Source organism: Amycolatopsis sp. H20-H5 (assembly GCF_035828755.1).
Lineage (GTDB): Bacteria > Actinomycetota > Actinomycetes > Mycobacteriales > Pseudonocardiaceae > Amycolatopsis.
Map to the genome: position 1 here is coordinate 1 of NZ_JAYMZS010000013.1, position 56,862 is coordinate 56,862.

Here is a 56,862-nt window from a genome sequence, read left to right on the forward strand (position 1 = left end):
CACCCACCCACCCAAGCCAGCCAAGCCAGCCACCACGGTGTTCAAGCAACCACAGGGTCTTCCCGAGCTTCGCGAGGGAAGACTTCACCGCCGCGCGCCCTCTTTCACGGCCCGAAGGGCCGTCCAGAATCGCGACGGCACCCCGGCGCCCTCCGTGCTCAACGCGAGTCGCGTACGAAGGTCGCGCCGGGGTGGCGGCGCGATTATGTGAGCGCGCTGGCCAATAAACACAGGCTTCTAGACAGACCTTTGAACGCGACCAAAGTTCGTGACGTACCCCCAAAAATGGTGGTCACGTCCTGAGAACGCGTCTGAGAACTGTCGCAGCAGCCGCCGCTCGAAGCCTCGATCACCTGTCCTTCGAAGCCGCTTACCCTCCACAGAGGACGGAAAATCTGCCCATTCGCCCGTTTCATACCGCCATGACCGTTTCATGCGTGCCCCTGAAGGCCACCATGACGGCGTTAGACGCCGTGAAGGCTCCCATCAGGGCACACGGCAAGCCTGGGGTAGCGACTGAAGGGGGCTTTCCCCTCGACTCAACCTTGCAAAAGGCCCCTTCACCAGAACAGACCGTGTGAAAGTCCCCGTCAGTCACGCGGCCCTGGGCGCCAAACTGGACGACGTGACATCAGTTTCCGGACGCCTTCTGAAACATGGTGGCCACGTCCTGAGAAATGGTGGTCACGTCCTGAGACACGGTGAGAAGCCTGTGTTTATTGGCCAGCGCGCTTCCGCGATTGCGCCGCCACCCCGGCCCGGCTTCTCTGCACACGCGCAGGTCTGCGCTAATGGGGCCGGGGTGCCGTCGCAATAGCGGGGGCCCTGGCGGGCCCAAAAGAGGCGCGCGGCGGTGAAGTCTCCGCTCGCAGAGCTCGCGGAGACGCTGTGTCTGGGGCAAACCCCGTGGTCGAGTCGGACCGCAGGGTCGGGGCAACCACAGGGTCTGGGAGGCAGACCGCAGGGTCTGGGGCAAACCCCGTGGTCGGGGCAACCGCAGGGTCTCGGGGGAAGCTGCTGGCCCCGGGTCAGCTGGTTTTCTGGCTGCCCTTGATCTTTGCGTATGCGCCGGTTGCGAGGAGCACGCCGACCACTGCTGCGGCTACCTGGAAGACGTGGCGGATCCAGTCGATCCCGTTGGTGTCGCGGACCCCGAACACGCCGGCCAGCCAGTTGCCGATGAAGGCGGCGACGATGCCGACCACGATGGTCAGCCAGAGCGGGATCTTCTGCGCGCCGGGGGCGAGCAGCCTGCCGATCACGCCCAGGACCAGGCCGACGATGATCGTCGAGATGATTCCCCAAATACCACCGAGCATGATTCCTCCTTCTCGCCGCGGACTCCGGTTCGAACCACCGTGACACCGATTCCGCCGGTCCGCGCCCCAAGCCCCCTGACCGAGTGACACCCGCGGCACAAAAAACTGGCCGGGTCCACCGAAACGGCGGACCCGGCCAGCGGGAAGATCGGTCGTACTACCTCGTTACGCCTTTGCGGCCGTACAGCCCTGCGGCGAGCGAAACGCCGATGGCGGCGATCACGACCTGGGTGATCAGCTCGAGCCAGTCGAAGCCGTTTGTCTCGGCATAACCGAGACCACGAGCGATCGCGGTGCCGATGAAGGCGGCGACGATGCCGACCACGATGGTCAGCCAGATCGGAATGCTCTGCTTGCCCGGTGCGAGGAACCGCCCCAGGATGCCGAGGATCAGGCCTACCACGATGGCGCTGATAATTCCGGAAACGCCCATCGAAAACTCCCTACGCCCGAAGTGACCGGGCGGTCGTTGTCCGCCGCCCGGTGTCACGCTCCTAGTGCCCCGGCGTCTGTCCGGCGAAACCTTCCGTTATCGAAAAGTCGCCGGAATCCGCTTGGGTGCAGCCGAAGGACCGCCGGAGGGCCGTTGGGCCCTCCCCACTCCAGACACAGCGAAGGGGACTTCCTCACGGTGAATGTGAGACAAGTCCCCTTCGTTGGGCCATTCAGTCTAGAAAGCAGCTTCGTCGAGCTCCATCAGCGCGTTGTCGGCGGCCTCGACGATCGCGCGGCGCGCGGTCAGCTCCGGCAGGACGGACTTCGCGAAGAACGACGACACGGCGACCTTGCCCTCGTAGAACGGGACGTCCTTTTTCGACGCGCCCGCGTCCAGCTTGGCGATGGCGACCTCGGCGTGCTTGAGCAGCTGCCAGCCGATGAGCAGGTCGCCGACCGACATCAGCAGGCGGACCGTGTGCTGGCCGACCTTGTTGATGTTCTGGGCGTCCTCCTGCGAGGTGGTCAGGTAGCCGATCAGCGAGCCGAGCATGCCCTGCGTGTCTTCCAAGGCCTGCTTGAGGAGCCCGCGTTCGTTCTTCAGCCGACCATTGCCCGCCTCGGACTCGATGAACTTGGTGATCTCACCGGCGACGAACGCGAGCGACTGGCCCTTGTCCCGCACGATCTTGCGGAAGAAGAAGTCCAGCGACTGGATCGCCGTGGTGCCCTCGTACAGCGAGTCGATCTTGGCGTCACGGATGTACTGCTCGATCGGGTAGTCCTGCAGGAAGCCGGACCCGCCGAGCGTCTGCAGCGACTGCACGAGCTGCTCGGTGGCGCGCTCGGAGCCGACGCCCTTGACGATCGGCAGCAGCAGGTCGTTGACGCTGTGCGCGAGCTTCAGCGAAGCCTCGTCGCCGTCGCCGGTCCACAGCTGGTCCTGGAACGACGCGGTGTAGAGGTAGATCGCGCGCAGGCCCTCGGCGTACGCCTTCTGCAGCATCAGCGAGCGGCGGACGTCCGGGTGGTGGGTGATGGTGACCCGCGGCGCGGTCTTGTTGAGCATGTTCGGCAGGTCGGCGCCCTGGACGCGCTCCTTGGCGTACTCGAGCGCGTTGAGGTACCCGGTCGAGAGCGTCGCGATGGCCTTGGTGCCGACCATCATCCGGGCGTACTCGATGACCTGGAACATCTGCGCGATGCCGTCGTGCACCTCGCCGAGCAGCCAGCCCTTGGCGGGGGTGCCATGAGCGCCGAAGGTCAGCTCACAGGTCGTCGAGGCCTTGATGCCCATCTTGTGCTCGACGTTGGTGACGTAGGCGCCGTTGCGCTCGCCCAGCTCGCCGGTCTTCGTGTCGAAGTGGAACTTCGGCACGAGGAACAGCGAAAGGCCCTTGGTGCCGGGCCGCGTCTCGATGCCGGGACCCTCGGGCCGCGCCAGCACCAGATGCACGATGTTTTCGGACATGTCGTGCTCGGCCGAGGTGATGAACCGCTTCACGCCGTCGATGTGCCAGGAGCCGTCCTCCTGCTTGATGGCCTTCGTGCGGCCCGCGCCGACGTCGGAACCGGCGTCCGGCTCGGTCAGCACCATCGTCGCGCCCCAGGCGCGGTCGATCATGAGCTGTGCCCAGTGCTTCTGCTCTTCGGTGCCGTTCTTGTTCACGATCATCGCGAAGTTCGGGCCCGCCATGTACATGAACAGGGGGGCGTTCGCGCCGAGGATCAGCTCGGACGCGGCCCACTGCACGGTCGGGGGCAGGCCGAAACCGCCGAGGTCGTTGGTGAGGCCGAGGCGCCACCACTCGCCCTCGTAGAGCTTCGCGTAGCTCTTCTTGAAGGACTCGGGCAGCGTCACGCTGAAAGTCTTGGGGTCGTAGACCGGCGGATTGCGGTCGCCGTCGGCGAACGAGTCCGCCAGCGGACCGGTCGCGAGCTTGTTCAGCTCGGAAAGCACACCGCGCGCGGTTTCCTCGTCCGACTCCTCGAGCACGCCCTTGCCAAGGCGTTCCTGCACGCCGAGTACCTCGAAGAGGTTGAACTCCAGGTCTCGGACGTTGCTCTTGTAGTGGCCCATGTCGTCACTCCGTTTGTGTTCGGCTGTCCGGCTGGGCTCGCTGTTCCCCTACTGGCCGGTAACTTCAGGATATTACCTGTGGGTAACCGGGGCAAGAGCCACCCCGCTTCCGGGTGCCACAGATCAGCCGAACGGGCCCCTAGCGAGGGGCTGGTGCTGCGGATGTGGCGGGCGGTGTGACGGTGGGAACGTGCGAGTCGTCGGCGTGGACGATGAGGATTCCGGCCCGGAACGCGATGGTCACGGCGTGCGTGCGATCGCGTGCGGTGAGTTTGCGCAGGATGCTCTTCACGTGGGTCCGGACGGTCTCGACCGACAGGAACAGGATCTTCGCGATCCCCGAGTTCTCCAGCCCCTCGGCGACCAGCTGCAGGACCTGGTACTCGCGCCGGGACAGCGGCATCGGCATTCTCGTGGCCGGGCGGTTGTCACCGTCGGCCACCGGCGCGGGCTGGCGCTTGGGCCGCGCGGTGAGCGCGGCGAGCGACGGGTCGATGTAGCGGCGGTCGACGTGCGCCCGCCGGATCGCCTCGGTGAGGCGCCGCGCGTCGGTCGACCGGGGCACGATCGCGTGCACCCCGGCGGCGATCGCGGCGGCCAGGTACTGCGGCGTGCGGTTGGTGTCCCTGATCATCGCGATGATGACCAGGGCCGGGTCGCCGGTGCTCAGCAGCTTCGTGAGGTGGCAGTTCGGGTCGATGGCGGAGTCCAGCAGCACGACGTCCGGCTTGAGCTGCTCGCACATCTGCAGCGCCGCGTGATGGCTGGCCGCGTGGCCAGCCCAGTGCAGCCCGTGGGTGCGATGTGCCAGGGCGGCGAGCCCCTCGCGGAAAATCGGAATCGGGTCGATCGCGGCGACACCGAGACTGCGGCCGCCGGTCAGCTGAGCCCCCGCCTGGTTGGCGGGAACTCGGTTCGGCTCGATGCTGCGCATCGCGGGCCTCCGTCTCACACGTCACTCCTGGGCCACGGACCTACCGGGCGCGCCCCCTTGCGCACCGGTCCGCCGCCACCCGATCCCCCCTGCTGGGACCGGACAGGAATGACACCTCGTGTTTATTACGAGTCAGTAGCTCTGGGTTTGTGACGCGAGTTCCCCCTCACAGTCGTATCTGTGGGTTGCAGCAAACTCTCCGTAACACCAGGCAGTTCGGGTGCCCGCCCTTCCGAGCCCAGTGCCCGAACGGGAGACCTCAGCGCTACTGAGGGTGCGTTTCCCGCGCTGCACCACGGTCCCTGAAGGCCACCATGAGGGCGTTAGAGTCCCTCATGGTGGCCTTCAGGGACAATCGAAAGTTGTGACGTGTATTACCGGGGGTCGCGAGTTCGACCTCCCGGACGACGGGCCCCGCGCGCCCTGGCACCGGGACGTGACGCTGGACGAGATCCTGCCAGCCGAGGCCGGTTGCAGCCACGAGATCGCCTGCTTCGCCGGGTCGGTCCGCGTCGTGTGCCGCGACCTCGCCGCCACGTGGACCGAAGCCGATTGCTCAGCGAAGTAGCTAACGCACGGCCTCGCGAAGCCGTCCGAACTCGACGGCCAGCCCGGCGGGCGTCCAGTGCGCGTTCAGCCCGCTCGGATTCGGCAGCACCCACACCCTGGCCCCGCCGATCTCCTCATCCTGGTGCCCGACCTGCGCTTTCGACCGCCCGAACGCCGTCCGGTACGCCGTGATCCCGACGACCGCGAGCCAGCGCGGCCGGTACTCGGCGACCTTCGCGGTGAGGATCCGGCCGCCCTCGCGGAGCTCGTCGCCGCTCAGTTCGTCGGCGCGAGCGGTCGTCCTGGCGACGACGTTGGTGATGCCGAATCCCAGCCCGAGCAGCGCGTCCTGCTCGCTCGGGTCGAACCGCCGCGGCGTGAAACCGCCGCCGTGCAGCGCGGGCCAGAACCGGTTGCCGGGCCGCGCGAAGTGCAGGCCCAGCGCGCCCGAGTACAGGCCGGGGTTGATCCCGCAGAAGAGCACGTCGAGTTCCGGCGCGAGCAGGTCGGGGATGGTCGTGTCCTGCGCGGCGGCCAGCTGCTCCTTGGTGGGCTTCACCGCTGCAGTTTCCCTGACGTCCTCCGTCCGGGGGTGGCCAAGCGGCAACATAGTGCGTACGCTGTGTGATCTCGCACACAAGGTCGTATCGAGGAGGCTCCGTGCAGCTCTCGCTGATTCTCGGCCTGGTTGCACTGGTCTTCGCGCTGGCCACGCTCGTGGTCGTGCTGGAGGACAGGCGTGCCGCCCGGCGCGACGCCGAGCGGCGCAAGGCCCGCCTATCGCGTCTGGGCGAGGTGGACCCGCTCGCTCCGGGCAGGCTCCAGCTGGAGCGCTGAAGGGACGATCCGCAGCGCCAAGAGCAGCGCCCCGGCGATCCAGCCGAGCGAAGCGCCCAGGGTGTTGGTCATGAGGTCGTCCACGTCGAAGATCCGGTAGACGAACGGCGCCGTGCCGAAGTTGGCCGTGAGCTGCGTGATCTCGATCAGCAGCGAGGCGGCGAAGCCGATCAGCGTGGTCCCGATCAGCCCGCGGCGCCAGAGGATCCGCGCGAACACGCCCAGCGGGACGAACAGCAGCACGTTCATCGCGGCCTGCTGGAAGGTCTGGGTGGTGAACCAGTCGGTCATCGAGAGCCCGTGCTTGACCAGCTCGCCGTGGATGTCGGTGATCCACTGGAACGGGTGCAGCTGCACGGTCTGGCTGAGCCGGCGCGCGCCGGGGGCGGGCAGCGGGAGGAAGACGACCGCGAGGGTCATGCAGGAGTAGAGGAGCACCGCCGCCGTGGTGAGCAGCGGGCGGAGGACGAGCCGTCCGTGCCGCGCGAACTGCGTGATCAGCTGCGGGACCAGGACGATCGCCCACACCGCGAGGAAGGCGAGTAGTCCGTACTCCAGTGCCGTGACCTGTGCGTTCGTCATGCAGTGAACGTTACGAAGATCCAGATCGCGCCACTTCGGTCGAAGGGCCGGACGAGGGCCGCCCGGGATCGGCCACTTGGCCGATGCCCGGCAGGCCGATCGGCCGGTCGGCCGGTCGGCCTCGATAATCGGTGTTCCCGAAGGTGACCCCGGTGGCATCCTGGGCCGGTGATCGAAGTGCGGCGCCTGACCTCGGTGGATCGTGACCTCCTGCGCGAGCTGCGTCGACGCGCGGTGACCGAATCGCCGGAGGCCTTCAACACGACGGTGGCGGACGAGAGCGTCCTGACCGCGTCGGACTGGGACGCCCGCATGCTCGAGACGGCGTACTTCGCCGGTTTCGACGGCGAAGTGCCGGTCGGCTTGGCCGGCGGGCGCGTGAACGCGGCCGACTGGGACCTCGTGTCGATGTGGGTGGCGTCGGAAGCGCGTGGCACCGGGCTGGTGGATCAGCTGATCGGCGCGGTGTGTGCGGCCGCCGCCGCTGCGGGCGCCGAGCGCGTCGGGCTGCGAGTCGTCGTCGGCAACGTTCGCGCTCTGCGGGTCTACGAGCGTTGGGGGTTCGTCCCCGAGGGTGACCCCGAACGGCTGCCGCGGGACCCTTCGCTCACCCGTCAGCGCATGTATTTACCTGTTACCACAAGTACTAGCAAACTTCGGTAACACAACCTACGCTGCGGTTATGGACGACGTCGTCTTCGATCGCACGGGTAGTGGTGAACCACTGGTCCTGATTCACGGGGTCGGTCACCGGCGCCAGGCCTGGGCGCCGGTCATCCCGCTGCTGACGCCGTATCGCGAGGTCATCGCGGTCGATCTGCCAGGGTTCGGTGAGTCGCCGCCCCGCGAAGGCGCGTACGGCATCGAGCCCGCGCTGGAGACGTTCGCCGAGTTCTTCGCCGACCTCGGGCTCGACCGCCCCCACGTCGCGGGTAACTCACTCGGGGGACTCCTTTCGCTCGCGCTCGGCCAGGCGGGCCTGGTCCGGAGCGTGACGGCGTTTTCCCCGGCCGGGCTCTGGACGCTCAGGCAGCAGCGGTACGCGCTGAGCATGTTGCGCACCCACCGCGCCGTGGCCCAGCGGATGCCCGAACGCACCGCGCGGCGGCTCGCGTCCACCGCCGCCGGGCGCGCCGTGATGACCGGGATGATCGTCGGCAGGCCCGCCCTGCTCAGCCCGGACGTGGTCCTCGACGACATGCACGCGATGGCCGACGCGCCCGGCTTCGCTCCGACGCTGGCCCACGCCCGCGGCGGTTTCCGCTTCGAGGGCCCGGTGTCCGGCCTGCCGGTCACCATCGCCTGGGGCGAGCACGACCGCATCCTCGCCCGCCCGCGCGCCGAGGACCTCCGGAAGGTCGCACCCGGGGCCGACCTGCTGGTCCTTCCCGGCTGCGGGCACGTGCCGATGAGCGATGATCCCGAGCTCGTCGCCGGTGTGTTGCTGACCGGGAGCAGAGAGTCACGCCTCGTCCGCGCGAGCCAGGAAAACTCTTAGCTACGTTTACCTATCGTCCGGCTTCTTGCTCTGGCGATACTCCGTTTCGCCAGGCAGACTCCTCCGCCGTGCGCCCCTTGGGGTGACAGGGCGCCCGAATCGGAGGAAGAATGAGCAAGTCTCTGCTGCGCCGGACCGCGGTCATCGCCGCGGCCGCGCTGGCCACGGTCGCGATGACGGCCACATCCGCGTCGGCGGCCCACCGGCCCGACCCGACGACGGATGTCCGGCTGATCGCCTTCAACGACCTGCACGGCAACCTCGAACCGCCCAGCGGTTCGAGCGGCCGGGTGACGTTGTCGAACGGCACGACCGTCGACGCCGGTGGCGCCGCGTACCTCGCGACGCACGTGAAACAGCTGCAGTCGCAGGCCCGCAACTCGCTGGTGCTCTCGTCGGGCGACAACATCGGCGCGTCGCCGGTGATCTCGGCGCTGTTCCACGACGAGCCGACCATCGACTTCCTCAACCAGATCGGCGTCAAGGCGTCGGTCGTGGGCAACCACGAGTTCGACGAGGGCTACAAGGAGCTGCAGCGTATGCAGTTCGGCGGGTGCCACCCGACGGACGGCTGCCAGTTCCAGAAGTCGTTCTCCGGTGCGAATTTCCCGTTCCTCGGGTCCAATGTGTACTTCACCAACGGACTGCCCGCGTTGCTGCCGTTCAGCATCCAGTTCTCCGGCGGCGTGCCGATCGGCATCATCGGCGCCACACTGAAGGACCTGCCCTCGGTCGTCACCCCGGAGGCCATCAAGGGCCTCAAGTTCGGCGACGAGGTCGAGGCCATCAACCGGACCTCGAACATCCTGAACTTCCTCGGCATCAAGTCGCAGGTCGTGCTGATGCACCAGGGTGACAACACCGAGGTCGAAGGCCCCGACGACTGCAAGCTGCGGCCCGGCCCGGCCGCGGTGATCGCCGCGAAGGTCACCCCGAACGTCGACGCGATCTTCACCGGCCACAGCCACCAGCAGTACAACTGCGTGATCAACGACCCGGCCGGTCAGCCGCGCCCGGTCATCCAGGGCGCGTCGTTCGGCAGGCTCCTGTCCGTGGTGGACCTGAAGATCGACAGGAAGACCCGCGACGTCGTGCGCAGCGCGACCGTGGCGCACAACGAGATCGTCACCCGCGACGTCACCCCGGACCCGGCCGCGCAGAAGCTGGTCGACGAGGCCAAGACCAAGGCGGGCCCGATCGCGAACAAGAAGGTCGGCACCATCACCGCCGACCTGAACGCGGCGGGCGTGGCCTCCGGTGAGTCGGCGCTCGGCGACGTCATCACCGACGCGCAGCTGGAAGGCACCCAGGCCAACGGCGCGCAGATCGCGATCACCAATCCGGGTGGCATTCGCGCGGACCTGACGTACAAGTCGTCGGCGAACGGCGAGGGCGACGGCGTCGTGACTTACGGCGAGGCGTTCACCGTGCAGCCGTTCGCGAACATCATGCAGACGATCACGCTCACCGCGGCGAACCTGAAGAACGTGCTGGAGCAGCAGTTCTCGGCGAGCGGCACGAAGATCCTGCAGATCTCGAAGGCGCTGCACTACTCGTACTCGGCGGCCGCCGCGATCGGTTCGAAGGTCTCGAACATCACCTTCAACGGCACGCCGGTCGACCCGGCCGCGACGTTCCGCGTGTCGGTGAACAACTTCCTCGCCGCCGGTGGCGACGGCTTCGCCGAGTTCACCAAGGGCACCAACCTGGCCGGCGGCCCGGTGGACCTCGACGCCCTGCTCGCCTACCTCGGCGCGCACCCGGGCGTCGCCCCGCCGCCCGCGGACCGCATCACCCTGCTCCCCTAGTTGCCCCTGAAGGCCACCATGACGGCGTTAGACGCCGTCATGGTGGCCTTCAGGGACTTCCCTTTCTTCGAGACGGGCGGGGGAGGATGGGGGGCATGACTACGTGGGAAGAAGTCGTCCGGCTCTCGTCCGGGCTGCCGGGCGTCGAGGAGTCGACGTCGTACCGCACGCCCGCGCTGAAGGTGGCGGGCAAGCTGTTCGCGCGGTTGCGCGAGGAGGCCGAGGGCGGCCTCATGCTGGTCTGCTCGATGGAGGAGAAGGAAGCCCTGCTCGCCTCGGGCGACCCGGCGTTCTACACCACCCCGCACTACGACGGGTACGCCTCGATCCTGGTCGACCTGGACAAGGTCGGGCGCGAGCAGCTGGTCGAGTTGCTCGAAGAGGCCTGGCGCGCCAAGGCCCCGGCGAAGGTCCTCAAGGAACGGTCCGCTGAGCCGAACCCGTGAGCAACCACCGACCGACGGGGATCTCCAGCAGAACCAGACGGGCGTCACGTGCGGCGAGCCGTCGGGCCGCAGTGTGCTCAGCGGGCGTCGCCGCGGTGATTCGCAGTGGCCCGGCCTGCCCGAGGCACGCCCCCTTCCGGCGCGGCTGGGTCGGAGTGGTGGGATGGGGGCGATCAAAGCCCGGACAACACGTGGGAGCGAGCATGTCGACCGAGCAGTGGCCCTTGCGGCAGGATCCCGAGGCGCCGGTCATCTTCGCCCAATCGCTTCTCGAGGACGTCGGCGAGCTCGCGTTCGTCGTCCTGGACGATGACGACGACTGGTTCATCAGCGACGGCTCCGAGTTTTCCGAGGACATGGAGGTCAACCGCGCCCAGTTCGTCTCGCTCCCGCTGCACGACGCGCTCGACCGCATCCCCGAAATCGCCGCGCTCGCGGGCCTCCCGACCGGCATGGCCGCCGACTGGGACCCGGACCGCCGCACCTGGCTGCTGAGCTCGGTCGCCGACTCCGACAACGAGGCCGAGGACGAAGAGATCCGCCAGGCCCGGATCGCCGCCTGGACCCACCCCGGCTCGCCGGTCACCGAGGTCCAGGTCAGCACCGACCTCGCCGAGATCCCGACGGAAGCAGGGACATCCGCGGGCGTGGTCCGCCAGGTCGTCCGCGAGCAGGACGGTGCCTGGCTCTTCGTCAGCTTCGCGGTGCTGGAGGCGGAGGAGTTCGAGGTCGAGGTCCTGGAACTCGAGCACGTCGTACGCCTCTACCCGGACGTCGTCGGCGTCCTGACCGCAGCGCCTGGCCAGGTCTACGACCGCGCCGAGCCGGGCAGCGAGTGGGAGCTCGTCGAAGGCTGACCCGCCTTTGGACGGCAGCGGCCCGCGCGCACCTCCTGTCCCTGCTCCAGTGCAACCGAGACAACCCGTCGACCGAGTGCCGGAAGTCCGGCCCGGTGGCGGCGGTTCGCCTAGACTTGTCTTATGACTACCGAGGGAAGTCGAGAGCCGGTGGAGTCGCGCGCGGACGCGCACCGCGTGCTCGACGCTGTGCCTGACGAGCGCGTGTCCACTGCGTTGGAGCTTCTCCGGCAGCTGGCCGAAGAGCCAGCCGTAGAGCGACCTCGCCGGCAGTTCCGGACAGTCGGGATCTTCGACGGCGAGGCCGACTTGGGCAGGCGTGCGAAGGACATCGTGCGTCGCGAACTCGGTGGAGAGTCGAGCAAGACAGCGTGATCATCATCGACACCGGTGTCGTGGTGGCAATGGGAAACCGTCGTGACGACGATCATGAACGATGCACAGAACTGCTTTCCTCGACTCTTGAGCCGCTGGTGCTTCCGGAGCCGTTGCTTGTCGAAATCGGCTACATGCTCGGCTCCCGTGCTGGAGCTCAGGCCGAAGCGGATTTTCTCCGTGACGTGGCTGACGGTCTTTATACCGTCGAATCAATGATGCTCGCGGATATCGCGCGAGCCGCGGATTTGGTCGAGAAGTACGCGGACTTGCCGCTGGGCACGGCCGATGCGTGCGTGATCGCGCTGGCCGAACGGCTCGGTGTGACGCGGGTGGCAACGCTGGATAAAAGGCATTTCTCGGTAGTGCGGCCGCGCCATATCGGAGCATTCACGCTGCTGCCTTAAAACACGAATGCTGTGCCAGTCTGTCGACCTCTGGTATGCCTTTAGCTGACCGTAACCGCAAGCTTCCTGAACTGGTAGCTGATCTGAATCAGCACCGTCTCGCGTGACTGTCGAGCGTGCTTCAGTCCGCTGCTGCCCTGATCTGATCCGAGCTTTTGGCAGCCGCTGCTGGCGGATACTGCGCCCGGGTTGGCCTGAGAGGAGGCAAACGAAAGCTCCAGGTCCACAGTGGACAACCGCTGACCTGGGGCTCTGTGTCTGGAGCGGATGACGGGAATCGAACCCGCGTATTCAGCTTGGGAAGCTGATGTTCTACCATTGAACTACATCCGCAGTGCGCAGCAAGCATACATGGTGCGGATCTCCTCCTGCCAAGGCCCCTTGGGGCGTACCGTGCAAGTGACAACACTTGTTGTCCAGGGTGCGAGGTGACCAGCGATGGACGGCAGGCTTCCGGATCCCGAGTTGTTCCGCGAGGGCGGGTTCAAGCTCGCGCAGCGGCTGTTCATCGCGGGTGACATCCGTGGTGACGCGCGGCAGATCGAGCGGCTGCGGGGGTTCGCGCAGGTCGAGGACCCGCTGGCCGATGATGTCGTGGCGTGGCTGCGGGGTAATCCGCAGGGGCGCGGGCTGTTCGAGCGGGCGCTCACGGAGGATGTCGACGAGCTGCCGCCGGTGCTGGAGGCCTTCTTCGGCAGCGTTGAGGCGCCTCCGTATTGGGTCGACTACGAGCGGCTTGATCGTGGGGCGCGGGCTATCACACGGGCCGGGTTGATCGGGCTCTTTCCGCTCGGGGACATGGCGCTCATGGGTGGGTATCTCGCGTCGCGGGCGGCGAAGTCGCTGGTCGGGACCGGGGAGATCGAGTACAAGGCCACTCGGCGGCTGGTCGAGACCGCGACCTGGTGGATCCAGGTGACCACGCCTGGCGCGCTCAAGCATCGCGAGCAGGGGTACGCCTCCGCTCTGCGGATCCGGCTGGTGCACGCGCACGTCCGGGCCGCGATGAACCGCCGGGAGGACTGGGACTACGACGCCTGGGATCGTCCGGTCAACCAGGTGCAGACCACCGGCACGCTTCTGCTCTTCTCCCTCGTCTACGTCTTCGGCACGCAGCTGCTCGGCATCCGCTACACCGACCGCGAGCGCGCCGACATTCTGCATCTGTGGCGGTACATCGGGTGGCTGATGGGGGTCGACGAGGAGCTCCTGCCTGCCGACGAGGACGACGCCTGGCGGATGCTCTGGCTGCTCGCCGCCACCGAGTTCGTGCCCGACGACGACTCGAAACGGCTGGCCAAGGCGCTTCTCGAGTCGCACGCGGCGATCGGTGAGGGGCGCGGGGCGGTCGGCAAGGTGCTGTCGCACGTTTCCGTGGCCGTGCACTCGTCGATCAGCAGGCTGGTGCTCGGCAAGACCAACGCCGACTTCCTCGAGCTGCCGAACGATCCGGTCGCGCAGGCCGCGGTGCTGGCCGCGGCCGGGGTCAACTTCGTCGCCGAGACGGCTCGGCGGCTCATTCCCGGGGCCACCGCGCTGCAGGAGACCATCGGCCGGGCCGGGCGCCGGGCCTATGTGCGGCGGCTCGAGAAGATCTTCGCTCCCGACACCACGTATGCCCAGCATATGAAGGCCGCCTGAGCGCCGGATAGGCTTCGCGCGTGCTGCTCAGTGACCGTGACCTCCGCAAAGAGCTCGACGCCGGCCGTCTCGGGGTCGACCCGTTCGACCCGACGATGGTGCAACCGTCGAGCATCGACGTCCGGCTCGACCGCTTCTTCCGCGTGTTCGACAACAGCAAGTACACCCACATCGACCCGCAGCTGCAGCAGGACGAGCTGACCTCGCTGGTCGAGAAGGAGGGCGAGGACCCGTTCGTCCTGCACCCCGGCGAGTTCGTGCTCGGGTCCACCTTCGAGAAGGTCACGCTGGCCGACGACCTCGCCGGGCGCCTCGAGGGCAAGTCTTCGCTCGGGCGCCTCGGGCTGCTGACGCACTCCACCGCGGGGTTCATCGATCCCGGGTTCTCCGGCCACATCACGCTCGAGCTGTCCAACGTCGCGAACCTGCCGATCACGCTCTGGCCGGGCATGAAGATCGGCCAGCTCTGCATCTTCCAGCTCTCCAGCGCCGCCGAGCACCCGTACGGCTCGGGCGCCGCGGGCTCGCGCTACCAGGGGCAACGCGGCCCGACACCCAGCCGGGCGTACAAGAACTTTCACCGCGTCGACACCTGGCGGTGACTTTGGGCCCCTTCAGGCCGTCACCTTCTCGTCCCAGTCGACGTGGTGCTTCCACATGAACTCGTTCGGGTCATCGGCCGCGGTGGGCTTGCTGAACATCCGGGTGAGGAACAGGTCCCGGATCACCCGGCCGACCGGCCCGGCGGCCTTGTCGTCGCCGTTGCGCTTGCCGCGCTCGACCACCGCTTCGACGCGTTCGCGGCGCAGGCTTTCGTACGTCGCGAGCGCGCGCTCGTGGTCCGGCACGTCGCGGAGGCAGCGGGCCAGCGTGACCGCGTCCTCGATCGCCATCCCCGCGCCCTGGCCCGCGGACGGGGACGTCGCGTGCGCGGCGTCGCCGATGATCGCCATCCGGCCCTTTCGCCAGACCGGCACCGACGGGAAGTCGTAGGTCGGCCAGGGCTGGTAGACCTCCTTCGTCGCGCGGACGATCGACGCGGCCGGGGTCTTGTCGGCCGACAGCAGCCGTAACAGTTCGGCGCGCCACCGCTCGCCGACCATGCCGGACAGCTCGGATTCGGTCGGTTCCTTCTTGCGCGGGACGTTCGCGAACCACCAGACCGACCCGTCCGGGTGGACGACGTGGCAGAAGAACACGCGCTTGCCGAAGGTCATGTTCATCACCCCGGGCTCGTCGCCGAGCGACAGCCCCTTGGCGAAGCCGCCGGTGTTGAGCAGCGGGACGTAGCGCGGTGAAGGCGCGTCCGGATCGATGATCCGGCGTACCTGTGAGCGCAGGCCGTCCGCGCCGATCAGCAGGTCGCCCGTGGCGGACGTGCCGTTGGCGAACTCGGCTCTGACCTGCGTGGACGTCTGGCTCGCGCGGATCAGCCGGTTGCCGTACTCCGCCCGGATGCCGCGGCGGGCGGCTTCGTCGCGCAGCGCGACGTAGAGGTCCGACCGCAGCACCGTCTGGGTGGTGGTGCCGTCCGGTAGCGGCCCGCCCAAGCCGAATTCGGCCAGCCGTCGCCCGTTGCCGAGCCCCATCGTCATCCGCGGGGTCGCGAAGCCCAGGCCGCTGACCAGGTCTTTCAGCCCCAGCGGGGCCATCGCGTCCAGGCCGTTCACGGCCAGGGTGAGGAACGCGCCGACCCCTTCGGCCGTGCGGTCGTACGCCTCGTGCAAGACCGGTTCGTGGCCGGTTTCGTGCAAGGCGATCGCGGTGATCGTGCCCGCGATGCCCCCGCCGATGATCAGTACCTTCGTCATGTCCTTCTCCCCATCGAATATCTTAGAAACTAATTCGTTCTGCCGAACTAAAGAGTGGGCTAGGCTGGTCGTCGTGTCAAGCGAACGGGCGAGTTTGGTCGAAGAAGTGCTGCTCAAGGCCAGGGAGTTGTCCACGGAGACGGTCATGTTCCACACCGCCATCGCCGATCAACGCGGCCTCTCGGCGGTCGAGAGCAAGGTCTGCGACTACCTCGCGCGCCTCGGGCCGTTGACGCCGAAGGACCTCACGGGGTACTCCGGGCTCGCGCCGGCGTCGGTCACCGCGCTGGTCGACAGGCTGGAGGGCAAGGGCCTGGTGCGGCGGCTGCCGCATCCGGCCGACCGGCGCAAGGTGCTCATCGAGCTCGACCTGGCGACCGTCGCGGCCGCCGCGCCGCTGTGGGACCACATCGTGTCCTCGACCGTCCGGCTGTGCGAGCGCTACACCGACGAGCAGCTGGCGACCGTGATCGAGTTCCTCGGTGAAGCCGCCAAGCTCACCCACGAGTCCGCCGAGATGATCACAGGTCCCCTCACCGGGTGACTTTGTCCTTTGTGGAGTGGTGAACGGCGCGCGGGTCGCTGAAACGTGCGAGGCTTCCCGGGTCTTCTTTGCCTTTTCGGAGGTTGCGCGCATGACCGTTCCGGGGAAAACGCTTCGACTGCTCGTCGTACTCGCGCTGGTTTTCGCGAGTACGACATTGCTGGCGAACGCACCGTCCGAAGCCACTATTGTCAAGCCGTTCGCGCTGAACTACAACAAGGTGGTCTACGGCGATTTCCTCTACGGCGGGAACGGTGTCGTCCGCTGCCCGGTGGCTGGTGACAACGCGCCGAGCACCGGCAGCGGGAACACCCCGGCGACCTGCGCGAACACCGCGAACCGCACGGACACCAGGGTCAACGACAACTTCTTCATGCAGTGGGCGGACGTCGACTCCGATGCCGGGACGTTCGACTCCAGCTCGTCGGCGGTGACCGTTCCGCCGGGCGCGAAAATCGAATTCGCGCGGCTCAACTGGGCCGGTAACACTGGCGTGTACAGCCTTTCGCCGGGTGTTGCGTCGCCGACGAAATTATGCCAGGACCGGAACAACCGGTTGCCCGCCATCTTGCCGCCGGGGACCCCGGACAAGCAATCGGTCCGGCTCACCGTCGGAAATGGCAAAGCTGTCGACATAGCGCCCGTTTCCTACACCGAAGACCCGTCGAACACTTTCACCGGCGGCCAGTACTACTCGGCCTACGCCGACGTCACCAGCGCCTTTTCCAGCGTCCCGACGGGGTCCGCGGTCGACCTGACCGTCGGCAATGTGTGGGCGCCCAGGGGCTTCAACTGCATGGGCGGCTGGTCGGTCGCGCTGGTGTACTCCTACCCGGAGCGCAACCCGGACTACGCACCGAACAAGCGTGAGGTCTTCGTCTACGACGGCCACGTCCGCCAGAACAACACCGACCCGATCACGAACACCACGATCACCGGGTTCCGCGCCGCCGCGGCCGACGCGCACGTCGGGGTGACCGCGTACGAGGGCGACTGGGGCATCAAGGGCGACCAGTTCCTGATCAACGACAAGGCCGCCGCCGAGCCCGCCACCGGCGCCACCGACAACTTCTTCATCTCCAACGTCGACGGCGTGACCTCGCCGAACGTCAAGAACAACTACAGCGTGGATGCCAAGTCCTTCAACACGAACTCGATCCCGGCGGGCGCGACCAGCGCCAAACTCGGGTTCGGCACCACCGGCGACTCCTACCTCGCGCAGAACCTCGCCTTCTCCACGCCGGTGCCCGAGCTGCAGATCACCAAGATGGCCGAACCGCGGGTGGTGCACGCCGGGGACCAGGTCACCTTCACCATCGTCGTCACCAATCCGAGTGGTGCGCCCGCCAGCGGGGTGACGGTCGAGGACAGCGCGTTCCCGGCCTGCTCGAAGACGGTCGGTGACCTCGCGGGCGGCGCGACAAAGAGCTACACCTGCACCGCGACGGCGCCCGGCGACGACTTCACCAACAGCGCGAAGGTGACCGGCACGAGTGCGCTCGGTGACTCGCTCGACGGCACCTCGACGGTGTCGGTCGACGTCGTCCACCCGGCGATCGGCATCACCAAGCAGGCCGACAAGAAGGCTTACCGCGCGGGCGACACGGTGACGTTCACCGTGGTCGTCACCAACACCGGTGACGTGCCGCTGACCTCGGTGAAGGTGGCCGACCCGAAGACGCCGTCGTGCGTGCGGACGCTGCCGGGTGCGCTCGCCCCCGGCAAGAGCAGGACGTTCACCTGCACGGCGACCGCGCCGATCCCGGACGGGGTGAACACGGCCACGGTCACCGGCGCCGATTCGCTGGGCAAGCAGGTGACGGCGAGGGCCGACGCGCCCGCGCCGGTGATCGCGCCCGCGATCGACGTCACCAAGACCGCCACTCCGACGGTCATCCACGCGGGTGAGCCGGTCACCTGGACGATCACCGTGCGCAACACCGGCGACAGCCCGCTGAACCCGGTGAAGCTGACGGACGACACCACGACGTCCTGTTCGCGCACCCTCGACGGCGCGTTGGCGTCCGGCGCCGAACAGACGTTCACCTGCACGGCGAACCCGTCGAAGACGACGAAGAACACAGTGACCGCCGCGGGCACCGACCTCTCGGGGCAGCAGGTCACCGACACCGCGTCGGCCACGGTCACCGTGATCAACCCCGGGCTGACCATCCAGAAGGACGCGAACCCGGGTGTCGTGCGCCAGGGCGACCAGCTCACCTTCACGATCACCGTCACCAACGCGGGTGACGTGCCGCTGACCGACGTCGCCGTGGCCGACGACCGGACCCCGGCCTGCGCGAGGACCATCGGCAGGCTCGAGCCCCAGGCCAAGCAGACGTTCACCTGCACGACGCCCGCCCCGGCCGACGACTTCACCAACACCGCGACCGCGACCGGCAAGGATCAGCTCGGCCGCGAACTCAAGGTGACCGACGACGCGGTCGTCGACGTCATCCACCCGGCCGTGACGATCGTCAAGGACGCCACCCCCACGCAGGTGCGTGAGGGCGACACGGTGACGTTCACGATCACCGCGACCAACACCGGTGACGTCCCGCTGACCGGGGTCGAGGTCACCGATCCGCTGGTCGCGGCCTGCGCGAAGACGCTGGGAACCCTTGCACCGCAAGGAAAGCAAACGTACACCTGCACGACGGTGGCCGGGGCCGAAGGGTTCACGAACACGGCGAAGGTGACCGGGACCGACCCGATCAACCGGCCGGTCGACGCCACCGATACCGCCGCGTTCACCGTGCTGCATCCGGGGATCACGCTGACGAAGGACGTCAAGGGCGGCCCGTTCCGCGAGGGCGACCAGGTCACCTTCCAGCTCACCGCGAAGAACACCGGTGACGTGCCGCTGACCGGGGTGACGGTCGCCGATCCGCTGGTCGCGGACTGCGCACAGACCCTCGCCGAGCCGCTGGCGCCGGGCGGCACCTGGAGCTTCGGCTGCGTGACGAAGGCGCCCAAGGACGACTTCACCAACGTCGCCACTGTGACCGGCACGCCGCCGACCGGTCCGCCGGTGACCGCCACCGACGACGCCCCGGTCGACGTCATCCATCCGGGGATCGCGATCACCAAGGACGCGACGCCGACCGTCGTCCGGCCCGGCGACACCGTGACCTTCACGATCAGCGTCACCAACACGGGCGACAGCCCGTTGCGGGACGTGTTCGTCGCCGACTCGCTCGCCCCGGACTGCGCGAAGCGGCTCGGAGTCCTCGCGCCGCAGGCGAAGCAGACCTTCACCTGCACACTCATCGCCGGGCGGGACGACTTCACCAACACCGCGCGGGTCAACGGCACCGACGGCACCAACCGGCCTGTCACGGCTGTCGACGACGCCGTGGTGGACGTCATCCACCCCGATATCGCGATCATGAAGGCCGCCTCGCCGACGCAGGTGCGTGAGGGCGACACGGTGACGTTCTCGATCCTGGTGAAGAACACCGGTGACGTCCCGCTGACCGCTGTGTCCGTTGTGGACGATCGGACTCCTTCCTGCGCCAAGACGTTCGATGCGCTCGCCGTCGACGCCGAGCAGACGTACACCTGCACGACGGTGGCCGGGCCCGAAGGATTCACGAACACGGCGAAGGTGACTGGGACCGACCCGACCAACCGGCCGGTGGACGCCACGGCCGACGCGAACTTCACCGTGCTGCACCCCGGCCTGTCCATCACGAAGGACGTCAAGGACGGTCCGTTCCGGGCGGGCGACACCGTCACGTTCACCATCACGGTCACCAACACGGGTGACGCGCCGCTCACCGCGGTGACCGTCGCCGACGAGATCGCCCCGGCGTGCGCGCGCACGTTCGACAAGCTCGACGCCAAGGCGGTGCAGACGTTCGAGTGCACCATGGTCGCGCCCGCCGACGACGTCGTGAACGTCGCGAAGGTGACCGGGACGCCACCGACCGGCCCGCCGATCACCACCACAGACGACGCCAAGGTCGACGTCATCCACCCGGCCGTGAAGATCGTCAAGGAGGCCGCGCCCTCGGTCGTGCGCGCGGGTGACGAGGTCACTTACACCATCGCGGTGACCAACACCGGCGACGTCCGGCTTTCCGCGGTGTCCGTTGTGGACGATCTGAATCCCTCGTGCGCCGGGACTTTCGAGGCGCTGGCGCCCGACGAGGTGCAGACCTACACCTGTACCGGCAAGGCGGGAACGGACGACTTCACCAACGTCGCCAAGGTGTCCGGCACCGACCCGACCGGACGGCCGGTCGACTCCAGTGACGACGCCAAGGTCGACGTGATCCACCCGGCGATCGCGATCACCAAGGACGCCTCGCCCGAGCAGGTGCGCGAGGGCGACACGGTGACGTTCGCGATCTCGGTGCGCAACACCGGCGACGTTCCGCTCACCGCGGTGTCCGTTGTGGACGATCGAACCCCCGCCTGTGCGCACACGGTGGACACGCTCGCCCCCGGCGCGCAGGAGGCGTACACCTGCACGACGGTGGCCGGGCCCGAAGGCTTCACGAACACCGCGAAGGTGACGGGCACGGACTCGACGCAGCGCCCGGTCGACGCCTTGGACACGGCGACGTTCACCGTGCGACACCCGGGCATCGGCATCACGAAGTCCTTGCGGGGCGGGCCTTTCCGGGCCGGTGACCCGGTCACCTTCGACATCGTGGTGACCAACAGCGGCGACACCGAACTGCGTGACGTCACGGTCGCGGACGGGATCGCGCCGGACTGCGCGCGGACCATCGGCGCCCTGCCCGCCGCCGGGGTGCAGCGCTACACCTGCACGATGGCCGCCCCCGCCGACGACGTTGTGAACGTCGCGAAGGTGACCGGGACGCCGCCGACCGGTCCACCCGTGACCAGCGAGGGCAGTGCGAAGGTCGACGTCATCCATCCGGTGGTGGAGATCGTCAAGGACGTGTCGCCCGCGCAGGTCCGGCCGGGCGAGTCCGTGACGTTCACCGTCACCATCACCAACACGGGTGACGTGCCGTTGTCCGCGGTGGTCGTGACCGACGACAAGGTCGCGGCCTGCGGCTTCCGCGTGGAGACCCTCGCGGTCGGCGCGAGCGAGAGCCGTCAGTGCTCGCTCGTCGCCCGTGAAGATGTCACCAACGTCGCGAACGTGACCGGGGACGACCCCACCGGCAGGCCTGTGACCAGCAGCGATGACGCAGTGGTCGACGTCATCGGGCCGGGGATCACGGTCACCAAGACCGGCCCGGTCAAGCCGGTGCTCCCCGGCCAGAAGGCGACCTTCACGGTCGTCGTCAAGAACACCGGCGACGTCACGCTGACCGACGTCACGCTCGACGACCCGATCGCGCCGGGGTGTTCGGTGAAGGTGGGCACGCTCAAGCCGGACGAGTCCGCCGCGCCGGTGACCTGCGAGCTGACCATGGGCCAGGCCGACGTCACGAACACGGTGAAGGCGACCGGGACGGACCCGGCTGGCAAGCCGGTGACCTCGACCGCCGACGCCGTCGCGAAGGTCGCGAAGCCGGGGATCGACCTGGTGAAGAAGGCCGATCCGACGATCAGCCCCGGCGGGACCATCACGTACACGCTCAGGGTGTCCAACACCGGGAACGTCGACCTGGCGCCGGTGGAGATCCTGGACAACACGGCGATGGCCTGCGACCGGCGGTTCGAACGGCTGGCGCCCGGCGCGCACCAGGAATGGACTTGCACGGCGAAAGCGGGGCAGTCCGGCGACGTCGAGAACATCGCGACCGCGACCGGCGACCCCGACACCGACCAGCCCGGCCCGCCGGTGAAGGACACCGACAAGGCCGTGGTCAAGGTCGTCGCGCCCGGCACCCCGGCCGTCCCGGAGCCGCCGACGTCGCCATCGTTGCCCAACACCGGCTACAACCCCTGGACCCCGGGCATCACCGGCCTCGCGCTCCTGGTCGCCGGTGCCGCCCTGCTCCTGACCACCCGCCGCCTCCGCCTCCGCCTCCGACGCTGACGCTGACAGCGCTGACGCCCCGCAACTCGTCGACGAGTCGTGGTCTCTCGCGATCAAGAAACCACAACTCGTCGACGAGTTGCGTGAGGGGGTGGGGGTGCGCGTGCGGGTGGGCGGTTCAGACCAGTGGGAAGGTTGCTTCGGGTAGGTAAGTATCTTGCGTAAGGGGTTAGTGGTGACGGGTTCGACAACCGGGGAGCGCGCCGGGCAGCAGCACCTGGCGCACGTGGTCTTCATCGCCGGGGCGGCCGCCGTCGGCGGGTTCCTGTTCGGCTACGACAGCTCGAACATCAACGGCGCGGTCATCGGCATCCGTCAGCATTTCGAGGTCGGCGAGGGAATCACCGGGCTGACCGTGTCGAGCGCGCTCATCGGTTCCTCGGCGGGCGCGTGGTTCGGCGGGCTGCTGTCCGACCGGATCGGCCGGATCCGCACGATGCAGCTCGCGGCCGTGTTGTTCCTGGTCAGCGCGATCGGCGCGATGTTCCCGTTCGCGATCTGGGACCTCGCCCTGTGGCGCGTGGTCGGCGGGATCGCGATCGGTGTCGCGTCGGTGATCGGCCCGGCGTACATCGCCGAGGTCGCGCCGCCCGCGTACCGCGGTCCGTTTCATGCGTCCCCTGAAGGCCACCATGACAGCGTTAAACGCCGTGAAGGCTCCCATCAGGGCACACGGCAAAGCCTGGGGTCGCGACTGAAGGAGACTTTCCCTCGACTCAACCTTGCAAAGTCCCCTTCACCAGAACAGACCGTCGGGCCCATATGACCGCGGCTGGAAGGACACCGTCGACGTGCGGGCCGCCGAGTCCGCCGAGATCGCCGTGCGGTTCACCGACTACCCGGGCAACTACGTCTTCCACTGCCACAACCTCGAACACGAGGACATGGCGATGATGGCGGACTTCCGGACCTCCGGACCTCCTGATCGCGGTTAAGCTGGGGTTATGTCTTTCGCCGATCGGTTCGCGCGCATGAACAGGGCCTTCGCCAACCCGGTGATGCGGCTGTGGGCGGGCCGGGTGCCGCCGCTCGCCATCGTCGAGCACGTCGGGCGCAAGTCCGGCCGGAAGTACCGCACGCCGGTGACGGCGTTCCGGATCGAGGGCGGGTTCGTGGTGGCGCTGCCGTACGGCCGCGATCGCGACTGGGTCCGCAACCTGACCGCCGCGGGCGGGGGCGTGCTGGTCCGGCTCGGCAAGCCCCTCGTGATCGCGAAGAGCACGGTGGTGCCGAGTGACGAGGCGAGCACGTTCCTCTCCCGCCGGGCGGTGCGAGCCTTGAAGTGGAACAAGATCGATTACGTACTGCGACTGGAGACCTGAGACTCACCGGCGCGGACTGCGACGAATGGCGGTCGTCGTCGTAACTCGTTCGTGATAGTTTTCCGCCCCGTGTCCCCCATTAGAGCGCGCAGTAGGTTACTTCTCGTGTCCTTGAGTGTCCTCATCGGCGGCGCCTCGGCCGGTAGTGGCTATCTGTGGTTGCACGACAGTCCTGGCTCGGACACGTTGAGTAACGCCGCGCTCATGGTTCCCGACACCCGGATGACCGGCGGCCCGAACGCCAAGCAACCGAACAACCCGGGCGGTGGGGACCCCGCCGCCCCCGGTTCCGGCCCTGGCGGCCCAGCCGCTCCCGGCACGTCGCCGAGCTCGACGACGTCGACCGGAGCCTCTCCCTCGGCGACGCCGTCGAGCGACGCCCCCAAGTCGGACGCTCCCGCGCCGTCGGACACGCCCGCCAAGACGACCGCCGCCCCGCCCTCGCCCAAGTCGCAGCTCGACCGCTCGCTGACCGGGCAGGTCATCCAGCTCGTCAACGACGAGCGCGCGAAGGCGGGCTGCGACGACGTCTCGAACGAGAGCCACCTCGCCGACGCGGCGCAACGACACAGCGACGACATGTCCGCTCGTGACTACTTCTCGCACGACACTCCCGAGGGCGTGCACTTCGACCAGCGCATCCGCCAGGCCGGGTACTCGAAGCCGGGCGCGGAAAACATCGCGCGAGGCGCACAGAGCGCGTCGCAGGTGATGGACATGTGGATGAACTCCAGCGGCCACCGGGCGAACATCCTGAACTGCTCGCTCACCAAACTCGGCGTCGGCGTCACCACCGACGGCTGGTACTGGACGCAGGACTTCGGCTACTGAGCCGTCTTGCCGGTGTCCTTCTGGTTCCACCGCTCGGCGATGTCGCCGTAGCGCGCCAGCACCGTCGCCCGCAGGGCCGGGTCGGTGCGCGGCACCGGCTCGATGAACACCTCGGTGACGTCGTTGAAGCGCGCCTCCAGCTCGCTCGCCAGGCGCACGCAGGCGCGTTCGACGTCGGCCGCGCCCAGCGTGTCGTCGAAGTCGACGCGGGTGCACACGAGGACCTGGTCGGTGCCCATCAGCATGGTCTGCAGGTCGACCACGGCCTCGATCTCCGGCGCGACGGCGAGGTGGTCGCGGATCCCGCGCACCATCACCGGGTCCGCCTGCCTGCCGATCAGCAGGCCGCGGTTGGTGCGCCCGAGCAGGTACGCGACGAACGCCAGCAGCAGGCCGATCGCGATCGACGCGGCGCCGTCCCACACTGAAGAACCGGTCAGCTGGTGCAGCCCGATCCCGGCGAACGCGATGATCAGGCCGACCAGCGCGGCCGAGTCCTCGAACAGGACGGTCTTCGGCGCCGGGTCGTCGATGAGCCGCAGGTAGGTCGCCATCGTCCGGTTCTCGGCCTTGGCCTCCTTGCGCACCTGCCGGACCGCCTGGACCCAGGACACCGACTCCATGGCGAACGCGAGCGCCAGCACGATGTAGCTGACCAGCGGGTTGGTCTGTTCCTCCGGATGCCCGAAGACGGTCGAGAATCCTTCGTAGAACGAGAAGACCGCGCCGGAGGCGAAGATCGACACCGCGGCGAGCAGGGACCAGAAGTACCGCTCCTTGCCGTAGCCGAACGGGTGAATCCGATCGGCGGGCCGGTCGGACCGTTTCAGCGCGGTCAGCAGGAGGACCTCGGTGAAGGTGTCGGCCACCGAATGCGCGGCCTCGGACAGCATCGCGCCGGAGCCGGTGATGATCCCGGCGACCAGTTTCATGATCGCGATGGCCAGGTTCACCCCGCCGGCCAGTACGACGGTCAGGGTGCTTTCGCCGCCGGATTCCTCCGGGGCCGCTGTTTCCTCGCTCACCGGGAGAAGCGTAATGCGCGCGGCGTGTTCACAACGCGCGAAGCCCGCTCAGCACCCGTTCCATCAGCGCCAGCGCGGGCCTGCCGTCACCGGTGGGTTTCGTGTCGTGGATCGTCACCAGCCCCAGCTCGGCCATGTCGCCCAGCAGCACGCGGGCGACCCCGAGCGGCACGCTGAGCGTCGCGGCGACCTCGGCGACCGACCGCGGGTGGTGGCAGAGCCGCCGGACCGAGCGGAACTCGCCGGTGACCCGGGTGCCGTTCCAGCGTGCGTCCGCGCGGGCGGAGACGAGCGCCTCGATCGCGAGGTGGCGGCTCGACTGCGTCCGGCCCCGGGTGAGGACGTACGGCCGGACCAGCGTCCGTGCGACCTGTTCGTCGTAGCTGCTGTCGTACCGCGGTTCCGGTGACGAGCGGACTTCCCGCGCCGCGACGACCGGCGGCAGGGCGACGGGCTCGACGGCCTGTTCTGGCGGCTGCGCGACGGGTCCGACCAGGCGCTCGGCGACCTTGGCCGAGGGAAACCGGGCCCCCGCGCGGCCGACGCTCGTCGACTCGTTCTCGGCTGGCCACTGGTGCTGGCCGGGCTTGGTTGTCGGGAGGACGTCCGGTTCGTTCGCGTACTTCCTGACGATCCTGGCCGAGGGAAAGCGCGCGCCCGCCTGCTGGTTCGGTCTGAGATCGCGGTGCTCGCTCATGCCGGTCGCCCTTTTCCTGGTTGCCGAAGCCGCACCTCGCGGGCGGCTCCGGCAACGAGGAAAGCCCAGAATAACCCCGCCGTCTACCCCCCATTCGCCGGTTTGTTCCGACCGGCCGTGGCCACGTCAGCGGTGCGCACTAGGCCGAACGCCGTACCGGCCCTGCCCGGCCCCGGGGTGGCCGGAAGCGGTCGCGGCGCGGTCCAGCGGGGTCGCGACGCCGGATACTGCCGCTGAACGCCATCGCGAGTCGAGTCTCAGGGGGCCTGTCATGCCGCTGGCCGAACCGGCAGGTCCACTGTGGACCGCTGTCAAAGCGCTGTACGACTCCTGGCCGCCCGACAGCGAGGACGTCGCCCAGCAGCTCCAAGACGGCTGGCGGCGGGCCGACGTGACGATGACGCAGGCGGGTGGCCAGCTCGGCCAGGTCGGCGGGGTGCTGCCCGGCACCTGGCAGGACGGTGCGGGCACGGTCCTGCACGGCCGGGTGAACGCGCACGTCCAGCAGGTGAGCGGGCTGAGCGAGGGGATGCGGCACCAGTCCGTGCTGGCCGACCGCTACGCCTCGACGTTGCGGGCGACCAAACAGACGATCGCCCAGAGCGTCGAGTCGACTTCGCCGCTCTACGCGGCGCTCGGCAGTCCCCAGCTCGGCGTGGCCGGTCTCGCGATGCAGCAGATCGTCGCCGCGCGGCTGGCCGAGCAGCTCAAGGTGATGGTCCTCGGCGAGGCCGCGGCGTTGAGCACCGGCCAGACGCAGGGCACCACGCTCCCGGCCGACGCGACGCCGCCGCCGGCCGGCGGCACGCCCGCCCAGAACGCCGCCTGGTGGAAGTCCCTGTCCGACCCGCAGAAAGCGGCGCTGCTGCGTGACCATCCGGAGTGGCTTGGCAACCTCGACGGGCTGCCGGGCTCGGTGAGGTCCCAGGCGAACGTGGCTCGCGTCCCCGGCGAGCGGTCGGCGTTGCGGAAGCAGCGCGACACGCTGCAGGCCCAGCTGGATCAGGCCAAGACCCAGGTCAACCCCTACGCCAGCGAGGAGGACCTCCTCAACGCCGCCGCGGTCGGGCGGGTCAACGATCTGACCCACCAGGTGGCGGGTGTCGACGCGAAGCTCCAGTCGCTCGACGCGATCGACGCGGTGATGGCGAAGGGCGACCACCAGCTGCTGACGCTGGACACCTCGGGCCTGCGCGTCAAGGCCGCGGTGAGCGCGGGCAATGTCGACACCGCGGACAACGTCGCGGTGTTCACCCCGGGGCTGACCACCACGGTCAACGGCGACCTGGTGTCCTACGACGGCCAGCTGCAGAGCCTCCGGCAGCGGGCCGAGGGGCTCGGCGGCGGGAAGTCGGTCGCCGCGGTGACCTGGATCGGCTACGAGGCGCCGCAGCTCAACGAGGTCTTCGACCCGAGCCACTCGGTCGCGCTGGACCAGGACGCGAAGGCGGGCGGGGCGGCACTGAACGGGTTCCTCAACGGCATCGGCGCGGCTCGCGACATCAGCGGGACGCCGGTGCACCTCACCGCGCTCGCGCACTCCTACGGCAGCCTGACCACGGGGGCCGCTCTGCACCAGCCGACGCCGGTCGACGACTTCGCGGCGTTCGGTTCGCCGGGACTGGACATCAAGGGCGGCCAGGAACTCCTGGTGCCGCCGGGCCACTCGTACAACGAATGGGCGAACGGCGACCCGGTCCCGTTCGCCAACGGTGTCACCGATTTCGGCGCGCCGCCCGCGTCCGACCCCAGCTTCAAACAGCTCTTCACCGGTGACGGGGTCGGTGTCGACGGCCAGGCGCTGCACCGCTCGTTCGGGCACTCCGACTACTTAACCCCCGGCTCGACGAGCCAGTACAACCTGGCCGCCATCGTCGCGGGCAAGCCGGAGCTGACGAGCCTCGACCGGCTGATCCCGCCCCAGGCGCCCCCGCTGCCCGGCGCGCCCCAGCCGCTGCCCCAGCGCAGCCCACTGGACCACCCGATCGTCCCGCCGCCGCCGACAGCCTCCGCGCCTCCCGGCGCAGTCCCCCAACCACCACCGGCCCCAGGCCACTAGCGCACGTCGGAAACTGCCTCTGAAGGCCACCATGACGGCGTTAGACGCCGTCATGGTGGCCTTCAGAGGCAGCTGACGCGACGTGTGCTCGCGTAGACGAGTAGCGCGGCGGCGCAGGCCACCAGCACGATCTGTTCCACCGTCGCGGGCAGCCCGGCGTCGAGGGCGGTCTTGAGGCCGACCCAGCAGTAGGTCGTCATCGCGCCCGCGGCCAGCGCGAACACCGGCGGGCGGACCCGGTGGATCAGCGCGACGGCCGCCACTTCCAGCGCGAGCAGCATGACCACCGTGACCCACGCCGGGATCGGGTCGTGCCCGACGAAGCGCAGGATCTGGACCACCGTGGTCGCGACCAGTCCGAGCAGGAAACCCAGCCAGGGATTGCCCGTCGTCGTGCGTTCGGCGGGGGCGCCGAAGCCGCGGTACGCCCAGACCAGGAGCGCCACGACGACGACCGCCGCCGAAGCGAGTGCCGCGTACGGGGCCAGGAAGTGGTCGCCGTTGCCGATGGTGAACGCGAAGGTCCCGGCTGAGCCGACCACGAACAGCCCGATCCAGCCGACGCGCCAGCCCTTGCCCAGCCAGGGCTCCTTGCCGAACCGCCTGCCGAACTGCCTGCCGAACTGCCTGCCGAACTGCCTGCCGAACCGCTTGTCGAGCCGCCTACTGAACAGCGCCTCGGCCACCGCGATCGGCGTCGCGATGCTCCACACCACGTGCAGCGTCAGCACGAACACCGTCCACGGCACGCCGATGCCGAGCCCGGGAACGTGCCCGTAGTCGAGGAGCCGGAACCCGGCGTAGTTCGGGTTGACCAGCGACTGGGTGAGCAGCCCCTCTTCGAACACCCCGAAGGCCAGCGCGGACAGGATCATGGTCGGCCAGCCGCGTCCGGAGCGGCGGGCGAACTCCCGGATCAGCAGCGCGGCGCCGCCGTACAACGGGACGAAGAGCAGGAACATGCCGAGCTGCTGGAAGCTCGGCCGCCGGTCGAACAGGAACTGGTCGCCGAGCAGGAACTCGGCCGTGAACGGTGACAGGAAAGCGAGCGTGAGCACCGGAGCGAGTCGTCTTGGCATGGGTTCGATCGTCCGGCCAGGAGCGCGGCCGGACCCAGGCATTCGGTCACTTACCCGCCATGACATCCGTCGTGGTTCCCCGGAAACGCCGAAGGGGACTTCCGCCGGGATCGAAGCCGGTGGAAGTCCCCTTCAGCGGGTCCTACTTGTCCTCGTCCGGAAGCGGGGTGCCGGTCGGGACCTCGTCGGTCTTGTTCTCGTCGAGCGCGGTGTTCGCTTCCTCATCGGACAGCGAAGGCGCGCCGGACGGAACCAGCTGCGGCTCCGGCTTGCGCTTCACCGCGGTCAGTAGCATCTGGGCGACGTCGACGATTTCGACCTTCTCGCTCGCCAGTCCGTCGCTCTGCCGCGCCGTGAGCCCGTCGTTGAGCATCACCTTGCAGAACGGGCAGCCGGTCGCGATCTTCGACGGCGCGGTGCCGAGCGCCTCGTCGACGCGCTCGACGTTGATCCGCTTGCCGATCTTCTCTTCCATCCACATCCGCGCGCCGCCCGCGCCGCAGCACATCGAGCGGTCGCCGTGCCGCGGCATCTCGCGCAGCGTGGCGCCGGTGGCCTCGACGAGCTCACGCGGCGCGTCGTAGACCTTGTTGTGGCGCCCCAGGTAACACGGGTCGTGGTAGGTGACGTCCTCCGCGATCGGCGCGACCGGCGTGAGCCGCTTCTCGCGGACGAGCCGGTTGAGCAGCTGCGTGTGGTGCACGACGTCGAACTGCCCGCCGAGCTCCGGGTACTCGTTGGCGAGGGTGTTGAAGCAGTGCGCGCAGGTCACGACGACCTTGCGCTTCAGCACGTCCCGGCCCTCGAACACCGAGTTCAGCATCTCGACGTTCTGCTGCGCGAGCATCTGGAACAGGAACTCGTTGCCCGCGCGCCGCGCCGGGTCGCCGGTGCAGCCTTCCTCGGAGCCGAGCACGGTGTACTTGACGTCCGCCATGTGCAGCAGCTCGGCGACCGCCTGGGTGGTCTTCTTCGCGCGGTCCTCGAACGCACCGGCGCAACCGACCCAGAACAGGTACTCGGTCTCGTCGGCGAGCTCGCCCTCGAAGACCGGGACCTCGAAGTCCAGCGCCTCGGTCCACTGTAGACGGTCCTTGGCGTTCTGGCCCCAGGGATTGCCCTTGTTCTCGAGGTTCTTGAACATCCCGTTGAGCTCGCTCGGGAAGTTGGACTCGATCATCACCTGGTAGCGGCGCATGTCGACGATGTGGTCGACGTGCTCGATGTCCACCGGGCACTGCTCGACGCACGCGCCGCAGCTGGTGCAGGACCAGAGCATGTCGGGGTCGATGATGCCGCCGTCCTCGGCGCTGCCGATCAGCGGCCGCTCGGCCTCGGCCAGCGCGAGGACGTCGATGCCCGCGTGCGGGTTGTCGCCGGTCAGGCCGATTTCGTCGCCCGCCATGTCGCGCTTGCCGCCCGCCAGCAGGTACGGCGCCTTGGCGTAGGCGTGGTCACGCAGCTGGGTGATGAGCAGCTTGGGCGAGAGCGGCTTGCCGGTGTTCCACGCGGGGCACTGCGACTGGCAGCGGCCGCATTCGGTGCAGGTGGAGAAGTCGAGCCAGCCCTTCCAGGTGAAGTCCTCGACCTTGCCGACGCCGAAGGTGTCCTCGTCCGGGTCGGCCTCTTCGAGGTCGAGGACCTTGCCGCCGCTCATCATCGGCTTGAGCTTGCCGAGCGCGACCTGGCCGTCGGCCTCGCGCTTGAAGTAGATGTTGAAGAAGGCGCTGAACCGGTGCCACGCGATGCCCATGGTCATCGTGCGGGCCACCACGACCAGCCACACGGTCGCGCTCATCAGCTTGACGAAGGCGAACACCGAGACCAGGTTCGGGCTGGCCGGGAGCAGTTCGCCGAGCGGTGCCGAGACGAACGCCGACCAGACGGGCGTCTCGTGCGCGCCCAGCGCGGACTTCGCGGCGCGGACGCCGATGATGCCGATGCCCTCGATGAGCACGACGGCCTCGATGAAGTACGCCCATTTGAAGTTCGAGCCCTGGAAGCGGGACTGGCGGTCGGCGCGGCGCGGGTGGTTGCGCTGGCGGATGCCCATCAGCACCAGGATGCCGACGATGGTGCCGACGCCCAGGACCTCCATCAGGAGGCTGAACAGCGACCAGTCGTCGAGGATCGGCCAGCCCCAGGTCGGCACGAACACCTCGCCGTAGGCCTCGAACAGCGCCAGCGAGCCGAGCAGGAAGCCCCACATCACCAGCCAGTGGGCGGGCCCGACGCTCTTGACCTTGTTCATCCGCGTGTGCGCGGCGAACTCCTTGATCAGCGTGCCGAGGCGGGCCATGAACGGTCCGTTGCGCGTGGCGTCTGGCTGTCCGAGCTTGATCACCCGCACGAAGCGGGCGATGGTCGCGGCGAACATTCCCCAGGCGACGATGCCGAGCAGGACCGCTATCCCGCCGAGCGTCAGCTGTACAGCGCCCATCGTCGGGTGCCTTTCGTCCGGATGTGGTGGTGGCGGCGCGTGAGCACCGTTTGTCGGGCAGGTTGTCGGGCAGGTATGTCGGGCAGAGTAACGCTTCTTACTGATGAGTAACCGGTTAGCGGGGCCTAAGTCCCACTGATGTGTCGCACGCCTCGCTGGCTAATGGGACGATCGTTCAGGTAGTTTCGAAGGCATGGGTGCTTATTTGTACCTCGCGTTGGCCATCGCCGCAGAAGTCACCGCGACGATCTCGCTCAAGCTGTCCGACGGGTTTTCCAAGCTCGGCCCGTCGATCCTGGTGGTCGTGGGCTACGCCATCGCGTTCTACGGACTGTCCCAGGTCCTCAAAGCCGGTCTGCCGATCGGAGTCGCCTACGCGATCTGGGCCGCGGCCGGGGTAGCCCTGGTGGCGGCGATCGGAGTCCTGTTCCTGAGGGAACCACTCAACCTCGCGATGGTCGCCGGACTGGTCCTGGTGATCGGCGGGGTGGTGCTGATCGAACTCGGGAGCGCGGCCCAGTGAAGATGCAGCCGGACGGCCGAAAGGCCCGAGGCGAGAAACGCCGCGAGGAGATCATCGCGGCCACCTTGCGAGTGATCGAGCGCGACGGTGTCGCCGGCGTCACGCACCGGACCGTGGCCACGGAGGCGGGAGTGCCCACAACATCCACGACCTACCACTTTTCGAGCCTGGACGACCTGCTGGTGGCCACCCTGATCTCGTGCGCCCGTGACATGGCAACAGAGGTCTACTGGATGATCGACCGAGCCCGCTCCCGCGGAAGCCGAGGCGCCGACGAGGTCGCAGGCCTCCTCGCCGAGGCCCTCGGACCCCGGCGAGGACGAACAATGGCCGAGTACGAGCTCTACCTGTTAGCCGCCCGAAAACCCGAATTACGCCCGGCGGCCCGCCGCTGGCTGGACGTCCTGACCTCCATGGTCCGCCACGACGACGAGATATCATTCCGAGTATTCCTAGCCGGAATCGACGGCCTCCTAATACAAGGCCTAATCGACGACGAGCCCCCCTCAGCCGACGAGCTCCGCCCCGTAGTCGCCTACCTATTAAAGCCAAGATAAAAACCACCCAGCCCACCCACCACCCAGCCCCACCCACCACCCAGCCCCACCACACAAGACCCACCACCCAGACTCACCACACAAGACCCACCCACAACACCAAAAACAAAAACCCAGCCCCAGCAGTCCGCCCCAACCACAGCGTCTCCCCGAGCCCTGCGAGGGGAGACTTCACCGCCGCGCGCCCTCTTTCAGGCCCGCCAGGGCCTCCCAACTCGCGACGGCAGGTCGCCCCCCTTAAAGACAAAGCCGCACTTACGCTGGAAGTCAGGGGCGACCTGGCGGCGCGAGTTTGTGAGCGCGCTGGCCAAAAAACACAGGCTTCTAACCGCACCTCAGGACCCAACCAAAAACCCGCACTTCCGTACGGCGCCAGGGGGCGACCTGGCACCGCGAGCAACCGCGCTGGCCAAAAAACACAGACACCTAGCCATACCTCAAGGACGCAACCTAGATTCGTCCCATGATCACAAAACTTGAGGCCGGCGAAGCCGTCCTGGAAGCCAAGGCCCGCTTGGGCCTGACCTGGGCGCAGCTTGCCGAAACCCTGGACGCACCGCTGGCGTGGGTGACGTCCGCGCTATTGGGGCAGCATCCGATGCCGACGCCGGTGGCCGCGAAGGCCGCTCGGGTCCTGGAGCTCGACTCCGAGGTCGAGGCCGCCCTGCGGGCGCAGCCGAGCCGGGGCGCGCTGGAAGAGATCGTGCCCACCGACCCGACCATCTACCGCTTTTACGAGGTGCTCCAGGTTTACGGGCCGACCATCAAGGAGCTCATCCACGAGCGGTTCGGGGACGGGATCATGAGCGCCATCAATTTCAAGCTCGACGTGGGGCGGCGAGAGGATCCGGGCGGCGAGCGGGTCGTCGTCACCCTGGACGGAAAGTTCCTCAAGTATCAGTGGGGCTGACGGCGCATCATCAGCAGATAGAGCGCGCCCGGCACCAAGAGCCCCAGCAACCACGAGATATCGGCACCGCCCAGCAGCGGTGCCAGCGGCCCCACGAAAATCCCTTCGACGTTCGAAAACGGGATCTGGACCGCGATGCCGATGACGTACGCGATGAGCGCGGGCGCCGACCAGCGGCCGTAGCGTCCGTCGGGGTCGTACACCGCCTCGAGGTCGTAGGACTCCTTGCGCACCAGGTAGAAGTCAACCAGGTTGATCGAGCTCCACGGCGTCAGGAAATACAGCGCCGCCGAGGCCGACGACGTACGCGACTTCGTGGCCCTTGAAGGCCTTGCCCGCCACGGCGTACGTGAGCGCGCCGAACGACATCGCCCAGACCGGCGCCGAGCACCGTCCCGCCGTAGGTCCACCAGAACGTCGACCGCACCGACGTCGCTGAGGACAGGTAGCGCGAGGTGTCGGCGACGTACGGGCCGAAGGTCAGCTGAATCGACGGGTTCGCGGGCAGCCCGGTGAGCTGGGCCACGGCCTGCCTGCCGAGCACCAGCGGCAGCACCGCGCCGGAGACGCCGAACTGCGCGCGACTGGATCCAGCACGGTCAGCGCACCGGTGATCGCCGAGGTGATCTGCATGTTCGCCGCGAACCACAGTGCGAACAGGCTGCGGTGATGCCCGTGCCGTTCGGCCTCGGGGATCGGGTCGATCGAACGCCGCTCGAGAGCCGCCGCTGCCAGCTGACCTCCAGGTCGAGTCCTTGGAGACCGTTACCGGCAACGACGACCCCCGGCAGAAGAGCGGGCGATCAGAATCCGTCTGGCATACCAGGCGGTTACTTGCAGGCGCCGCAGCAGCCGCAGCCGAGGCCGGTGCAGGCCGAGCAGCAGCCGTGTCGCATGACGATCTTGAACAGACGCTTGATCATGATCTGCCTCCCGTTCGATGAAAACCTGCGCATAAGACGCTAGGTGCTCCGGCAGGCCCCTGGCACCGCTGCCCGGGTGGGTGGCCCTCCCCCGATCAGGTCAGCCCTTGTTCTCGTAGACCGCCGTGAGCACCGCGCGGGCCAGCGTGTGGCCGAACATGGTGAAGCCGAGGAACGCGGGGGTCGCGTCGCCGTCGACGGCCAGTTCTTCGACGTCCAGCGCGTGGACGGCGAAGTAGTACCGGTGCGGGCCGTGTCCGGGAGGCGGCGCGGCGCCGAGGAACTGCTTGACCCCGCCGTCACCCTTCAGCGTGACGGCGCCCTCTGGCAGGCCCGAGCCGGTCGCGTCGCCCGCGCCGGCGGCGAGCTCGGTGACCGAGGCCGGGACGTTGAACACCGCCCAGTGCCAGAACCCGCTGCCGGTGGGCGCGTCCGGGTCGTAGCAGGTGATCGCGAAGCTCTTGGTCTCCGCGGGGAAGCCCGCCCAGCTCAGGTGCGGGGACCGGTCTTCGCCACCGGCGCCGAAAATGCCGCTGAGGTGGGGGGTCGCCAGGGTTTCGCCCTCGGCGACGTCATCGCTGCGGAGGGCGAAGGAAGGCGCGGCCGGTAGGTGCTCGTACGGGCCGTGTGGCTGTGACATGGATCCTCCTGATCGCGAAAATCCCAACGGGGCCAGGCTAGGACCCTGATGCGCCGGGCGCCGTCTCAGGGACGAATAGGGGGGATACCCCGATGTTCTCCCGGCCGCCGCCCCCTTAGCGTCAGCGCAGACGGAAACCTGCTCGGGAGGGACTCAACCATGGCGCGCCCGCTACTGGCACTAGGCGGCATCGTTCTCATCGGCGTCGGCGCGGCGATCGGGTTCGGCTGGTGGATGCCGTCGACCGCCGAGGCCGACACGCAGCTCACCTCCCCGGTGCGGAGCGTGCGCCTGGAGACCGACTCGGGTTCGGTGCGCCTGCGGGTCTCCGACGGCGCCGCCAAGATCCACCAGAGCTTCTCCTACCACGGCGGCGACAAGCCCGGCGACGGTTACCGGATGGAGGGCGACCAGCTCGTGCTCGGCAGCTGCGGCGACCACTGCTCGATCGGCTACGACATCGTCCTGCCGTCCGGCGTGCCGGTGACGGGCAAGTCGGACTCCGGTGAGATCGAGCTCAGCGCGGTGACCAGCGTCGACGTCACCGCCGACTCCGGACGCGTCCGGGTCAGTGACGTGCCCGGCGCCGTGACGGTCACCGCCGACTCCGGCGAGGTCGACCTCAAGAACATCGGGCAGAACGTGCGGGCGAAGGTCGGGTCCGGCTCGATCCGGGGCGACGGCCTGCGGGGCAGCGTCGACGCCCAGACCGACAGCGGCAGCATCAAGCTCGCGCTCGACGCCGTCAACAGCGTCAAGGCGAAGACCGACAGCGGCGGCATCGACCTCACCGTGCCGTCCGGTTCGTACCGGGTCCAGGGCAGTTCCGACAGCGGGAGGCGCGACATCCAGGTGGCGCAGGACTCCTCCGCCGCCCAGACTCTGGACCTGGGGACCGACAGCGGCAGCGTCCGCGTCCGCACCGCCTGAACCACAGAAACTTCGTACACAGGGGGATTTCTTCCATGACTGCCAAGGAAAAGCGGTTGCTGGGCGCGCTGGCGCTGGGCGCCGTCGCGGCCTTCACCGTGGCGGGCTGCACCGGGCTCGGCGTGCAGACCTCGACGGTGCACGACGGCCAGCCGATCACCCAGCCGGTGACCGCGATCCGGCTCGACATGGCCGTCGGCGAGGTCCACGTCCGGGTCGAGCCGGGCGCGCCGACCTCGTTCCGCCGGGACCTCACCTACCACGTCAAGAACCCGGGCCCGACCCACCGCGTCGAGAACGGCACGCTGGTGCTGGCCGGCTGCGGTGGTGACTGCGGGGTGAACTACGACGTCGTCGTGGGCGCCGACCTGCCGATCCTCGGACATCTCGGCACCGGCAAGGTGACCGTCGAGGGCGCGGCGAAGGTCGAGCTGAACCACGAGGTCGGCGACACGACCGTGCTGCGCGTCGACGGCCCGGTGCAGGTCACCACCGCCACCGGCAACGTCGAGATCGGCCTGGCCAAACCGGACAACGTCCGCGCCGACCTGCAGGTCGGGGAGCTGACGGTGACCGTGCCGAAGGCGAGCTACCAGGTGAACCCGAAGGCCGGGACGGGCCAGGCGAACGTCGATTTCGCCAGTGATCCGGCGGCCCCGCACCACCTCGACCTGACCACCGGCACCGGCAAGATCACCGTGCACGGCGCCTGATTCTCGGCCACCACAAGGGGAATGATGTCCTGGAACCACCGTGGTCGGGCGCTGCTCGCGTCCGTGTCGCTGTCGCTGTCGCTGTCGGTGTCGCTCTTGCTCCCGCTCGCCGCGCTGCCCGCGTCGGCCGAACCGGGCTTGGCATGGCGGCCCTGCCCGACGCGGTACTCGCCGACCGCCCAGTGCGCGAGCGTGACGGTGCCCATCGATCGGGGTAACCCGGATGGGGGCACACGCTTCGCGTACAGGAAGGGCGCAGTCACGTTGCCGCTGGTGCGGCTTCCGGCCGAGGACCCCGCGCACCGCATCGGCTCGCTCCTGACCAACCCCGGCGGGCCCGGTGGCTCCGGTGTCGACGTCATTTCCTATGGCGGGCAAGGCCTCGCGCTGCAGACACCCGAGCTGGCCGAGCTCCGCAAGCGGTTCGACGTCATCGGCTTCGACCCTCGTGGCGTCGGGCACACCACGCCCGCGATCACCTGCGACCCGAAGAAGCTGTACGACCCGGCGGTGAACCGGTTCCCCGCGTCGCGCGCGGAGTACGACGCGCTGGTCGCCCACAACCGTGCCGCGGGTGAGGACTGCCTCGCCCGCACCGGTCCCCTGTTGTCGCAAGTGGACACTCAGAGCGCGGCGGAGGACATCGAGTCGATCCGGGTGGCGCTCGGCGAGTCCAGGATTTCCTGGCTCGGCGTCTCGTACGGCACCGAGCTGGGCGCGGCGTACGCGGCGAAGTACCCCGGACGGCTTCGCGCGATGGTCCTCGACGGGGCTGTCGACCACTCGCGGCCGACCCGGCGCTCGATCCTCGAGGAGGCCGCGGCCACCGAGGACGGCCTCCTGCGGTTCGTGTCGTGGTGCGCCGGTTCCGGCGAGTGCGCGATGCGCGGCCAGGACGTCCTCGCGAAGTACGACGCCCTGCTGAGCGCGCACGGCGTGCCGTCGTCCCAGCTCGGCCGCGACGCCACCCCGGACGAGCTCGCCGCGGGCTTCTACGGCTACCTCTATGTCAAGGGCTTCTGGCCACTGCTGTCCCAGGCGCTCGCCCAGGCCACCTCCGCCACGCCGGACGCCTCCGGGCTGACCGGCGCGGCGCAGTTCTTCTCCCCGAGCTACGCCGCCTACCGCGCGGTCGGCTGTCACGACAGCCCGGCGCCGTTCACCGGACCGGTGGACATGCGGGTGATGGGCGAACTGCTCAAGACCGCCGCGCCGCACAGCTGGCGTTACTCCGAGTTCTGGGACTTCACGAGCGGGTGCACCGGCTGGCCGATACCCGCGAACAACCCGCCGCACGCGCGGCCCGTCCGAGGCAGCGTGGGGATCCTCGTGGTGGGGAACACGCACGACCCGTCGACGCCGCTCGTCTGGGCGCGCGGGCTGGCCGCGGACATCCGAAACTCGACGTTGCTGATCAACGACGGGGACGGTCACACCGGGCTGCTCAACTCTCCGTGCGTCCGCGCCGAGGAGGCGAAGTACCTGGTGAGCGGCATCATACCGGCTCCGGGCACGTCTTGTGCCGACTCTCGGGAACAAGCCGCGGCACCCGCTCGTTGACCCGATACGAAGGTTGAGCGCACCCGGCTCAAGTCTGGCTTGACGGGTCCCGTACCTTCCGGATAGAACTTGCGTGGACCCGGCTCAAGGCTGGGTCCGCGAAGACCGAGAACAGAAGCAGCATCAGCTGTCTACACAGGAGGAAAGCACCATGGCGCGAGCGGTCGGCATCGACCTCGGCACGACCAACTCGGTCGTAGCCGTCCTTGAGGGCGGCGAGCCGACGGTCATCGCCAACTCCGAAGGCTCCCGGACCACCCCGTCCATCGTCGCGTTCGCCAAGAACGGCGAAGTGCTGACGGGACAGCCTGCCAAGAACCAGGCCGTGACGAACGTCGACCGGACGATCCGGTCCGTGAAGCGGCACATCGGCACGGACTGGAAGACCGAGATCGACGGCAAGTCCTACACGTCGCAGGAGATCAGCGCCCGGGTGCTGATGAAGCTCAAGCGCGACGCCGAGGCGTACCTTGGCGAGGAGATCACCGACGCGGTGATCACCGTCCCGGCGTACTTCGAGGACTCCCAGCGGCAGGCCACGAAGGAAGCGGGCCAGATCGCCGGCCTGAACGTCCTGCGCATCGTCAACGAGCCCACCGCGGCCGCGCTGGCGTACGGCCTGGACAAGGGCGAGAAGGAACAGACCATCCTGGTCTTCGACCTCGGTGGCGGCACGTTCGACGTCTCGCTGCTGGAGATCGGTGAGGGCGTCGTCGAGGTCCGCGCGACCTCCGGTGACAACCACCTCGGTGGTGACGACTGGGACGAGCGCATCGTCACCTGGCTGGTGGACAAGTTCAAGGCGTCCAGCGGCATCGACCTGACCAAGGACAAGATGGCGCTGCAGCGCATCCGCGAAGCCGCGGAGAAGGCGAAGATCGAGCTGTCCAGCTCGAACAGCGCCGGCATCAACCTGCCGTACATCACGGTCGACGCGGACAAGAACCCGCTGTTCCTCGACGAGCAGCTCTCCCGCGCCGAGTTCCAGAAGATCACCTCGGACCTGCTCGACCGCACGAAGGCGCCGTTCACCAACGTCATCCGTGACGCGGGCATCCCGGTCGGCGAGATCGACCACGTCGTGCTCGTCGGTGGTTCCACCCGCATGCCTGCCGTGTCGGACCTGGTCAAGGAGCTGACCGGCGGCCGCGAGCCGAACAAGGGGGTCAACCCGGACGAGGTCGTCGCCGTCGGCGCCGCACTGCAGGCCGGTGTGCTGAAGGGCGAGGTCAAGGACGTCCTGCTGCTCGACGTGACCCCGCTTTCGCTGGGCATCGAGACCAAGGGCGGCGTGTTCACCAAGCTCATCGAGCGTAACACCACGATCCCGACCAAGCGCTCGGAGATCTTCTCCACCGCGGACGACAACCAGCCGTCGGTGCAGATCCAGGTGTTCCAGGGTGAGCGCGAGATCGCGTCGCAGAACAAGAAGCTCGGCATGTTCGAGCTGACCGGCCTCCCGCCCGCGCCGCGTGGCGTGCCGCAGATCGAGGTCACCTTCGACATCGACGCCAACGGCATCGTGCACGTCCTCGCGAAGGACCTCGGCACGAACAAGGAGCAGTCGATGACGATCACCGGTGGCTCCGCGCTGCCGAAGGACGACATCGAGCGCATGGTCAAGGACGCCGAAGAGCACGCGGAAGAGGACAAGGTCCGCCGCGAAGAGGCCGAGACGCGCAACCAGGCCGAGACGCTGGTCTACCAGACCGAGAAGTTCGTCAAGGACAACGACGACAAGCTCCCCGACGACCTGAAGGCGAAGGTCTCCGAAGCGATCGACGAGTCGAACGAGGCGCTCAAGGGCACCGACTCAACCAAGATCCGCGAGTCCATCGAGAAGCTGAACACCGCTTCGCAGGAGCTGGGCACCGCGTTGTACGCCAACGCGAACGCCGCTCAGGCCGGTGCCGAAGGCGCTCCGGGCGCTGAAGGTGCCGCGGGCGCCGGTGCCGATGGCGCGAAGGCCAAGGCTGATGACGTGGTGGACGCGGAGATCGTCGACGAGGACGAGAAGAAGTGAACGAACGCCATTCAGCACCCGAGGGCCGGGGCCCGGAGGAGCCGGTGGTCGTGCGGGATCGGCGCAGGATCGATCCGCTGACCGGCCAGGTTCGCGAGGTACCGGAGCCGGACGGGGCAGCCGAGTCAGTGGTCGTGGAGGAGCCCGTGACACACGCGGGCCCCTCGCTCGGCGAGTCCATTGTGGACGAGTCGGTCACGGCGGTGTCCGAGGTGGAGAAGCAGCTGGCGGAGCGCACCGCCGACCTGCAGCGGATTCAGGCGGAGTACGCCAACTACCGCAAGCGGGTCGAGCGCGACCGCGAGGCCGTGGTCGTCGGGGCGAAGGCGACGGTGGTCAACGACCTGCTGCCGCTGCTCGACGACCTCGAGCGGGCCGAGCAGCACGGCGACCTCACCGGAGCGTTCAAGGCCGTCGGCGAGAAGCTGGTCAGCGGCCTGCAGCGGGCCGGGCTCGAGTCGTTCGGCGCGGAGGGCGAGCCCTTCGACCCGAGCGTTCACGAGGCCGTGCAGCACAGCACCTCGCCGGACGTGGCGGGCCCGACGGTCACCATCGTGATGCGCCGCGGCTACCGCTTCGGCGAGCGGGTGCTGCGGGCGGCGCTGGTCGGGGTCACCGACCACGAGCCTGGCGTCGCACCGGTGGACCCGCCCGTCGGCGGCGAGCTGCCGATCGACGTCGAGTTCATCGATGCCGAGTCCAGTGATGAACGCCACCAGCAGTAAGCGTTCAACGGCGAAGGCCTCGCTTTCGCAGGTCCCGTCCTGGCGACGTGATCGCGGAAGCGCGCAAGGTCGCGATAAGAGAGGAGGAGACGTTCAGTGAGTGCCAGAGAGTGGATCGGTAAGGACTTCTACCGTGAGCTGGGCGTCTCCTCCGACGCCACACAGGACGAGATCAAGAAGGCCTATCGCAAGCTGGCGAAGGAGAACCACCCGGACGCCAACGCGGGCGACGCCGCCGCGGAGAACAAGTTCAAGGCTGTCTCCGAGGCTTACGGCGTGTTGTCGGATTCGGCCAAGCGCAAGGAGTACGACGAGGCTCGCCGCCTCTTCGGCTCCGGCGGCGGGGGTTTCCCCGGCGGCGCTGCCGGCGGGCCCGGCTTCGACGTCGGCGACATCTTCGGCCAGGCGAGCGCTCAGCAGCAGGGCGGTTTCGGCGGGCTCGGCGACATCCTCGGCGGGTTGTTCAACCGCCGCGGTGGTGCGGCCGGAGCCACGCCGAACCGGCCGCAGCGCGGCGCGGACGTGGAGACCGATGTCCGGATCGACTTCGTCGAGGCGGTCAAGGGCGCGACCCTGCCGCTGCGGCTGTCGAGCCCGGCGACGTGTTCCACCTGCGGCGGCAACGGTGCCAAGCCGGGCACTTCGCCGCGCACCTGCCCGGCCTGCAGCGGGTCCGGGCTGGTCAGCCGCAGTCAGGGCGCTTTCGCGTTCTCCGAGCCGTGCCGTGATTGTCGTGGCCGGGGTCAGCTCATCGACGACCCCTGTCCCGAATGCGGTGGCGAGGGCATCAGCAGCCGGATCAGGACGCTGACCGTCCGGATCCCGCCGGGCGTCAGTGACGACCAGCGGATCAGGCTGGCAGGGCAGGGCGAGCCGGGCCGCGGCGGCGCGCAGCCGGGCGATCTGTACGTCCGCGTGCACGTCGCCCCGCACGCGACGTTCGGCCGGTCCGGGCTGGACCTGACACTGAGCGTGCCGGTGTCGTTCACCGAGCTCACCCTCGGCGGCACGATCACCGTGCCGACGCTGGAGGGCAAGGTTTCGCTGAAGGTGCCACCGGGCACGGCGAGCGGCCGCGTGCTGCGCGTACGTGGCAAGGGCATCGTCAAACGCGACGGCGCGACGGGCGACCTGCTGGTCACCCTCCAGGCGGCCATACCGTCCAAAGTGGACGACAAGGCGCGTGAGGCCCTCGAGGCCTACGCCGAGGCGATGGCGGGCAACGATCCGCGACCCGAGATCACTGAACTGCTCGAAGGCAGGTGAGTGTGATGTTCGGCGGTCCTCCCCAAGGTGCCGACGAGGACACCCCGGTGTTCGTCATCTCGGTGGCCGCCCAGCTGTCCGGCCTGCACGCGCAGACCCTCCGGTCCTACGACCGCCAGGGTCTCGTGTCGCCGGGCCGGACCTCGGGCGGCGGCCGCCGGTACTCGATGCGGGACATCGCGCTGCTCCGCGAGGTGCAGCGCCTCTCGCAGGAAGCCGGCGTCAATCTGGCCGGAATCAAGCGCATCATCGAGCTGGAGAACCAGGTCGACGCCCTGCAATCCCGCCTCGCCGAGCTCACCGAGGAGGTCGCGGCCGCCTACGCCGCGGCCGAACACGCGGCAGCGGCGGTCCACGCCTCCTACCGCAAGGACCTGGTCCCCCTGCGGCACCAGACCGCCCTGGTCGTCTGGAAGCCCAAACGCCGCTGACCCACCCCTCCTCCCACGTGAGCCGACCCGCACCTCCCGAGTGTCATGAAAGGGTCTTTCCGGGCAAAAAGTGTCCTGAAAGACCCTTTCATGACAGTCCGGGAACCTAGGTCGTGAAGGCGAGCAGCTGCTTGATCTCGGCCGTCCGCGACTCGAAGATCCGCTTCGCGAGCTCCTTGGCCTGAGGGTTCACGCCTTCGGCCGTTTCGGTTTGCGCCAACTCGACCGCGCTGTGCTGGTGGCCGGTCAGCACGTCGAGGTACCGGCGCTCGAACTCCGGCCCGGCCGTCTTGGTCAGGGCGCCGACCAGGTCTGGGTCCGTCATCCGCATCCCGCCGTGGGCGGTGTGCGCCTGCGGATCCGGGTTCGCGGCCGTCGGCCGGTGCCAGTCGGTGAGCCAGTGCTTCATGTCCGAGATCTCGGACTCCTGGGTCACCTCGATGGCGGCCGAAAGCTCCTTCACCGCCGTCCTGACATCGTGGTCGCGGGCCAGTTGCACGATCAGCACGCCCTGCTCGTGATGGGGGATCATCATCTGCAGGAACATCACGTCACTGTCGTTGAACGCCGGCGCCGTGACCGTCGAACCCGCCGTCGTGCCGCCGGTCCCGCAGCTGGCGACAGTCAGCAGACCGGCGGCGAGGGCGACGAGCAGCCTGAGCCTCACACCTTCTGCCACAGAGCGGGGGTGTTCGGCGGCTCCCAGCCGGTGATCGCGGTGTGCGGCTGGATGCATTTGTACGTCGAGCCGCCGTAGGTCACCTGGTCACCAGCCTTGTAGGCGGTGCCCGCCGCCCAGGTGCCGCCGGTCGGCGGATTCGTCGTGGAGGTCGGCGGCGTGGTGGAGGTCGGTGGTGGGGTCGTCGTTGGTGGGGTTGTTGGTGGGGTCGTCGGGCCGCCGCTACCGATCTGCAGGTCGACGCAGGAGTAGAACGCGTTGGGAGTGTCGGCGATGTTCCAGATGGCGAGCAGCTTCTGCCGTCCGGTGAACCCGCCCATGCTGATGGTGTGCGAGACGGTGGCGCCCGGCTGCTTGCCGCCGTCGTTCACCAGCCCGACGCGGGTGTTGCCGATGTAGTACTCCCAGGTGCTGGTCGCGTGGCGCGCGGTCAGCACCCAGTTGAACGTGACCGTGCCGCCGACCGAGGCGGCGGGCCAGTTCTTCGACTCGTCGTTGAGCTGGGCGAACTGCGGGAGCCCGCCGTTGCAGCTCCGCAGGCCCTTAGGCCCTTCGACGCTCTGGGGTTCGTAGATGATCGAGCCGCAGTTCGAGACGGCGCCGGAGGCGCAGTTGGCCTGGCGGCTCGGTGGGGATGAGATGTATCCGTGTGCGCTGGCGGTGGCGGCGGGGAGGACGACCACGGCGATGGGGGCGAGACATGCGCCCACCGCGGCGGCGATGAACTTACGCTTCAATCTCATGACGGCTCCAGAGGTGGAACAACGTTGTTCCGGAAAGGGGAGCGGTTAACCACGTGAGGATTTCACCAGGTGAATGGTGGTCTAGACCATAAGTCGAAACGGGCACATCGGTCAAGAATTCCCGGCGGTCACGGTACTTTCGTCGCGCGACTTTCGTTGTGAACCGGACGGGCTAGCCCAGGTGTTCGCCGAAGAAGGCCAGCACCCGGCGCCAAGCGTCCTCGCTCGACTCGTGGTGGTAGCCGGTGCCGGTGATCTTCAGCAGGGTGTTCACCGGGCCGGGTTTGATCTTGTTGGCGAAACTGTGCCCGGCGTCCGGGTACTCCTTGACGTCGTGCGGGATCCCGCGTTCGGCGAGCTTCGTCTCGAGCTTGGCTGCCGCGCCGCGCAGCGCGAGGTCCTTCTTCCCGAAGCTCGCGACGACCGGGCAGGCATTGTCCAAAATGGACATATCGCGGGGCAGGATGCCGTAGTAGGGCGCGGCCGCGTCGAACTCGCGGGACGCCGCGACGAGGGTGAAGCCGCCACCCATGCAGAAGCCGACGATGCCGACCTTGCCGGAACTGTCCGGACGCGACGCCAGTAGCTGCCGCGCGGCCTCGATGTCGTCGAAGGCCAGACCGTCCCTGGCGAAGAGGTCCTTGAAGACCTGCTTCACACAACGGATACCGCCGCGCGAGTACATGTTGGGACTCAGCGCGAGGTAGCCCTCGGCGGCGAAGCGATCGGTGATGTCCCGCGCGTCCTGGCTGAGCCCGAACGCGTCGTGGATGATCACCACCGCCGGGTGTGGACCCTCCCCCGCGGGCTCCGCGAGGTAACCGCCGATGGTGCTGCCCGCGACCGGAATCCGAATCTCCATCACCCGAGCCTAACCACTCACCCCCGTTCCCGCCCCCACGCGTGGCGGCACGTGGATCACGGGTGGGTGGGTCAGTCGATGGTGAAGGGGTCGTACTTGATGCGCTCGAGGTCGGTGCCGATGGCGAGGAGTTTGGCGATGGTCGCGCGGATCATCGGGGGCGAGCCGGACACCAGGACGTCGTGATTCTTCCAGGCGCCACGCTGGGTGACGGCGGTGGCGAGCGAGCCGCGGTCGCCGCCAGGGACGGTGCCTTCCTCGGTCACCGGGGTGACCGTCAGCCAGCTCGCCGTCGTGGCCAGCCGCCGGAGGTCTTCGAGCGCGTAGAGGTCTTCGGGCTTGTGCCCGCCGAAGAACAGGTGCACCGACGGGTTGCGCTTCCAGCGCGAGAGCTCGTCGAGGATCGAGAGCAGCGGGGCGATCCCGGTACCGCCGCCGACCATCAGCAGTTTGCGCGGGCCCGTGTGGTGCACGGACAGCGCGCCCATCGCGGGCCCCAGCCGCCAGGTGTCACCCGGCCGGGTGTGGTTGACGATCGCGCGGGACACCCAGCCGCCCTCGACCGCGCGCACGTGGAACTCCAGGGTCCCGTCGTCATGCGGCGCGGTGGCCGGGGACAGGTAGCGCCACAGGCGAGGCCGTTGCGGGACCTCGACGCTCACGTAGCCACCCGCGCGATGGGGCAACGGCACCTCGGTCCGCACGCGCACGACGGCGATGTCCTGGCTGAGTTTCCGGTGCTCGATCACCTTGGCCGTCCACGACGCGGGCCCGGTTTCGGCGGCCGCGGCGTCGCACATGGTCTTCGCGATGATCCCGTACGCGGCTGTCCACGCCGCTTCCACCTCGGGGGTCCACTTGTTCTTCAGAAAACGTTTCAACGCCGCGATCAGCGCGACCCCGACGGCGTCGTAATGCCTGGCCAGCACGTCGAACTTGCGGTGGTCCCGGCCGAGCTGGCCGAGGAAGGTGACCAGCTCGTCGGGCCGGTCGACCATCTGCACGACGTAGACCAGCGCGCGCAGCAACCTGCTGCGCTGCAAGGACATGTTGATCGGGAACAACGCGCGGGTGTCCGGGGCGACGCAGAACAGCACTCCGTAGAAGTACTGGGACAGTTCGTCCGCTTTGGACTCGACGGCGGCGAAGCTCTCCCTGATCAGCCGCACCAGTTCCCGATTGTCCTCAGGTGGCGGGGCGGCCGGGGCAGGGCTGGGTGGGCGGTCGTGTTTCAGTTCGGCAGTCATCGGTGAACGGAGTTCTCCAGTCGTACCAGGCGATAGTGCTCTTGCCCGGGTCGCGGGTGTGCGGGCCGTCCCCCGACGAGTGTCCGACTGTAGGCCCATTCCTCGTTAGTGGCCCCGAATTCGCGGACTACCGCTCGAACGGAGCAAGGGAATACATCGAGTCAACTGCCCTTGGCGCTGCGTGAATGCCGCCAGAAGACGATCTTGGGAAGCGCCGTTTCTGTTCTGTACCAGCGGTTTTACGACATCGCGGCGCAGTGTTACAGGTCTTCTCAATTATTCTCGGGCGGTACTTTATAGCCCGTTTGAATGAGATTCCGGTGATCTTGTGCCGTAGCCGGAAAGGGCTAGTCGATGGTGAACGGGTCGTACTGGATCTGGTCGAGCGCGCTGCCCGCGACCAGCATCCGCGAAACCGTCGAGCGGATCATCGCCGGTGAGCCGGAGACCAGGATGTCGTGGTCGGGCCACGCGCCGTAGCGCGTCACGGCCTCGGCCAGCGTGCCCTGCTCGCAGCCGGGCGAGTTCTCGTCGCGCTCGACCACCGGGATCACGCTCAGCCAGGGGTTGACCGCGGCGAGTGCGCGCAGTTCTTCGAGGTCGTAGAGGTCTTCGCGGGTGGGGCCGCCGTAGAAGATCCGGACCTTCGGGTTGTCGCCCCACTGGGAGAGGTGGTCGAGGATCGAGCGCAGCGGCGCCACGCCGGTGCCGCCCGCGATCATCAGGATGTCGCGGCCGCGCGCCCGGTCGACGGTGAGCCTGCCCAGCGGCGGCCCGAGGCGCCAGGCGTCCCCTGGCTGCGTGTGGCTCACGATCGCGCGGGACACCCAGCCGCCGTCGACCGCGCGGACGTGGAACTCGATGCCGTTGTCCTCGCGGGGCGCGTTGGCCGGCGAGAGGTACCGCCACAGCCGCGGCCGCTGGGGGACTTCGACGCTCATGTACTGGCCTGGCAGGTACGGGACGCGCGCGTCGGGCTGCACCCGGACGAGCGCGAGGTCCCAGGTGAGACGGCGGTGCTCCAGCACGGTGGCCGACCAGGACGCCGGGTTCACGTCGGCCGCCGCGGCCTCCTGCATCGCCCGCGCGACGATGGTGAACGCCTCCGCCCACGCGCGCTCGACCTCGGGGGTCCACTCGGGTCCCAGGTGGTTCTTCAGCGCGGCGAGCAGCGCGGTGCCGACGGCCTCGTAGTGTCGCGGGATGACGCCGAACTTGCGGTGGTCGCGGCCCAGCTGGCGCAGGAACGGCACCAGGTCGTCCGGCCGGTCGACCATCTGCACGATGTGCACCAGCGCCCGCACCAGCCGCCCGCGCTGGACCTCCATGTTGATCGGGAAGAAGTCCCTCGTCGCGGGCGCGAGCGTGAACAGCATCCCGTAGAAGAACTGGGAGATCTCCGGGATGAACGGCTCGGACTTCGCCCAGGAGTCGCGGATGAGCCGCACCATCGCGGTGACGGCGGGCGGGGCGGCCCGGGGGGCCGAGATCCGGGGGAGGGGACTGACGGCGTCTGCTGTCATGGGGTGCTGGGGCTCGCTCGTCGGAAGTCGCATGCCAAGGCTGTGCTCCCGATTATCCCGGGAATCGCGAGGTGGGCGACGGTGTTTGTGCCCACGGGCGAACGCCGCGGGGACCACCGGGGGAGTTCACGAATCGTCCACCTCATCTCCTCGGCCAGCTGACGGGAGCCCGGGGTTTCCGGCCTTCCGCGAGACTAGCTGGCGAGCAGCCTTTTGCCCGCATCGTTGCTCCGGACGGGTGTACGACGACCTGATCTTGAAGGTGGGCTAACTCACCCTTTAGATAGTTGCCCTACGCAACCGTTTCACGATATAGTTGTATGGCACAAACAAGTGGAGGATCCGATGAGCGAACGCGAAGACGCCCGCCTCGAACTGATGCGAGAGCTGAAGGCGTCCGCCAATCTCCAGCACGCCTGGCTCATGCAGATCTGGCAGGCGGAGCGCGGGCTGCACCCCGCCGCCGCGATGCTGCTGTCCGACCTCGCGAAGCACGGCGAAGGCAGGCCCTCCGACCTGGCCAAACGCCGCTTCGTGGACATCTCGGTGGTCAGCCGCCAGATCACGCAGCTGTTCAGTGCCGGGCTGATCGACCGGCGCCCGGCGCCGGAAGACGGCCGCTCGTCGCTGGTCAGCGTGTCGAAACTGGGCTACGAGCAGCTGGAGCGCTGGCGCGGCCTCTACCTCGACTTCATGGCACAGGCACTGGGCGGGTGGGACGAGCAGAAGGTCACCAGCCTGACCGAACGCCTCGTCGAGATGAACGAGAACCTGCGCGCGGTGCTGGAGCCGCAGAACAACTGCCAGGAACTGGCGAACGTCGGAAAGTGAGCACAGCAGTGAGTACCACCCAAGCCGTACCCGGTGAGCAGATGAGCCACCGCCAGATCATGGAGGCCTTCACCGGCCTGCTGCTGGCGTTGCTGGTCGCGATGCTCTCCTCCACCATCGTCTCCAACGCGCTGCCGACGATCCTCGCCGACCTGAACGGCTCGCAGAGCCAGTACACCTGGGTGGTCACGGCCACCCTCTTGACCTCGACCGCGACCACTCCTCTCTGGGGCAAACTCTCGGACCTGTTCAGCAAAAAACTGCTTTACCAGCTCTCCATCGTCATCTTCACCGTCGGTTCGGTGCTCGGCGGCATCTCGCAGTCGATGCCCGAGCTCATCGCGTTCCGCGCGCTGCAGGGCATCGGCCTCGGCGGTATGCAGGCGCTGATCCAGGTCGTGATCGCCGCGATGATCGCGCCGCGTGACCGCGGCCGGTACTCCGGCTACATCGGCGCGGTGTTCGCCGTCGCCACGGTGTCCGGGCCGCTCATCGGCGGGCTCATCGTGGACTCGCCGCTCGGCTGGCGCTGGTGCTTCTGGGCCGTCGTGCCGGTCGCGGTGCTGGCTTTCATCGTGCTGGGCCGGACGCTGAAGCTGCCGGTGCTCAAGCGCGAGGTGCAGATCGACTGGCTGGGCGCGACCCTGCTGGTCGGCGGCGTGGCACTGCTGCTGATCTGGGTTTCCCTGGCAGGCACCAGCTTCGCCTGGGGCTCGTGGACGACCGTCGCCTACGTCGGCGGCGCCGTGCTCGCGCTGGGACTCGCGGTGCTCGTCGAGTCGAAGGTCGCCGAGCCGGTCATCCCGCTGCGCCTGTTCCGCAACCGGACGTTCACCCTTTCGGTGCTCGGTTCGCTCGCGGTCGGCACCGCGATGTTCGGTGGCTCGGTCTTCCTCGGGCAGTACTACCAGATCTCGCGCGGCTTCTCGCCGACCCACGCGGGCCTGATGACGCTGCCGATGGTGCTCGGGCTGGCGCTGTCCTCGACGGTGGCCGGGCAGGTCATCTCGCGGACCGGCAAGACCAAGATGTTCATGGTGCCCGGCGCGATCCTGCTGATGGCGGGCCTGTTCCTGCTCAGCACGGTCGACCACACCACCAACCTGACGCTGATGGGCGCCTACCTCGCGGCGATGGGCCTCGGGCTCGGCCTGCTGATGCAGAACCTGGTGCTGGTCGTGCAGAACACGGTCAGCATGCGGGACATGGGTTCCGCGTCCTCGGTGGTCACGTTCTTCCGCTCGCTCGGCGGTGCGGCCGGTGTGTCCGCGCTGGGCGCGGTGCTCGCGGCGCAGGTCTCGACCAACATCGTCGGCTCGCTGACCAAGCTCGGCCTCCCGACCGCGGGCGCCACCAACGGCGGTGGTGGCACCCTGAACCTCGCCGCGCTGCCCGGCCCGATGCGCGAAATCGTGCGCGCCGCGTTCGGTGACGCGACCGGCAAGGTCTTCCTCATCGCGGGCATCGTCGCGGTGGTGACCTTCGTGGCGGTCCTGCTCATCAAGGAGGTGCCGCTGCGCAGCACCTTGGACACCGAGGTGACCAAGGTCGCCGGGCCGCTGCCGGCCCAGGTCGTCCTTGCCGACGAATCGATCAGCTCGCACGTCCACGGCCGGGTCACCGGCGCCACGGGACGCCCTCTCGCGGGTGCGGTGCTCACGCTGACGGACGCCGCGGGCAGGCAGGTCGACCTCGGCCGCACCGACGGCGAGTACGAGCTGAGCGCGCCGCGCGGTGGTGACCACGTGGTCATCGCGTCGGCCGGGCAGCTGCGGCCGGTCGCGTCCAGGGTCCGGCTCAACGGGGTGCCGGTGCGGGCCGACCTCGCGCTGGCCGGGATGGGCGGTGTCGACGGGCAGATCAAGAGCGCCGGCGGGCACGCGGCCGTCGCGGGAGCGACGCTGGTCCTGACCGATCCGGCCGGTTCCGTCCTCGAAGCCGGGCTCACCGGTGGCGACGGCTGGTACCGCTTCGACGAGATCCCGGCGGGCGCGTACACGCTGACCGTGACCTCGCCGGGCTACCGGCCGATCGCGGGCCCGCTCACCGTTCCCGAAGGCGCCCGCGCCCGCCACGACGTCGAGCTCGAAGCGACGGCCGGGGTCGGCGGCGTGGTCCGGTCCGGCAAGCTCGGCCACCCGGTGCCCGAGGCGCAGGTGACACTGGTCGACACGAGCGGACAGGTCGTCGCGACCACGCTCACCGACCGCGACGGCGCCTACCGCTTCACGGATCTGCCCGACGGCGACTACACGCTGATCACCACCGGGTACGCCCCGGCGGTGTCCCCGCTCGCGATCGCGGGCGGCACCGAGGTGGGCCAGGACGTCGAGCTCGGCTACCCCGCCCGGTAGGGACGTCAGCTGAAGGTCGCCCTTGGTGCGTTGAACGTGCCAAAGGCGACCTTCACTGCGTTCAACGCACTGAAGGCGACCTTCAGCCGTTCTACCTTGGGTAGGACCTACTGGCCGTTCGGTCCCGAGAACGCGTTCATTCGGACCTGACGTCGCGGTGATCGACCGAGGTAGCGTCGTCGGGTGACGCGAAGCCGGGTCGCTCTGCTTTTCGCCCTGGGAATCGACAACTTCGGCTCGGGTCTTTTCCTTCCGCTCGCACTCGTTTTCGTCACCCGGGTGGTGGGACTGCCGCTCGGCCTCGCCGGTACCGCGGTCACCGTGGGCACCGTCGCGGGACTGCTCGTGCCGCCGCTCGCCGGGCGCCTCGCCGACGCCGTCGGGCCGCGGGCGGTGGTGATCGCGGCCCAGCTCTTCCAGGCGCTCGGCGCGGTGACGTATCTGTACGCGGACGGCTTCACCGCGGTAGTGGTGGCCGCGCTCCTACTCGCTTCGGGTCAGCAACTGTTCTACTGCTGCCTGTTCGTCCTCATCGCCGACGTCGCGGGCGACGTCCCGAAAGACCGCCCGTTCGCCGAGGCGGGCATGGTCCGCGCGGGCGCGTTCGGCCTCGGCGGCCTGACCGCCGGGGCGTTGCTGACCCTGGTGGGGCCGACCGGGTTCAAGCTCGTCGTGCTGGCCGACGCGGGCACCTTCCTGCTCGCCGCGCTGGTGCTCGCCGTGGCGGTCCGCACGGTCGTCCCGCACGTGCGCGCGGTCGCCGCGCCCGCCCACGTCTGGCGCAACCGGCCCTACCTCAGGCTGATCCTCCTGAGCGGGCTGTTCGGCCTGGCGCTGGACTTCTTCCTCATCGGCACGCCGGTGTTCGTGCTCGACCAGCTGCACGAACCCGCCTGGTTGCCCGGCGCGATCCTCGCCCTGCTGACGGTGCTGACCAGCCTCGGCGGCACGATCGCGTTGCACGCGACCAGGAAACTCAGCCGGATCGGGGCGATGCGGGCGGGCTCGGCGCTGTTCGCGGCGTGGTGCCTGGTGAGCCTCGGCGTCTTCCTGGTCCCACCGGGCTGGCGGCCCGCGTACCTGCTGCTCGCGACGCTGGTGATGGCCGCGGGCGACCTGGTTTTCGGCCCTCGCGCCGGCGCGCTCGCGGAGGCGGCCGCGCCGGTGGACGCCCGTGGCCGCTACCTCGCCGCGTTCCAATACGCTTTCACCGCCGCGCAGGTGCTCGCTCCGGCCGTCGTCGCGCTGTTCTCCGTGGCAGTCTGGATCCCGTGGGTGCTGGTCGGGGGATGCGCCGCCGGGGCCGCGGTCGGTCTCGGCCGGCTCGGACCCCGGCTTCCCGCCCATGCCGTGACACCTCTCTAGACTTGAGCGGAACAGACTCAACTTTGCTGACGTTGTACCTGTCGATGGCGTCGAAAGAATGCTGTCACCAGGACATTCATATCGACCAGAGGTGAGGGATGGACGCTTTCAACCCGACCACGAAGACCCAGCAGGCCATCTCGTCGGCCGCGCAGGCGGCCACGATGGCCGGAAATCCGCACATCGCCGCCGCGCACCTGCTGGGCGCGCTGCTGGCGCAGGGCGAGGGGCTCACCGCTCCGCTGCTGACCGCGGTCGGGGCCGACCCCGAGCAGGTGCACAAGGAGCTCGACCCGATCATCCAGGCGCTGCCGTCGGCCACCGGCGCGACGGTGTCGAGCCCGCAGTTCGACACCCACGCCGTCAAGGCGCTGACGCACGCGCAGAAACTCGCGACCGAGCTCGGCGACGAGTACGTCTCCACCGAGCACCTCCTGGTCGGCCTCGCCACCGAGGGTGGCCCGGTCGCCGACCTCCTGCGGAAGCACGGCGCCACGCCGGACGCGCTGCAGGAGGCGTTCGCGAAGGTGCGCGGTTCGGCGCGGATCACCAGCGCGGACCCGGAAAGCACGTTCAAGGCGCTGGAGAAGTACGGCGTCGACCTGACCGAGCGCGCCCGCGCGGGTGAGCTCGATCCGGTCATCGGCCGGGACACCGAGATCCGGCGCGTGGTGCAGGTGCTCTCGCGGCGTACCAAGAACAACCCGGTGCTCATCGGCGAGCCCGGCGTCGGCAAGACGGCCATCGTCGAGGGCCTGGCGCAGCGGATCATCGCGGGCGACGTCCCCGAGTCACTGCGCGGCAAGCGCGTCATCGCGCTGGACCTCGGCTCGATGGTCGCGGGCGCGAAGTTCCGCGGCGAGTTCGAGGAGCGGCTGAAGGCCGTCCTCAAGGAAATCGTCGACTCCGCGGGCCAGGTCATCACGTTCATCGACGAGCTGCACACGATCGTGGGTGCGGGCGCCACCGGTGAAGGTGCGATGGACGCGGGCAACATGATCAAGCCGATGCTCGCCCGCGGCGAGCTGCGGATGGTCGGCGCGACCACGCTCGACGAGTACCGCAGGCACATCGAGAAGGACGCCGCGCTGGAGCGCCGGTTCCAGCAGGTGCTGGTCGGCGAGCCGTCGGTCGAGGACACCATCGGCATCCTGCGTGGGCTCAAGGAGCGCTACGAGGTGCACCACGGTGTCCGCATCACCGACGCCGCACTGGTCGCCGCCGCGACGCTGTCCGACCGGTATATCACCGCGCGTTTCCTGCCGGACAAGGCGATCGACCTGGTCGACGAGGCCGGTTCGAAGCTGCGCATGGAGATCGACTCCCGGCCCGTCGAGATCGACGAGGTGGAGCGGCTCGTCCGCCGCCTCGAGATCGAGGAGATGGCACTGTCCAAAGAGGACGACGCTGCTTCCCTCGACCGGCTAGCCACGTTGCGCGCCGAGCTGGCCGAGAAGCGCGAGACGCTGACGGCGCTGACAGCGCGCTGGCAGAACGAGAAGGGTTCGATCGAGAAGGTCCGTGACCTCAAGGAGGAGCTGGAGCAACTGCGTGGCGAGGCCGACCGCGCCGAGCGCGACGCCGACCTCGGTCGCGCCGCCGAGCTCCGCTACGGCCGCATCCCGCAGCTGGAGAAGGAGTTCGACGCCGCGACGGAGGCCAGCGCGGCGAGCGCCGACAACGTCATGCTGAAGGAAGAGGTCAGCGCCGACGACGTCGCCGACGTGGTCAGCGCGTGGACCGGCATCCCCGCCGGGCGGCTGCTCGAGGGCGAGACCGGCAAGCTGCTCCGGATGGAGGAGGAGCTCCAGCAGCGCGTCATCGGCCAGCCCGAGGCCGTGACCGCGGTGTCCGACGCGGTGCGCCGCGCGCGGGCGGGCGTCGCCGACCCGGACCGGCCGACCGGCTCGTTCCTGTTCCTCGGCCCGACCGGCGTCGGCAAGACCGAGCTGGCGAAAGCGCTGGCGGAGTTCCTGTTCGACGACGAGCGCGCGATGCTGCGGATCGACATGAGCGAGTACTCCGAGAAGCACTCGGTGGCCCGCCTGGTCGGCGCGCCCCCCGGCTACGTCGGCTACGACCAGGGCGGCCAGCTGACCGAGTCCGTCCGGCGCCGTCCGTACTCGGTGGTGCTGTTCGACGAGGTCGAAAAGGCACACTCGGACGTGTTCGACGTGCTCCTGCAGGTGCTCGACGACGGGCGGCTCACCGACGGCCAGGGCCGCACGGTGGACTTCCGCAACACGATCCTGGTGCTCACGTCCAACCTCGGCTCGCAGGCGATCGCCGACCCGAACCTGGACGAGCGGGAGCGGAACGACGCGGTCATGGCGGTCGTCCAGCGGGCGTTCAAGCCGGAGTTCCTCAACCGGCTCGACGACATCGTGGTGTTCCACGCGCTCGGCACCGAGCAGCTCACGTCCATTGTGGACATCCAGATCGAGCGGCTGGCCTCGCGGCTTTCGCGGCGGCGCCTGCACCTGGACGTCACCGACGGCGCCCGCGAGTGGCTCGCCCTCAACGGCTTCGACCCGATCTACGGCGCCCGCCCGCTGCGGCGGCTGGTCCAGTCCGCGATCGGCGACAAGCTGGCCAAGCAGCTCCTGTCCGGCGAGGTCCGCGACGGCGACACGGTCCGTGTCGACATTCCGGAGTTCGGCCCGGGTGACGCGCTGACCGTCACCCGGGTGGAGCAGTAAGCCGCTGAAGTGTCATGAAAGGGTCTTTCAGGGCAAAAATTGCCCTGAAAGACCCTTTCATGACACGTGTGAAACAAAATATCGACTGGTCGACAAACGGGATTACGCCCGATTGGCGGCGGCGACACGGCGCGGGTGCTCTCCCGGGTAACGCCATGGGGGATACCCTGATCCCCGTGGGTATTCCGGCGTGGATCTGGTTCGTCGTGGCCGCCGTCGCGTTGGTGGCGGGGCTCGGGTTGCTCGCTGCCGACCGGGCGAAGGAGGGCTCGCGCAACCGGGAACGGATGCGCTGGGCGACCCTGCGCGGCTGGCAGTTCGTCGAAGAGGACGAGCGGCTGCCGAGACAGTGGTCCGGCGGCGCGATCGGCTACTTCGGCGCGCAGGCCGCGGTCAACGTCGTGGCCGGGTCGACCTTCACCTCCGATGGCCGCCGCCCCGTGTTCATCTTCGACATCGAGTCCGAGGGGCAGATCCCCGCGGTCGTCGTCGCGGTGCGCTGCAACAAGACGCACCAGACGCCACTGGAGATGTGGCTGTCCAGCGTGCCGTTCCAGCGCGAGGGTATGCCCGAGATGCTCGGCCCGATCGGCCAGCGCTACGCGTTCGCCGATGACGCCGAGGGTGCCAGGGCGGTCATCACCCAGGAGCTCGTCGACGCCGCCGACTCGCTCGGCGGGGACGTCGGCGTCGCCTGGCTGGAGAACGAGTGGGTGCTGGCCAGCGCGGCCCCGAACGCCGGGCCGTCACGGCTCGAGCGGCTGCTGCGCGACCTCGGCGAGATCGCCGACATCGTCGACCCGTTCGACGAGGACTACGTGCCCGGCCCGACCGACCCCAGCCCGTCGAACCCCGGCCGCCACTGGCAGCACGAGCCGGGCGGTGCCACCGCGATGGAAGACGTCAACGCGGGCGACCACCCCACCGGCCCGTCCGCTCCCTGACCTGGCAAGTCAGCGCGGCTCGATCGACAGCGGCGGGGCGCCCAGCTTCAGTCCGGTGGTCGTCGGGGCCTGGTCCATGAGCTGGAGCGAGGCCGACTGGTCGTGCGCGAGCGTGCCGGCGGGCAGGGTGCCCGAGGTCGAGGTCGTCGACCTGCCCTGGACGTCCAGCACGTTGTCCACCCCCAGCTCGCCGCTGAACCTGTCGGTCAGCTCGCCGCCGTTGCGCAGGTTCGGCACGTCCGAGCCCAGTGTCGAGGACTGCGACGAGTCCGCCAGCCCCGTCGCCGGCCCGGCGTGGCCGCCGAAAGCGTGCGACTGTCCCAGATCGGCGCCCACCAGGGTGCCGGTGAACCGGCCGAGTGCGTGCTGGTCGGAGGTCATGCCCACCGCCGCCGAGTCCCCGAGGTCGAGCGCCTGGCCTGACGACCGGTGCCCGCCGAGAACCCCGGCGAACCTCCCCTGCTCGACCCCCAGCGTCCGCACGAGCCTGCCGTCGGCCTGTTCGGCGTTCTCGCTGACCACGTCGACGCCTTCCGGCAGCCGGACGGCGTGCTGGCCGGAGTCGGACGCGCCGAGCCTGCGGTCCTCCTCGGTGATGACGCCGAGCGGGTCGTTCGAGAACGCCGCCGAGCGGCTGCCGCTCTTGTCGAGGTGCTGCTCGGTGCCTGTCACCGCGGTGGCGAGGTTGCCGAGCTGCGCCGTGTGCTTCTGTGCCTGCGCCGCTGCTTCGGTGTCTTCCGCCGACGTCGTCGAGCTGAGCGCGCCGCCGGGGGCGACGGAGTCTCGGTTTTCGGAGCTGCCGGACAGTGCGCGGCGGGTGTCCGAGACGACCTTCACGTCGCCGAGCTGGCGGCTGTAGATGTCATGGTCGTA

General features: G+C 68.7%; 52 protein-coding genes, 1 tRNA gene and 1 pseudogene (1 of these 54 only partly in view). 33 read left to right on the forward strand and 21 right to left on the reverse strand.

Going from position 1 to position 56,862, the window contains the following annotated elements; all coding sequences use genetic code 11:
• Positions 1-1,028: 1,028 nt before the first annotated feature.
• The 4 genes from QMK34_RS09835 to QMK34_RS09850 all read right to left on the reverse strand — a co-directional run bounded on the left by QMK34_RS09835 (position 1,029) and on the right by QMK34_RS09850 (position 4,768).
• Positions 1,029-1,319, reverse strand: coding sequence for a GlsB/YeaQ/YmgE family stress response membrane protein (locus QMK34_RS09835; RefSeq protein ID WP_326413400.1), 291 nt, complete (start codon positions 1,317-1,319; stop codon positions 1,029-1,031).
• 157 nt (positions 1,320-1,476) lie between these two features.
• Positions 1,477-1,752 (reverse strand): GlsB/YeaQ/YmgE family stress response membrane protein, encoded by a 276-nt coding sequence (locus QMK34_RS09840; RefSeq protein ID WP_326413401.1) that lies wholly within the window; start codon positions 1,750-1,752, stop codon positions 1,477-1,479.
• Positions 1,753-1,989: 237 nt separating this feature from the next.
• On the reverse strand, positions 1,990-3,834 hold the full coding sequence (locus tag QMK34_RS09845) for an acyl-CoA dehydrogenase (protein ID WP_326413402.1): 1,845 nt from the start codon (positions 3,832-3,834) through the stop codon (positions 1,990-1,992).
• A 139-nt stretch (positions 3,835-3,973) separates the two neighbouring features.
• Positions 3,974-4,768 carry a response regulator transcription factor gene (locus tag QMK34_RS09850; protein WP_326413403.1) on the reverse strand — a complete coding sequence of 265 codons (795 nt, stop codon included), beginning with the start codon at positions 4,766-4,768 and terminating at the stop codon, positions 3,974-3,976.
• Between the two features lie 364 nt (positions 4,769-5,132).
• Between QMK34_RS09850 and QMK34_RS09855 the strand changes: the two genes are divergently transcribed.
• Complete coding sequence (locus QMK34_RS09855; protein WP_326413404.1) at positions 5,133-5,336, forward strand: hypothetical protein; 204 nt, start codon at positions 5,133-5,135, stop codon at positions 5,334-5,336.
• Here the strand turns inward: QMK34_RS09855 and mug are convergent, their stop codons facing one another.
• Positions 5,337-5,927, reverse strand: a complete 591-nt coding sequence (gene mug, locus QMK34_RS09860; protein WP_442785123.1) for a G/U mismatch-specific DNA glycosylase — start codon at positions 5,925-5,927, stop codon at positions 5,337-5,339.
• 50 nt (positions 5,928-5,977) lie between these two features.
• Here mug and QMK34_RS09865 point away from each other — a divergent pair, with 50 nt between their 5' ends.
• A complete protein-coding gene (locus QMK34_RS09865) occupies positions 5,978-6,154 on the forward strand; it encodes a hypothetical protein (protein ID WP_326413406.1) in 177 nt (58 codons plus the stop codon).
• Here QMK34_RS09865 and QMK34_RS09870 read toward each other — a convergent pair.
• Complete coding sequence (locus QMK34_RS09870) at positions 6,095-6,736, reverse strand: VanZ family protein (protein ID WP_326413407.1); 642 nt, start codon at positions 6,734-6,736, stop codon at positions 6,095-6,097. The two genes, QMK34_RS09865 and QMK34_RS09870, sit on opposite strands and share 60 nt — an antisense overlap.
• A 168-nt stretch (positions 6,737-6,904) precedes the next feature.
• Here QMK34_RS09870 and QMK34_RS09875 point away from each other — a divergent pair, with 168 nt between their 5' ends.
• The 7 genes from QMK34_RS09875 to QMK34_RS09905 all read left to right on the forward strand — a co-directional run bounded on the left by QMK34_RS09875 (position 6,905) and on the right by QMK34_RS09905 (position 12,127).
• Positions 6,905-7,399 (forward strand): GNAT family N-acetyltransferase, encoded by a 495-nt coding sequence (locus QMK34_RS09875; RefSeq protein ID WP_326413408.1) that lies wholly within the window; start codon positions 6,905-6,907, stop codon positions 7,397-7,399.
• Between the two features lie 19 nt (positions 7,400-7,418).
• Positions 7,419-8,234 (forward strand): alpha/beta fold hydrolase, encoded by an 816-nt coding sequence (locus tag QMK34_RS09880; protein ID WP_326413409.1) that lies wholly within the window; start codon positions 7,419-7,421, stop codon positions 8,232-8,234.
• 110 nt (positions 8,235-8,344) lie between these two features.
• Positions 8,345-10,042, forward strand: coding sequence for a bifunctional metallophosphatase/5'-nucleotidase (locus QMK34_RS09885; RefSeq protein ID WP_326413410.1), 1,698 nt, complete (start codon positions 8,345-8,347; stop codon positions 10,040-10,042).
• Between the two features lie 95 nt (positions 10,043-10,137).
• A complete protein-coding gene (locus QMK34_RS09890) occupies positions 10,138-10,488 on the forward strand; it encodes an MmcQ/YjbR family DNA-binding protein (protein WP_326413411.1) in 351 nt (116 codons plus the stop codon).
• Between the two features lie 203 nt (positions 10,489-10,691).
• Positions 10,692-11,345, forward strand: coding sequence for a hypothetical protein (locus tag QMK34_RS09895; RefSeq protein WP_326413412.1), 654 nt, complete (start codon positions 10,692-10,694; stop codon positions 11,343-11,345).
• 123 nt (positions 11,346-11,468) lie between these two features.
• Complete coding sequence (locus QMK34_RS09900; protein ID WP_326413413.1) at positions 11,469-11,720, forward strand: hypothetical protein; 252 nt, start codon at positions 11,469-11,471, stop codon at positions 11,718-11,720.
• Positions 11,717-12,127 carry a type II toxin-antitoxin system VapC family toxin gene (locus tag QMK34_RS09905; protein WP_326413414.1) on the forward strand — a complete coding sequence of 137 codons (411 nt, stop codon included), beginning with the start codon at positions 11,717-11,719 and terminating at the stop codon, positions 12,125-12,127. Before QMK34_RS09900 ends, QMK34_RS09905 begins: the two co-directional genes overlap by 4 nt.
• Positions 12,128-12,386: 259 nt before the next feature.
• Here the strand turns inward: QMK34_RS09905 and QMK34_RS09910 are convergent.
• A tRNA-Gly gene (locus tag QMK34_RS09910) sits at positions 12,387-12,460 on the reverse strand.
• A gap of 105 nt (positions 12,461-12,565) precedes the next feature.
• On the opposite strand from QMK34_RS09910, the gene QMK34_RS09915 reads away from it, so the two are divergent.
• Both QMK34_RS09915 and dcd read left to right on the forward strand, forming a co-directional pair.
• Positions 12,566-13,768 (forward strand): oxygenase MpaB family protein, encoded by a 1,203-nt coding sequence (locus QMK34_RS09915; protein WP_326413415.1) that lies wholly within the window; start codon positions 12,566-12,568, stop codon positions 13,766-13,768.
• Between the two features lie 20 nt (positions 13,769-13,788).
• Positions 13,789-14,370: a dCTP deaminase gene (gene dcd / locus QMK34_RS09920; protein WP_326413416.1), complete on the forward strand. Its 582-nt coding sequence runs from the start codon at positions 13,789-13,791 to the stop codon at positions 14,368-14,370.
• A 12-nt stretch (positions 14,371-14,382) separates the two neighbouring features.
• Here the strand turns inward: dcd and QMK34_RS09925 are convergent, their stop codons facing one another.
• Complete coding sequence (locus tag QMK34_RS09925) at positions 14,383-15,579, reverse strand: FAD-dependent oxidoreductase (protein WP_326413417.1); 1,197 nt, start codon at positions 15,577-15,579, stop codon at positions 14,383-14,385.
• 73 nt (positions 15,580-15,652) lie between these two features.
• On the opposite strand from QMK34_RS09925, the gene QMK34_RS09930 reads away from it, so the two are divergent.
• The 6 genes and pseudogenes from QMK34_RS09930 to QMK34_RS09955 all read left to right on the forward strand — a co-directional run bounded on the left by QMK34_RS09930 (position 15,653) and on the right by QMK34_RS09955 (position 24,241).
• A complete protein-coding gene (locus tag QMK34_RS09930; RefSeq protein ID WP_326413418.1) occupies positions 15,653-16,123 on the forward strand; it encodes a MarR family winged helix-turn-helix transcriptional regulator in 471 nt (156 codons plus the stop codon).
• A gap of 91 nt (positions 16,124-16,214) precedes the next feature.
• Positions 16,215-22,088: a DUF7507 domain-containing protein gene (locus QMK34_RS09935; RefSeq protein WP_326413419.1), complete on the forward strand. Its 5,874-nt coding sequence runs from the start codon at positions 16,215-16,217 to the stop codon at positions 22,086-22,088.
• A gap of 226 nt (positions 22,089-22,314) precedes the next feature.
• Positions 22,315-22,854, forward strand: a complete 540-nt coding sequence (locus QMK34_RS09940) for an MFS transporter (RefSeq protein ID WP_442785125.1) — start codon at positions 22,315-22,317, stop codon at positions 22,852-22,854.
• Positions 22,835-23,023 (forward strand): annotated as a pseudogene (locus tag QMK34_RS09945) (multicopper oxidase domain-containing protein); the annotation flags it as partial. The gene QMK34_RS09940 and the pseudogene QMK34_RS09945, both read left to right, overlap by 20 nt.
• 9 nt (positions 23,024-23,032) lie before the next feature.
• Positions 23,033-23,410, forward strand: a complete 378-nt coding sequence (locus QMK34_RS09950) for a nitroreductase family deazaflavin-dependent oxidoreductase (RefSeq protein ID WP_326413422.1) — start codon at positions 23,033-23,035, stop codon at positions 23,408-23,410.
• 105 nt (positions 23,411-23,515) lie between these two features.
• Positions 23,516-24,241 (forward strand): CAP domain-containing protein, encoded by a 726-nt coding sequence (locus tag QMK34_RS09955; protein WP_326413423.1) that lies wholly within the window; start codon positions 23,516-23,518, stop codon positions 24,239-24,241.
• On the opposite strand, the gene QMK34_RS09960 is transcribed toward QMK34_RS09955, so the two are convergent.
• Entirely contained in the window at positions 24,235-25,266 is a 1,032-nt protein-coding gene (locus tag QMK34_RS09960; protein ID WP_326413424.1) for a cation diffusion facilitator family transporter, read from the reverse strand. The two genes, QMK34_RS09955 and QMK34_RS09960, sit on opposite strands and share 7 nt — an antisense overlap.
• Positions 25,267-25,294: 28 nt before the next feature.
• Positions 25,295-25,963 (reverse strand): DUF742 domain-containing protein, encoded by a 669-nt coding sequence (locus QMK34_RS09965; protein ID WP_326413425.1) that lies wholly within the window; start codon positions 25,961-25,963, stop codon positions 25,295-25,297.
• A gap of 271 nt (positions 25,964-26,234) precedes the next feature.
• Here QMK34_RS09965 and QMK34_RS09970 point away from each other — a divergent pair, with 271 nt between their 5' ends.
• Positions 26,235-28,022 (forward strand): alpha/beta hydrolase, encoded by a 1,788-nt coding sequence (locus QMK34_RS09970; RefSeq protein WP_326413426.1) that lies wholly within the window; start codon positions 26,235-26,237, stop codon positions 28,020-28,022.
• A gap of 62 nt (positions 28,023-28,084) precedes the next feature.
• On the opposite strand, the gene QMK34_RS09975 is transcribed toward QMK34_RS09970, so the two are convergent.
• Together QMK34_RS09975 and QMK34_RS09980 are read right to left on the reverse strand one after the other, a co-directional pair.
• Positions 28,085-29,101, reverse strand: coding sequence for a hypothetical protein (locus QMK34_RS09975; protein ID WP_326413427.1), 1,017 nt, complete (start codon positions 29,099-29,101; stop codon positions 28,085-28,087).
• Positions 29,102-29,243: 142 nt separating this feature from the next.
• Complete coding sequence (locus QMK34_RS09980) at positions 29,244-31,541, reverse strand: (Fe-S)-binding protein (RefSeq protein ID WP_326413428.1); 2,298 nt, start codon at positions 31,539-31,541, stop codon at positions 29,244-29,246.
• A gap of 193 nt (positions 31,542-31,734) precedes the next feature.
• Here QMK34_RS09980 and QMK34_RS09985 point away from each other — a divergent pair, with 193 nt between their 5' ends.
• From QMK34_RS09985 to cynS, 3 genes are all read left to right on the forward strand, one after another.
• Positions 31,735-32,064 carry a DMT family transporter gene (locus QMK34_RS09985; RefSeq protein WP_326413429.1) on the forward strand — a complete coding sequence of 110 codons (330 nt, stop codon included), beginning with the start codon at positions 31,735-31,737 and terminating at the stop codon, positions 32,062-32,064.
• A gap of 2 nt (positions 32,065-32,066) precedes the next feature.
• Entirely contained in the window at positions 32,067-32,621 is a 555-nt protein-coding gene (locus tag QMK34_RS09990) for a TetR/AcrR family transcriptional regulator (RefSeq protein ID WP_442785126.1), read from the forward strand.
• 463 nt (positions 32,622-33,084) lie between these two features.
• On the forward strand, positions 33,085-33,531 hold the full coding sequence (cynS, locus tag QMK34_RS09995; protein ID WP_326413431.1) for a cyanase: 447 nt from the start codon (positions 33,085-33,087) through the stop codon (positions 33,529-33,531).
• Here cynS and QMK34_RS10000 read toward each other — a convergent pair.
• The 3 genes from QMK34_RS10000 to QMK34_RS10010 form a co-directional block, all read right to left on the reverse strand.
• The gene (locus tag QMK34_RS10000; RefSeq protein ID WP_326413547.1) at positions 33,519-33,815 is read right to left on the reverse strand and encodes a cytosine permease; all 297 of its coding nucleotides are present in this window, start codon (positions 33,813-33,815) and stop codon (positions 33,519-33,521) included. The genes cynS and QMK34_RS10000 overlap by 13 nt on opposite strands.
• A complete protein-coding gene (locus QMK34_RS10005) occupies positions 33,803-34,180 on the reverse strand; it encodes a hypothetical protein (RefSeq protein ID WP_326413554.1) in 378 nt (125 codons plus the stop codon). The genes QMK34_RS10000 and QMK34_RS10005 overlap by 13 nt, the downstream gene beginning before the upstream one ends.
• Positions 34,181-34,554: 374 nt before the next feature.
• Positions 34,555-35,094, reverse strand: coding sequence for a YbhB/YbcL family Raf kinase inhibitor-like protein (locus tag QMK34_RS10010; protein WP_326413432.1), 540 nt, complete (start codon positions 35,092-35,094; stop codon positions 34,555-34,557).
• Between the two features lie 159 nt (positions 35,095-35,253).
• Here QMK34_RS10010 and QMK34_RS10015 point away from each other — a divergent pair, with 159 nt between their 5' ends.
• From QMK34_RS10015 to QMK34_RS10045, 7 genes are all read left to right on the forward strand, one after another.
• Complete coding sequence (locus tag QMK34_RS10015) at positions 35,254-36,024, forward strand: DUF4097 family beta strand repeat-containing protein (RefSeq protein ID WP_326413433.1); 771 nt, start codon at positions 35,254-35,256, stop codon at positions 36,022-36,024.
• A gap of 35 nt (positions 36,025-36,059) precedes the next feature.
• Entirely contained in the window at positions 36,060-36,737 is a 678-nt protein-coding gene (locus QMK34_RS10020) for a hypothetical protein (RefSeq protein WP_326413434.1), read from the forward strand.
• 24 nt (positions 36,738-36,761) lie between these two features.
• Complete coding sequence (locus QMK34_RS10025) at positions 36,762-38,297, forward strand: alpha/beta hydrolase (protein ID WP_326413435.1); 1,536 nt, start codon at positions 36,762-36,764, stop codon at positions 38,295-38,297.
• Positions 38,298-38,448: 151 nt separating this feature from the next.
• The gene (gene dnaK / locus QMK34_RS10030) at positions 38,449-40,320 is read left to right on the forward strand and encodes a molecular chaperone DnaK (protein WP_326413436.1); all 1,872 of its coding nucleotides are present in this window, start codon (positions 38,449-38,451) and stop codon (positions 40,318-40,320) included.
• Positions 40,317-41,045 (forward strand): nucleotide exchange factor GrpE, encoded by a 729-nt coding sequence (grpE, locus tag QMK34_RS10035; RefSeq protein WP_326413437.1) that lies wholly within the window; start codon positions 40,317-40,319, stop codon positions 41,043-41,045. Before dnaK ends, grpE begins: the two co-directional genes overlap by 4 nt.
• 96 nt (positions 41,046-41,141) lie before the next feature.
• Positions 41,142-42,311: a molecular chaperone DnaJ gene (dnaJ, locus tag QMK34_RS10040; RefSeq protein WP_326413438.1), complete on the forward strand. Its 1,170-nt coding sequence runs from the start codon at positions 41,142-41,144 to the stop codon at positions 42,309-42,311.
• Between the two features lie 5 nt (positions 42,312-42,316).
• Positions 42,317-42,742, forward strand: coding sequence for a heat shock protein transcriptional repressor HspR (locus tag QMK34_RS10045; protein WP_326413439.1), 426 nt, complete (start codon positions 42,317-42,319; stop codon positions 42,740-42,742).
• A gap of 106 nt (positions 42,743-42,848) precedes the next feature.
• Here the strand turns inward: QMK34_RS10045 and QMK34_RS10050 are convergent, their stop codons facing one another.
• From QMK34_RS10050 to QMK34_RS10070, 5 genes are all read right to left on the reverse strand, one after another.
• Positions 42,849-43,421: a DUF305 domain-containing protein gene (locus QMK34_RS10050; RefSeq protein ID WP_326413440.1), complete on the reverse strand. Its 573-nt coding sequence runs from the start codon at positions 43,419-43,421 to the stop codon at positions 42,849-42,851.
• A complete protein-coding gene (locus tag QMK34_RS10055; protein WP_326413441.1) occupies positions 43,406-44,164 on the reverse strand; it encodes a lytic polysaccharide monooxygenase in 759 nt (252 codons plus the stop codon). Before QMK34_RS10055 ends, QMK34_RS10050 begins: the two co-directional genes overlap by 16 nt.
• A 172-nt stretch (positions 44,165-44,336) precedes the next feature.
• Positions 44,337-45,026 (reverse strand): dienelactone hydrolase family protein, encoded by a 690-nt coding sequence (locus QMK34_RS10060; RefSeq protein WP_326413442.1) that lies wholly within the window; start codon positions 45,024-45,026, stop codon positions 44,337-44,339.
• 71 nt (positions 45,027-45,097) lie between these two features.
• Complete coding sequence (locus QMK34_RS10065; protein ID WP_442785124.1) at positions 45,098-46,273, reverse strand: globin domain-containing protein; 1,176 nt, start codon at positions 46,271-46,273, stop codon at positions 45,098-45,100.
• Between the two features lie 347 nt (positions 46,274-46,620).
• Positions 46,621-47,829: a globin domain-containing protein gene (locus QMK34_RS10070; RefSeq protein WP_326413443.1), complete on the reverse strand. Its 1,209-nt coding sequence runs from the start codon at positions 47,827-47,829 to the stop codon at positions 46,621-46,623.
• 312 nt (positions 47,830-48,141) lie between these two features.
• Here QMK34_RS10070 and QMK34_RS10075 point away from each other — a divergent pair, with 312 nt between their 5' ends.
• From QMK34_RS10075 to QMK34_RS10095, 5 genes are all read left to right on the forward strand, one after another.
• The gene (locus QMK34_RS10075) at positions 48,142-48,627 is read left to right on the forward strand and encodes a MarR family winged helix-turn-helix transcriptional regulator (RefSeq protein WP_326413444.1); all 486 of its coding nucleotides are present in this window, start codon (positions 48,142-48,144) and stop codon (positions 48,625-48,627) included.
• A gap of 41 nt (positions 48,628-48,668) precedes the next feature.
• A complete protein-coding gene (locus QMK34_RS10080; RefSeq protein WP_326413549.1) occupies positions 48,669-50,981 on the forward strand; it encodes an MFS transporter in 2,313 nt (770 codons plus the stop codon).
• A gap of 183 nt (positions 50,982-51,164) precedes the next feature.
• A complete protein-coding gene (locus QMK34_RS10085) occupies positions 51,165-52,346 on the forward strand; it encodes an MFS transporter (protein ID WP_326413445.1) in 1,182 nt (393 codons plus the stop codon).
• A gap of 98 nt (positions 52,347-52,444) precedes the next feature.
• On the forward strand, positions 52,445-55,045 hold the full coding sequence (clpB, locus tag QMK34_RS10090; RefSeq protein ID WP_326413446.1) for an ATP-dependent chaperone ClpB: 2,601 nt from the start codon (positions 52,445-52,447) through the stop codon (positions 55,043-55,045).
• Between the two features lie 176 nt (positions 55,046-55,221).
• Positions 55,222-55,989 carry a hypothetical protein gene (locus tag QMK34_RS10095; protein ID WP_326413447.1) on the forward strand — a complete coding sequence of 256 codons (768 nt, stop codon included), beginning with the start codon at positions 55,222-55,224 and terminating at the stop codon, positions 55,987-55,989.
• A 9-nt stretch (positions 55,990-55,998) separates the two neighbouring features.
• On the opposite strand, the gene QMK34_RS10100 is transcribed toward QMK34_RS10095, so the two are convergent.
• On the reverse strand, positions 55,999-56,862 hold the 3' portion of the coding sequence (locus tag QMK34_RS10100; RefSeq protein ID WP_326413448.1) for a hypothetical protein. Its footprint extends 231 nt past the window's final position; 864 of the gene's 1,095 nt are visible here — the last part of the coding sequence; its start codon lies beyond the right edge, outside the window; its stop codon occupies positions 55,999-56,001.

Excerpts from the sequence above, each read along its gene's own strand:
- QMK34_RS09835 (WP_326413400.1), bottom strand. The coding sequence starts at position 1,319 with ATGCTCGGTGGTATTTGGGGAATCATCTCGACGATCATCGTCGGCCTG.
- QMK34_RS09840 (WP_326413401.1), bottom strand. The coding sequence starts at position 1,752 with ATGGGCGTTTCCGGAATTATCAGCGCCATCGTGGTAGGCCTGATCCTC.
- QMK34_RS09845 (WP_326413402.1), bottom strand. The coding sequence starts at position 3,834 with ATGGGCCACTACAAGAGCAACGTCCGAGACCTGGAGTTCAACCTCTTC.
- QMK34_RS09850 (WP_326413403.1), bottom strand. The coding sequence starts at position 4,768 with ATGCGCAGCATCGAGCCGAACCGAGTTCCCGCCAACCAGGCGGGGGCT.
- mug (WP_442785123.1), bottom strand. The coding sequence starts at position 5,927 with ATGTTGCCGCTTGGCCACCCCCGGACGGAGGACGTCAGGGAAACTGCA.
- QMK34_RS09870 (WP_326413407.1), bottom strand. The coding sequence starts at position 6,736 with ATGACGAACGCACAGGTCACGGCACTGGAGTACGGACTACTCGCCTTC.
- QMK34_RS09880 (WP_326413409.1), top strand. The coding sequence starts at position 7,419 with ATGGACGACGTCGTCTTCGATCGCACGGGTAGTGGTGAACCACTGGTC.
- QMK34_RS09885 (WP_326413410.1), top strand. The coding sequence starts at position 8,345 with ATGAGCAAGTCTCTGCTGCGCCGGACCGCGGTCATCGCCGCGGCCGCG.
- QMK34_RS09890 (WP_326413411.1), top strand. The coding sequence starts at position 10,138 with ATGACTACGTGGGAAGAAGTCGTCCGGCTCTCGTCCGGGCTGCCGGGC.
- QMK34_RS09895 (WP_326413412.1), top strand. The coding sequence starts at position 10,692 with ATGTCGACCGAGCAGTGGCCCTTGCGGCAGGATCCCGAGGCGCCGGTC.
- QMK34_RS09900 (WP_326413413.1), top strand. The coding sequence starts at position 11,469 with ATGACTACCGAGGGAAGTCGAGAGCCGGTGGAGTCGCGCGCGGACGCG.
- QMK34_RS09915 (WP_326413415.1), top strand. The coding sequence starts at position 12,566 with ATGGACGGCAGGCTTCCGGATCCCGAGTTGTTCCGCGAGGGCGGGTTC.
- QMK34_RS09925 (WP_326413417.1), bottom strand. The coding sequence starts at position 15,579 with ATGACGAAGGTACTGATCATCGGCGGGGGCATCGCGGGCACGATCACC.
- QMK34_RS09935 (WP_326413419.1), top strand. The coding sequence starts at position 16,215 with ATGACCGTTCCGGGGAAAACGCTTCGACTGCTCGTCGTACTCGCGCTG.
- QMK34_RS09950 (WP_326413422.1), top strand. The coding sequence starts at position 23,033 with ATGTCTTTCGCCGATCGGTTCGCGCGCATGAACAGGGCCTTCGCCAAC.
- QMK34_RS09965 (WP_326413425.1), bottom strand. The coding sequence starts at position 25,963 with ATGAGCGAGCACCGCGATCTCAGACCGAACCAGCAGGCGGGCGCGCGC.
- QMK34_RS09970 (WP_326413426.1), top strand. The coding sequence starts at position 26,235 with ATGCCGCTGGCCGAACCGGCAGGTCCACTGTGGACCGCTGTCAAAGCG.
- QMK34_RS09975 (WP_326413427.1), bottom strand. The coding sequence starts at position 29,101 with ATGCCAAGACGACTCGCTCCGGTGCTCACGCTCGCTTTCCTGTCACCG.
- QMK34_RS09980 (WP_326413428.1), bottom strand. The coding sequence starts at position 31,541 with ATGGGCGCTGTACAGCTGACGCTCGGCGGGATAGCGGTCCTGCTCGGC.
- QMK34_RS09985 (WP_326413429.1), top strand. The coding sequence starts at position 31,735 with ATGGGTGCTTATTTGTACCTCGCGTTGGCCATCGCCGCAGAAGTCACC.
- QMK34_RS09990 (WP_442785126.1), top strand. The coding sequence starts at position 32,067 with ATGCAGCCGGACGGCCGAAAGGCCCGAGGCGAGAAACGCCGCGAGGAG.
- cynS (WP_326413431.1), top strand. The coding sequence starts at position 33,085 with ATGATCACAAAACTTGAGGCCGGCGAAGCCGTCCTGGAAGCCAAGGCC.
- QMK34_RS10010 (WP_326413432.1), bottom strand. The coding sequence starts at position 35,094 with ATGTCACAGCCACACGGCCCGTACGAGCACCTACCGGCCGCGCCTTCC.
- QMK34_RS10015 (WP_326413433.1), top strand. The coding sequence starts at position 35,254 with ATGGCGCGCCCGCTACTGGCACTAGGCGGCATCGTTCTCATCGGCGTC.
- QMK34_RS10020 (WP_326413434.1), top strand. The coding sequence starts at position 36,060 with ATGACTGCCAAGGAAAAGCGGTTGCTGGGCGCGCTGGCGCTGGGCGCC.
- QMK34_RS10025 (WP_326413435.1), top strand. The coding sequence starts at position 36,762 with ATGTCCTGGAACCACCGTGGTCGGGCGCTGCTCGCGTCCGTGTCGCTG.
- dnaK (WP_326413436.1), top strand. The coding sequence starts at position 38,449 with ATGGCGCGAGCGGTCGGCATCGACCTCGGCACGACCAACTCGGTCGTA.
- QMK34_RS10045 (WP_326413439.1), top strand. The coding sequence starts at position 42,317 with ATGTTCGGCGGTCCTCCCCAAGGTGCCGACGAGGACACCCCGGTGTTC.
- QMK34_RS10055 (WP_326413441.1), bottom strand. The coding sequence starts at position 44,164 with ATGAGATTGAAGCGTAAGTTCATCGCCGCCGCGGTGGGCGCATGTCTC.
- QMK34_RS10060 (WP_326413442.1), bottom strand. The coding sequence starts at position 45,026 with ATGGAGATTCGGATTCCGGTCGCGGGCAGCACCATCGGCGGTTACCTC.
- QMK34_RS10065 (WP_442785124.1), bottom strand. The coding sequence starts at position 46,273 with ATGACTGCCGAACTGAAACACGACCGCCCACCCAGCCCTGCCCCGGCC.
- QMK34_RS10070 (WP_326413443.1), bottom strand. The coding sequence starts at position 47,829 with ATGCGACTTCCGACGAGCGAGCCCCAGCACCCCATGACAGCAGACGCC.
- QMK34_RS10075 (WP_326413444.1), top strand. The coding sequence starts at position 48,142 with ATGAGCGAACGCGAAGACGCCCGCCTCGAACTGATGCGAGAGCTGAAG.
- QMK34_RS10080 (WP_326413549.1), top strand. The coding sequence starts at position 48,669 with ATGAGCCACCGCCAGATCATGGAGGCCTTCACCGGCCTGCTGCTGGCG.
- clpB (WP_326413446.1), top strand. The coding sequence starts at position 52,445 with ATGGACGCTTTCAACCCGACCACGAAGACCCAGCAGGCCATCTCGTCG.